A 45,753-nucleotide genomic window follows, 5' to 3' on the forward strand; every position below is an offset into this window, starting at 1 on the left:
GATGCCTGGTGATATGGCTTTCCTTTAAGCCCTGGAATGCAGCATGAAGATATAAAAAGGGATACACATCCGCCCACTCCAACGTCTTCTTAGCAGCCATGACAAAAAGCTCCGGAATTCCCATCCGTTTATAGAAATCCTTGTAGACAGCCAGCGTGTCCTTCATGACAAGCATGGAGTTCAGCTGTTTCAGAATCATCCCCGGGCGGGGCACCTCCTGTTCCATGATATTATCTGTCTCAAAGCGGTCATGGATATCATCTGCAACCATAATCAGCCGTTTCTTGACCGGATAAGTTCCGTAGGCCCGAAACCGCGCCCTAATCCACTCTCCCTTTGCCGTAAAACTGCCGTATGTATAATCCGCAGGCACAAAAACAAACTCCGGCATCTGTTCTATGTACCGGTCCATTAAGGCAACAAAATCCAGGGTTGACTTAAACCGCACCCTCTCATTCCAGGCCTTATCCCGGGGCTGAAGCGGGTCCCTGTCCGGCTCAAAACCAATGACTCCCTGCAGCTGGATTTCAGCAAGGTCCCCAAAGCTCATCTCATAGATAGGTTCCTCTCCCAGTTCAGGAATTACGCCTGAGATATAGTCCCCGAATACCTTATTGGGCGAGAGAATCGTAACATTCCTGGCTTTCAGCCTGTCTTTAAACCGGTACAGCAAAAATGCAATCCGGTGAAGGGCAATGGAAGTCTTACCGGACCCGGCCACTCCCTGGATAATCAATGTCCCTTCCTTCTCATTTCTGATAATCCGGTTCTGCTCCTTCTGGATTGTGGAAATAATGGATTTCATCCTTTCATCGGAAGTATGGCTCAGTTCCCTTTGCAGGACATCGTCCTGCACATTGGATGAGCTTTCAAGTGCATATTCCATGACCCCGTTCCTGATTTTAAACTGGCGTTTTCTGGTAAGCTCTCCCGCTGTCCAGCCTGACGGCGCCAAAAATCCGGCCTCTCCAACCTCGCAGTCATAAAACATACTGGATATGGGGGCGCGCCAGTCAAAAATCATCGGTTCATTTTCGTATTGGAATGCAAACCTGCCGATATAATAGGACTCCCCTTCCTCCTCCTGCTCCTCCCGAAAATCAATTCTGGCAAAATACGGGGATTCCTTTAATTTTGCAATCCTGTCCCGCATCTCCACGGCAAATGCGCCTGTCCTGTCTGTCTGTTTTAACAGAAGTTCATTCTGGAACATCTCATGGGGGTCGATTTCTCCCCTGTGGTCCGCCATGTATTTCTTGGTATCCGTGTATTCCCTGTCCGCCTTTCTGACAGATTCCTCTGCCTGCTGCAGGGCTTTCAAAAGCTTTGCATTCACCTGTTCCAGATGTACTATTTCATCAGGGAATGGGATGGCCGGATAATCACTCATGTTCCCTCTCCTCCTGCTGTAAAATAAAACGCTGGGTGGGATAGCCGTATTCCACCAGCAGTTCTGCCTCTGCAAATCCCAGCCCTTTTATTTCATTCCGGTGCCCGGTGTCCGCCTTATCGCCCTCCCTGTAGGTTGTAATGCTGATTTCCTTCCCCTTAAGCAGTTCCTTCATTACCTTATCCAGCATGGCCTTGGGAACTCCCTTTTTCCTGTAAAGCGGATGGCTTCCCATAAAATCAATGCTGCCGTTTTCATAAGAAAACAGCATGATGCCGATGGCTGTTCCCCTGTCCTTCAGGATAAGGGCCTGTGCTGTGCTGATTTTCTGTCTTAATACCTGGACATATTCCTCCTCATGCAGATGAGGAAAGCCGTCAATCACAAGCCTCACCAGTTCCATCCATCCAGGAATATCCTCTTCCGATGCAAAAGAAATCTCCCATGACGCCTTTTCATTTCTGTCAAGCATTTCATAACTCCCTTCAAAATTAAATCTGAGCTGTAAGGGATAAAACCTTTCATTCTCCCTGTACATGTTGGGAGGTATTTTATACATGGCTGTAAAAGCATTGGTAAATGCCTGCTGGCTCTGATAACCGGATAAAAATGCAATCTGGACAATGGGTTTACCGGAAAAAACCAGCAGCTTTGCGGCCTCGGTCAGCTGCCTGCGCTGGATGTAATCATGAATGGTAAGGCCCACTGTATCGGAAAACACACGGTGAAGATGATATTTGGAATAATGGACTGCTCCGGAAATCATGGCCAAATCCAATTTTTTCGTCAGATTGGCTTCAATAAAATCAATTGCCAGGATTACCTCTTCCATACTGCTCATCATAAAAATTGCCTCCTTGCTGCCGGCCGCTATGGGAACCTTGTTCCGTTTTCCCAGGCAACCTGTATTCCAGAATAGTATAATCAAAACCAAACCGGTTGTCTTAAGAAATCTTGCGCATTTTCCGGTGAATCATATAGCGTTTAAAGGACAGTCAAGTCCGTTTCGGTCTATCTATCATATTCAATAAGGTGAAAGTATGAAATACGAACGTATCAGAGATTTAAAGGAAGATAATGATGCAAAAAACAAACCAGTGTCTGGTATATAAAAAAACTAAGGGCCGGGAATCAAAAATACAAACATCCCCAGCCCTACCGGTATTGAACCAAAATGTGAAATCCGCATACCAAAGGAATTACAACTGAATTTCGGCCGCAAAAGCAATCACAGCCTGTCCCATAATCTGCACACGCACCGGCATTCCCTTCTCAATCTTAACCTTCACCTGCATGCCGCCGTCACGCTTAATGGCCTCACCCTGCAAGATAGAAAAAGAGAGTTCATCGTCAGTTTCCAATGACCTGCAAATGCCGTAATGGACCAGATAAATGCCCAACGGCCCATTGGCATTTCCTGTTACCGGGTCTTCCGGAATGCCGATTGCCGGTGCAAACATGCGGCCATGTACCAGTACATCATCTTTTGGATTTAATGTAAATACATAATATCCGTTACAGCCCACTTTTGCACTGATTGCAGCAAGGGCATCCATATTGGGAGCAAGTCCGTGAAGCAGTGTATTTGATTTGATTCCCACCATTATTTTGGAATGACCGGCAGAGGCAGTGCAAACAGGACAATCCCTGCGAATGTCTGTTTCACATATACCTAAGGCTCCTGCAATCTCCGCTACAATGTCAGGCGAAAATGGTTCTCCAATTTCCGGGTTTCCCTGTGTCATAATAATGGAAAAATCGTCATCCTCTTTTACAATATCCACAGGCAGAATCCCGGCCTTTGTCTTTTGTAAAACCCGTCCTGAAACAGCTGTGCCTTCTATGGCTCTTACATAATGGGCTGCAATCGTCGCATGCCCGCACAGAGGCACCTCGGTTGTCGGTGTGAAAAATCTGACCACCGCATCATGCTCTGCGGATTGGGGTGAAAAGATAAACGCTGTCTCGGAATTGTTTAATTCTCTGGCTATTCTCTGCATCTGCTCATCGGTCAGCCCGTCTGCATCCGGCACAACACCGGCAGGATTGCCATGAAACCGGCTGCGTGTGAATGCATCCACCTGATATATCCTGTATTTTTTCAAAGTAATTTCCTCCCTGTGAGCAATGAAATACTCAGCTGCCGGCTGTACCTACTCCTCCACATCCAGCAGATAAGGCGTAACCTGATACACGTAGTAATTCAGCCAGTTGGTATACAGCGTATTGGAAGTATTCCGCCAGGTCAGAGGCGGCGCTGAAAACGGGTCATTATCCTCGTAATAGTTATAGGGAACCTCGGGATTCAAGCCTTTATTCAAATCCCTGTGGTACTCATTATTCAGCGTCATCCTGTCATACTCAGGATGTCCCTGGACAAATACCTGCCGCCCGTCCCTGCTCATGACCAGGAACACGCCAGCCTCATCGGATTCAGCCAGAATGGCCAGCTCCGGATGCTTCCGGATATCTGCCTTCCTCACCTCGGTATAGCGTGAGTGGGGGGCCAGGAAATAGTCATTGAGGCTTCTCACCAGGGGAACCTTCCGGTCCAGAACCCTGTGATTATAGATACCTGACAGTTTCCTCTTCATAGGGTATTTGGGGACGCCGTAGTGATAATAAAGCCCTGCCTGGGCTCCCCAGCATATATGTATGGTGGATGTCACATGGGTTTTGCTCCACTCCATCATCATGGACAGCTCCGGCCAGTAATTCACCTCTTCAAACTCCAGATTTTCCACCGGCGCTCCGGTTATAATCATGCCGTCAAACTTTTTCTTCTTAATCTCTTCAAAGGTGACATAGAATTTGTTGAGATGGCTGGCCGACGTGTTCTTTGACACATGGGTGGACAGCATCAGGAAGGTACAGTCCACCTGAAGGGGCGTATTGGACAGGGCCCGCAAAAGCTGGGTCTCTGTTTCTTCCTTCAGGGGCATCAGATTCAGAATCAGGATTTCCAGCGGACGGATATCCTGGCTCATAGCCCTGTCCTCATCCATTATAAATATATTTTCTTCCTCCAGAATCACTTTTGCCGGAAGGTCTCTCTGTACTTTTATAGGCATGTTTGCTCTCTCCTTTCAAATGTCGGCCGCATCCCGCACATGAATCCTGTTCACACACATTGGCAGCATTTCACACGGAAACCGCACAGCGTCTGCCGGGACTGCAGTATGCATCCCCCGGCAGATACTGTGCTACAACATTCGCAGGAACTCCTCTTCTGAGATAATGGGAACTCCCAGTTCCTTCGCCTTTTTATTCTTTGACGAGTTAGAGGCCGTGTCATTGTTAATCAGATACGCTGTTTTGGCAGTAACGGAACCAGTTACTTTGCCGCCCTTGCTCTCAATCAGCTCCTGGAGTTCCTTCCTGTTTGCAAAATGCTCCACAGACCCGGTCACCACGAAATTCATACCTGCAAAGACTGCCTCCCCTGTCTCCTCCGGCTGTTCCTTTTCAATATCCAGCTCTGCCAGCAGATGGTCCACCACCAGATTATTCCTCTCAGAAGCAAAGTAGTCCATCCAGGCCTGGGCCAGGACGCCGCCGATACCATCCACTGCCACCAGCTCCTCTTCACCGGCATGGCGCATATTCTCAAAATCAAACTTAAACTCACGGCACAGCATCTTTGCGTTCGCCAGTCCGATACCGGCGATTCCCAGTCCATACACCATTCTCGGAAGGGTTGTTTTGGATGCTGTCTTTATGGATGCAATGAGGTTGTCATAAGACTTCTGTCCCAGACCCTCCATTTCCACGATAGCTTCCCTGTGTTCTTCCAGATGGAATATATCCGCGTATTCATGAATAAACCCTGCCTGGATAAACTTCTCCAGGGTAGCCTCAGATAACCCGTCAATGTTAAGCGCATCGCGGCTGACAAACAGGGTAAAGCTCTTTATCTTTTTTGCCTGGCAGTCAGGATTGGTGCAGTACAGGCTCTTTACGTCATTTACCTTTCGGATTTCCGTCTTTCCCCCGCATACAGGACACTCTTCCGGTATGTCCTTCACCCCGCTCCTGGTCAGGTTTTCCTCTATCTGCGGGATTATCATATTGGCCTTATACACGGTTATGGTGTCGCCCTCTCCCAGCTCCAGTGCCTCCATGATGCTCAGATTGTGGACGCTGGCCCTGCTGACCGTGGTTCCCTCCAGCTCCACCGGCTCGAACACAGCCACCGGGTTGATTAACCCTGTCCTGGAGGCGCTCCATTCAATGTAGGAAAGGGTTGTTTCCCTGATTTCATCCTTCCATTTAAAAGCAATGGAATTGCGCGGGAACTTAGCCGTACGTCCAAGGGATTCTCCATATGCAATGTCATCATAGGTAAGAACCAGACCGTCAGAGGGAATGTCATTTCCTTCCACTGCCTTTGCAAACATTTCCACTGCCCCGGGCAGGCTGGCTGCATCCACCTCCTCATAGCGGACCACCTCAAACCCCTGGCCCTTTAGCCACTCAAACTGGGCTTTTCTGGAATTATGAAAATCCACCCCATCTGCCTTCACCAGGGCAAATGCCTCAAAATGCACATTCCGTTCCGCTGTAATCTGACTGTTCAGCTGGCGTACGGAACCGCTGCAAAGGTTCCTGGGATTCTTATATTTGGCGTCCACATCCTCGATTCCGCTGTTAATCCGCTCAAAATCCGAATAGGTAATAACTGCTTCTCCCCTGAGAATCAGCTGTCCCTGGTAGGAAATATTAAGAGGGATATTGGCAAATACCCTGGCATTGGGCGTAATAACCTCGCCAATTTCCCCGTTTCCCCTGGTAACTGCCTTGGCAAGGGTTCCGCCCTCATAGGTCAGCACAATGGTAAGTCCGTCCATCTTCCAGGACAGCAGCCCCTTCTGGTCCCCCAGCCATTCCTGCAAATCCTCCACGCTCTTTGTCTTATCCAAAGAGAGCATGGGTGAACCATGATTTTCCTTTGGCAGCTCGCTTAATATCTCATACCCTACCTGCTGTGTCGGACTGCCCGACAAGGTGACTCCAGTCTCCTTTTCCAGGGAAACCAGCTCGTCATACAGCTTATCATATTCAAAATTGCTCATGATTTCCCGGCTTTCCTGATAATAAGCCTTTCCTGCTTCCCGCAGGACGGAAACCAGTTCCTTCATTCTCTGAATCCTGTCTTCCATTCCGCTCTCCTGATTATCGATTCTTTCTCTCCTTTACGGACAGACTGGAGGAGTCCTTAAGAAGCCCTGTCAGCTCCCCGTACTCCTCCTTCGTTATCTGGCGGTATGCGCCAGTCTTTAAATTGCCCAGGCGTATGTTCATGATGCGCACCCGCACCAGACGCTTTACCTGGCAGCCGCAGGCTTCACACATCCGCCGTATCTGCCGGTTCAGGCCCTGGGTAAGGATGATGGAAAATGTATTCCGCTCCACCTTCTTCACCTGACAGGGCCTGGTCATCTGGTCCAGTTCAGGCAGTCTGACGCCTTCTGCCATCTGTTCCAGAAAGCGTTCCGTCACCGGCTTATCTATGGTAACAATATACTCTTTCTCATGAGCATTTCCGCTTCTCATGATTTTATTCACCAGGTCGCCCTGATTCGTCATGAGCAGGAGTCCCTCTGAATCCTTATCCAGCCTCCCCACAGGGTAAATACGCTCCGGATACTTCAAAAAGTCCACGATGTTCTCCGCCCTGTCCTTGTCGGTCGTGGTGCACACAATGCCCTTTGGCTTATTCACTGCCAGAAGTACTGGTTTGGGCCTGTGGTTCCGGTCGCCCCGGACCACCTTTCCATTGCAGACCACCTTCTGGCCCGGTGTCACTTTCTGCCCCATGGAGGCGGGACGGTTGTCCACCAGCACCTTGCCGGCCTCAATCAGACGGTCCGCCTCCCGTCTGGAACAGACTCCCATCTGACTCAGCCATTTATTTAAACGTTCTTCCATATTTTCCCGCTTTCTTCTGATAATCCTGCAATCCCTGTGCTGTCCTTACTGCTTCTTAGCAGCCGGATGGGCTGCAATGAACATGGCATCGCCAAAGGAGAAGAAACGGTAACGCTCCTTCACAGCCTCCCTGTAGGCATCCAGTATATGCTCCCGGCCAGCCAGCGCACTGACCAGCATCACCAGGGTGGACTGAGGCAGGTGAAAATTAGTAATCAGGCCATCCAGTACCTTAAAGCGGTATCCCGGGTAAATGAATATCTCCGTCCAGCCTGTTCCTGCCTTAAGCACCCCATCCTCTGTGGAGGCAGATTCAACGGTTCTGCAGCTGGTAGTCCCCACACAGATAATCCTGCCTCCGGCAGCCTTTGTGTCGTTCACCTTTTTTGCCTCAGACTCCTCCACAACATAAAATTCAGAATGCATATGGTGGTCCTGGACATTCTCCACCTTGACAGGGCGGAATGTCCCCAATCCCACATGGAGCGTCACATGGGCAATCTTAACTCCCATACCTTCAATCTCAGCCAGAAGCTCCTGGGTAAAATGCAGACCTGCCGTGGGCGCTGCCGCAGACCCTTCGTGCCTGGCATACACGGTCTGGTAACGGTTCTTATCCTTCAGCTGGTGCGTAATATACGGCGGCAAAGGCATCTGGCCCAGCTGGTCCAGTATTTCCTCAAAAATGCCCTTGTAATGGAACTGAATCAGACGATTCCCGTCATCCACGGTATCCACCACGGTTCCCGTCAGCAGACCCTCTCCAAATTCAATGACAGTCCCGGGTTTGGCCTTCTTGCCCGGACGCACCAGTGTCTCCCATATATCATTCTCCCTGCGTTTCAGCAGAAGTATCTCTATCTTGGCCCCTGTGTCCTTCTTCACTCCGAACAGCCGTGCCGGTATAACCTTTGTATCGTTAATCACCAGGCAGTCTCCCGGCCGTAAGTATTCCGTGATATCCTTAAATATCCTGTGCTGTATCTCCCCGGTTTCCCGGTCCAGCACCATCAGCCTTGAAGCGGAACGGTCCTCCAGCGGGTCCTGGGCTATCAGCTCCTCCGGCAGTTCATAATCAAAATCCTTTACATCCATGGTCAATCTTATCCTCCAAGACTATTCTATCTTTACACTGGAACCGCCTGACGTACCGGGCTCAGTTCCCTGGCTTCCCTGGGTCTCTGTTCCTTCCTGTCCGGCCGGGACATTCTGTATTCCTTCTCCCTGGGAATTCTGGTCCGGGTCAGCGGCCGGCTCCTGGGAATTCTGGCCCGGGTCAGCGGCCGGCTCCTGGGATGGCTGTCCCCCCTCAGGGCTCTGTCCCCCTGCGCCTTCTTCCTCCAGAATGACCGTACTGTCCCCTGTCTCTTCCTCGGATGAATGGACCACTGCTCCGTTTCTCAAATCCTTATAAATTCCGGCAAGGACCGTGTCGCCCTCTATGGCCTGTCTCAGCCTCTCATTCACCTGGTTGGACAGCAGCTTCACATCCTCAGACTGGTTCTGCTTTGCCACATAATCCGCCTCATCACCCACTACATTTTCACGGATAATGTAGTTTCCATTATCTTCCTTGACCACATAGCACCACATGAGCCCGGGCGCCAATGTCTCCACACGTCTGAACTTCACTTCGTAGGTGACATAGGCCACATAGGAATCCTCTGTAAGCCCTGGCTTGGTATAGCAGACAATATCCACATAATCCTCAATGTATACCGCCTCATTCTTCAGTTCTTCCTTCCGTTCATCCAGCCCGGTATCACTGCTCTTGCCGAATATCCGGTACAGCGTCTCAGCATCCTGGTCCACCTTTGCCTGAAAATACTCACTAATCAGCTGGTTTACCTGGGGAATCTCGTCCTTTTTCAGCTCATACTGGGAAAAATCCGTAGTATACTGGTTATTGTCCGGCTCCACTCCCCCATCGTCCGGTGCAGCGGTGCTGTCGCTGTTTATATTGATATCCTCATCCGAGGAAAGCGACACGCCGGTTGACGCGGATGCCTCCTTATCCGACGGTTTCCTGTCCATCACCAGTATGATTGCCACCAGCACCAGCACAATAACCAGCGGAATGGCCGCCATGCGCATATATTTTATCTTATCGTCCGCAGAACGTCTGCTGCCTGTCCTTCTTCTGTTTTGTCTCATGATTCAGTCCTCCTGTCCCGACTGCGAAGCCCGGAGTATGTTAGTATACAAGTATCTCCGCTCTATTCTAGCAAAAAGCGGTTCAAATTGCAATCTGTACCAAAAAAATACCGCAGATAATCCAAAGCTGAAACAGATTATCTGCGATATCCTTACAAGGGCATCCCGCCCCATCTTTTGACCCATCCAGGAGAAACCGAGGAAAATAACCGCTGTATGCGCATCGTCAAACGTATAAGCCTCTCTTCAGTCTTTACGCAGTCATCGGCGAACGTCCTTTCATTCTCAAGCATATGTACCATATTTTATTTGTCGCGGTTCTTAAGAATCCCTGTAACCACCCCCGTCAATGCGAACAGTGCAATGGCATTGGGAATAACCATCAGCTGGTTGAACATATCAGATAATGACCATACCAAATCACTTTCCCCAATTGTTCCAAGGAAGATAAATACCAAAGCAACAAGCATGAATGGTTTCTGCGCTTTTTTTCCAAATAAGTAGGTTACATTAATCTTTGCAAATAAATTCCAGCCGAGAATGGTGGAAAATGCGAAGAAGAACAAACAAATCGCCACAAAAACAGCGCCGGCCTTATTACCGTATACAACGCCGAAAGCCACCTGGGCAAGGTTTGTATTTTTTAATGTCTCCGCGGCTTCTCCTGCATAACCATTTGCCAGAGGACCATTTCCTGCGTAAAGTGTAGAAATAATAACCAATGCATTCAGTGTGAGAACGATAAAGGTATCAATGAAAACACCGACCATTGCGACGCAGCCTTGTTCATGCGGATTTTTCACCAGCGCAAGGGCATGGGCGTGGGGGGTGGAGCCCATACCGGCTTCATTTGAAAACAGGCCTCTCTTTGCGCCCTGGCTGACAGCCGTCTTAATTGCTATACCGAATCCGCCGCCGATAATTGCCTGGGGCTGGAATGCATATTTGAAAATCAGGCCAAATGTTTCCGGAATATACTGTAACCGCATAGCGAGTACTCCCAAGCCGCCTAGCAGGAAAAATGCTGCCATAACCGGAACTAATTTTTCAGTAACGGAAGCAAGACGGTCCACGCCTCCCATGAAGATAAATCCGCAAATAACAACGAGGAAGATACCTACAACCCAGGACGGAATCCCGAATGCCAGCTGGATTGTCGAGCCGATTGAGTTGGACTGCACCATGCATCCAAAGAATCCAAGAGCAAGAATAATTGCGATTGAAAAAAAGCCTGCCAGGAATTTTCCAAAGCTGCCATGAAAGGCTGTCTGGATATAGTACACCGGTCCGCCCTGGATATTGCCTTCCGCATCTGTAATACGTGTCTTCTGCGCTAATGTTGCTTCTGCATAAATGGTTGCCATGCCCAGAAATGCAATAATCCACATCCAGAAAATGGCTCCGGGTCCGCCCACAAGAATCGCACCGGCTGAACCAACAATATTTCCGGTGCCAACCTGTGCAGCGATTGCTGTTGCAACCGCCTGAAATGAGCTCATTCCGCCTCCCTGAGAACCGCCGTGCAGTGAAAAACCGCCAAACAGCTGTTTCAGTCCTTTCCAGAGATACCTCTGGACACATTTGGTTTTGATGGTATACCAAAGGCCCACAGCAACTAAAAGAAATACAAGAATGTAATCAGAAAGGTATGAATTAATTGTATCAACTATCCGTAGCATATAATGTTTCCTCCTTAATATATAAGTGTAGGGTTTTGGTCCCCCACAGCCCGTCAGCCTATTATTTACAGCCCTTCGCTTTATATAGGTTGAACGTTCTTGCCGTACGTTTGCTTGATACCTCGTTGGATTAAGCGGCCGCGGGGAATGCTGGAATTGAAAGCTTATGCCACCTTTTCTGGTTTCCCATCCTCCTTCTGCTGAGACGTCATATAATTGATGGCTCTGTATAACCACTTTCTGTTATACCAGGATACTATATATTCAAAGACTTCTCTTCGGGCTTTCTTGAAGTTCTAGTACGCATACAGTTAGATACACTCTTTTTTCAGGAAACAATCCGAAGCCCCATCTTATTACTTTTTATTAACTGACTTTCGTATATATGCTATCCGAGTTAAATATACAATTTTAAAAAACTTACCTTGTATTTCGCTTTAGTAACAGTATACTCCTTAAAATTTCCAAAATCAATTCCAAATCTCCGATTTAGCGTTAAGATTGTGTGAAAATTTAAAAAAATAAACGTTTTTTTAACACTCTTTTCAGGACATCCATCTGCATTTTCATTGCTTGCCGCATCAAGGTTTACGACCGGCTCAGGAAAAACGGACATAACGGACCGGTTTGTTCCGGCGGATAAACAGGAAATGCCGCAGAATCAAGCTTGGACCTGACTCTGCGGCATCCGCAAAAATAAAAAATATGCAATTTAAAATGCGTCTGATAGGAATCGAACCTACGCACGCGGCTCCGGAGGCCACTGCTCTATCCACTGAGCTACAGACGCATCCCCATTATGATACACTATTTTCATTAAAACTTCAAGTCCTAATTTTACACTTTTATCCTTTTCTTCTTTCCCACCAGTTTAAACACGGAATCCATCAGGAACACCGCCAGGGCAATGGAGCCAGCAATCTGAAGGGTTTCCACAAGATAATACATGGATTCCTCCCTGCTGTTGCGGATAACATAGTACACGCTGTTATAGATGGATGTACCGGGGACCAGGGGAAGGATTCCCGGCACCAGAAACACACTGACCGGAGCCCTGAAAATCCTGGCAAACAGATGTCCCATAAGGGCCACGGACAGACTGGAGAGAAATGCTCCGAGAATCATGGAGCCGGTTCCTGCCTTTACCAGCAGATACACCAGCCAGCACACTCCGCCGGTCAGCCCTGACCAGCCCAGGTATTTCCTGGGCATCTCCAGCACCAGCCCGAAGCTGAGCACCGCCATAAACGAACCTGCCACCTGAATCGCAGCTACCATATTCCGCCTCCCCCTGTGAGCTGATGGAACAGTGCCATGCCTGCACCCACTCCGGCCGCCACTGCAAGAGCAGTCACCACTGCCTCCAGCATCCTGGCTGCCCCTGAGGAATAATCCCCGTTCAGCGTATCCCTTACCGCTGTGGTAAAGATAACACCTGGCAGCAAGGGCATGATGGCGCTGATGATAACCACGTCATTACTGGCCCCGGTCAGAATCCACCGGTTCATGGCCAGGGCAGCAATCCCGATGGTAAATGCCCCCAGACCGTTAACGCAGAAATCATTGAATCCCAAGCCTGATATGGCATATACCACCAGTCCCAAAATCCCGCCGATTGCAGCAGCCCCCAGACAGTCCGCAGGACTCCCGCCAAGGACCACGCCGAAGAATACGGCGATAAACGCATAACTAAGGGCCTTTAACTCCCTTTTATACTGGCAGCTATCCTTTATTTCCTCCAGCTCCCGGTATGCCTCCTTAGGACTCATGAGGCCGCCGCACAGCTTCCTGGACACCTCATTCACACGGTATATCCGGTTCAGGTTGGTAGAACGCGCCTCCACCCTTCGCACCAGGGTCAGCGCCTCCCTGTCAGGGCTGTCCAGGCTCACAAATATGCCTGTGCTGAATACCATGGTCTGTGCATTCCTGCCATGGCAGCACCCCAGTATATAATGTATGGTTCCCTCTATCCTGGCAATCTCGGCTCCGCTTATCAGCATGATTTCCCCGGCCAGGACAGCGGTACTGGCTATCAGATGGTCCTCACTCCAATGATGTTCGTCCACTCGTCCCCATTCCTTTCTGAAACTATAATCGAGTATATCAGTCCCATGACCATCCGTCAATTTCATTTCTTGCCATTTTCCCGTCATTTCCCCACCATTCCCTCCCCCTGTAGTCAATAAAACGACAATACCTACTTAAAAACCCCGATAACATATAGTATTTTCCGCCTTGAACCGCTTTCCGGCAGCTTGGCAGCCCAAAAATCCCATTTTCATCTATTGACAAACATGTCCTTATGGATTAAGCTGGTATCAATTCATTTTATTTCTGATATTCACTTATATTTTTATATTCAGTTTATCCATCTTGTCATTATCCAAGGCGATTTCACCGGAAGTTTACCTTATTATCCAGTTCAGTAAGATATGGAACTGTTATTCAGTTTACATAAATAACATCAAAGGAGGTATACATTTGGTATACGAACAATTTTTAACTGCTGTAAAAGAACGCATGGAAGCAGCCCTGGGAGACAGCTATAAGCTGGAGCTGCGCAAGGTCCCCAAAAACAATGGGCTCATTCTGGATGGACTGTGCATCACCAGGGGAAATACCCATATCGCTCCTGCCATATACCTGAATCCCTGCTATGAACAGTACCGTGAGGGAAGGCCTTTAGACCATATTGCAGCAGAGCTTCTGGCTCTGTACCGTCAGAACGATACACCGCCTCCCCTGGATTATCAGATGCTGTCCGATTATGAGGGCATACGCTCTGATATTGCCTGCAAACTAATACATGCTGCCTCCAACGAATCCATTCTGGCGGACGTCCCCCATATACTCTGGATGGACCTGGCGATTGTATTCTACCTCTGCATCCATGAGGATGACACCGGCCTCATGACCGCCATGATTCACAACAGTCATCTGCGTATCTGGAACATTTCCCTGGAAGATTTAAAAAACTCAGCCCTTGCCAATTCTCCCAGGCTGTTTCCTCCTGTCATCTCCAGCATGGCATGTATCATCGAGGAGCTGAACCGCGAACTGAATCCCCATGTTCAGGAAACCGGGCCAAGGCCGGAAACTCCTGCCCCGTTTTACATACTCAGCAACCGTTCCGGCATCAACGGCGCTGCCTGCATCCTGTATAAGGATGTATTAAAAAACTTCGCAGACGGGGTGGAAAAGGATTTAATTATCCTTCCATCCAGCATCCACGAAGGTGCGACCCGTTTCGCCGCATAAATGAACAAAAGGCGAGGGTTGCAACTAGTTTAACTAGTTGTAGCAACAACTTATTTTCTGAGAAGTAGAATGATTGGGTAACGCCATGAAATGCTTCCTTTGATACTCCGAATAGCGTCTTATAGTTGCACATTGTGAGGGGTTATAAGCTCGGTAAAGTCGGCTGAGAGCCACCCTAACGCGTGATGGCGAGGAACTACGAACCAGAGGTGGTCGAGTGGATGATAGGCCGGAAGTCTATAAAATACCTATGACGAGAATGTTGTCTATACAAGGGCAACTGGCGAACTCTTGAAGAAAAGGGTCTAAAGAATGGAAATGCAGAAATGCATCGATGACGTGACGTCAGGTAAGTGTGGGTGAGTAAGACATTCGTTATGAAAGTCCATGTAGTGTTACAGGCACTAGCAAGCTTACAGGCTCAAAGAGAGCGTCTAAGGGTATATGAACAGATAGGAAAATAGGAACGGGGGAAGCTGACAACGAGTAGGAAGTGCAATTCCAATGAGGCGGTCTGTGGCAACACAGTTTATGTCAGTGAAAGTAGGGGCAATGTACCTGTGAAGCGGTGATAATAAGCCGTGGAGGGATAGCCCCAAGTCAAGTTAATTCATTAAAACTTAATATGGTAAAAAGTGTTTTGGGTTCGAGTATGACTAAGAGAAGAAATCTTCCTTTAAGGAGATGACTGACCAAACGACAAAGAAAAGAGAAAACAAGGTACTAAGGCGCAATGAGTATTATGCAATTCAAGATGTGTTTGACGGCTTATATGCTAAAAGCAAAGAAGGTGCAATATTTAATGACCTAATGTCGCTGATTGTTAGTCCGCAGAATATCGCACTTGCATACAGACGGATTAAGCGTAACAAGGGAAGCCGAACACCTGGAACTAACATGGGTACAATCGAACAGATAGCGGAGCAAGGAAATGACGTATTAGTGGCGTATGTCCAACATAGATTGGCAAACTTCAAACCTCATCCAGTAAGGAGAGTCATGATTCCTAAAGACAATGGAAAGGAAAGACCATTAGGAATTCCAACCATTCAAGACCGCTTGATACAGCAATGTATTCTTCAAGTGATGGAGCCAATATGCGAAGCGAAGTTCCACAAGCATAGCTATGGATTCAGACCAAACCGTAACACACACCATGCAATTAGCCGATTTCGATTTCTAGCTTTCACAGTAAAGCTGGAATATGTGGTGGATATCGATATCAAAGGGTTCTTTGATAATGTAGACCATGCGAAGCTTTTGAAGCAGATATGGTCACTGGGTATTCATGATAAAAGGTTGATTTGTGTCATAAGCAAGCTTCTGAAAGCACCGATACAGGGGGAAGGGGTTCCTATAAAAGGAACACCGCAAGGTGGTATTTTATCACCGTTGCTTTCTAATGTCGTGCTAAATGAACTTGATTGGTGGATAAGTAATCAATGGGAAACATTCCAAACGAGATATCCATACAAATATAGTGGTGATAAATGTGAGGCACTTAGAAGAAATGCTAAACTAAAAGAAATGTACCTAGTGCGTTATGCAGATGATTTTAAAATCTTTTGTAGAAACAGGAAGGATGCAGAACGAGTAAGGCTTGCCGTTGAAATGTGGCTGAAGGAAAGGTTGCATCTCGAAACAAGTCCAGAGAAAAGTAAGATAACAAATCTGTGTAGGCATTATTCAGAATTCTTAGGTTTTAAATTTAAGCTGGAAGAAAGACCGAAACAAAATGTTATTGTTTCTCATATGTCGGACAAAGCAAAGAAAAAGGTTACAACTAAGCTTCGTAAAGCGATTTGGGAAGCACAAGGCAATGAGAATAAAGCGCGTAACTTGAATTCAACAATTCGTGGTATGCACAATTACTACTGTGTAGCCACAAGGGTAAGTAAAGATTTTTGGAAGATTTATTATCTTTTGTTACCAGCCTTAAAACACATGACACGGTCAAATGGCAAAACAGGACCACCACTGTCAGAATTTCAGAAGATAAAATACGCTAATTATCACGGCAGACGTTATCTAGTAGGGGAAGTTGTTATTGACCCTATTTATGCGGTCACCTTTACGATTCCCTACGGATTCAAACAGAAAACCTGCAATTATACGGAAGAAGGAAGACAGTTAATTCACAAACGGCTTACACACCTCGATGTTATCTTTAGATACTTAGCAGAACATCCGCTAAGGCATGAGTCAATCGAGCTGAATGACAATCGTATTTCACGAATGTCAGCGCAGAGAGGCAAGTGTTTAATAACAAAGAAACAGCTTACAGTATATGATATGCGAGTTCACAAAATATATCCTAATGGTGGAGATGGCTATAGAAACATAGATATAGTTTCTACTGACGCCTATGAACTTATTCACACAAAGGAAACAGAACGAGCTAACGAGCTGATAGAAAAGCTTACTAGTGAAGGATTGTGGAACGAAAATGCGCTTAAAAAGACCAATAATTATCGAATTCTAGTCGGTAATACCATAATTGAGTAAATAGGTTTAATTTGATGGAGCGCCGTATGAGGTGAAAGTCTCACGTACGGTGCGGAGCGGGGGAAAAGGTGGAAAGCTGAGATTGCTCTCAGCTCAGACCTTACCTATCGCTATTTCTGCTGCTGCCTGACGACGGCGATATTTCTTATGGGGAGATGAGCCGGCTGGTGACCCACATCAACCGGTCCGAGGTCCCCAGGGAAGACCGCCTGTCCAATCAGGTATATCTCTATTCAAGGGAAACCGGAGCCATTACCCTTGCATCCTCCGGCCCTGTTTCCATCTGCTGAGTTCCAATCCTGTCCCCTCCGCTACATCTGCCATTCTTCTGCATGTTCCAGTATTGATTATCCGAATATCAGACTTCCCAACTGGAATACCAGCATAGCTCCCGCCCAGGCCACAGCCAGCTGGAACAGCACCATTCCTATGGTCCATCTCCAGGAGCCGGTCTCACGCTTAATCGTTGCCACTGCCGCGATACAGGGTGAATACAGCAGGCAGAATATCATCAGGGCATAGGCGTTTACGCCGCCAAATCCGGCCATGGCCAGCTGAGTGGATAACTCTGTCATACCGGCAGCGGAGTTCACATTATTGATTCCGTAGAGGACACTGAAACTGGATACAACCACTTCCTTTGCCGAGAGGCCGGAAATAAGGGCCACAGCCACCTGCCACTGTCCCAGGCCCGCGGGTCTTAATACCGGTACCAGGACATGACCGATGATTGCGGCAAAGCTGTCGGACACCTCCGACACAAATCCGTCCGGTCCCAGGTTTAATACAAACCAGAGCACAATGGACGCAATGAAAATCGTGGTTCCCGCCTTGCTGAGATAGTCCTTTACTTTATCCCACACATAGATGGCTACCGTGCGGCCGTTGGGCGTCTTGTACTCAGGCAGTTCTATCAGCAGCGCGTTCTGGGAGCTGTCATTTTTTCCATGGATATGTACAATAAAGGCCACCAGGATTGCCATGCAAAGACCGATGATATAGAGGGAGTATGCCACAATCAGAGCCCTGTCCGGAAAAAACATCTCAGCGAAAAGCACATAAATCGGCAGCCTGGCGGAGCAGGACATAAATGGCGTGATTAAAATAGTCCTCCGCCTGTCCTTCACGCTTTCCAGGGCTCTGGTTGCCATAACCGCGGGTACCGTACAGCCAAAACCCAAAAGCATGGGCAGGAACGCCTTTCCTGACAAACCCACCATGCCCATGGTCTCATTCATCACATAAGCCACCCTTGCCATGTATCCGCTGTCTTCCAGAAAAGCCAGGGCAAGGAACAGGATAAAAATGTTGGGCAGGAATGTAAGAATACCGCCCACCCCCGCAATGATACCATCCACAATCAGCGAGGTGAGCCACTGGGCTGCGTGGACACTGGTGAGAAACGACAGGATGGCACCGGAAAACATATCCAGACCCATCTGGAAATACTCCTTTAAAAAATCACCCACTGTAAATGTAAGGAAAAACACCAAGGCCATAATGCCCAGGAACACGGGAATTCCCCACACCGGATGGGTCATGAGCCGGTCCACCTTGTCCGTGGTGGCGGCCTTCTCATCCTTATTAAACAGGCATTCCTTTATGACCTCTTCAATATAGTCATATTTCTCATTGATGATTTGTTTTTCATAATTACGCGGAAGAATCTGCCCCGCATTATCCAGGGGATGGTCATCAATCACCACCTGGTCAAACTCCAGGAACTTAATGGCATGCCAGCGCATGTTGTCCATCTCGCCGTATTTTTTATACAGTGCCTCCTCAATCAGCCGGATTTTCTCCTCCACCTCCTGGCTGTAGCGGATAACCACGCCCTGGGGGCCCTCCTCATAATGGTGGACCACTGCATGCATCAGCACATCCAGCCCGGTCCGTTTTCTGGCCGATACCGGGACAACGGGAATCTCCCCCAGCATCTCCGGAAGGCGGTGCATATCGATTTCCATGCCACGTTCTTCCACAATATCCATCATATTCAGGGCCAGGATAACCGGTTTTTTCAGCTCAATGAGCTGCATGGTCAGGTACAGGTTCCTTTCCAGGGAAGAAGCGTCCACCACATTGATGATGACATCCACGCCGCCGTCCTCAATGCATTTACGGGTGACCTTTTCCTCTATGGTATAGGAAGTAAGGCTGTAGATGCCCGGAAGGTCTATAACCTTGATAGGGCGCCCTTTATAGCTGGTCTCTCCCTCCACGCGCTCCACCGTAACTCCGGGCCAGTTGGCAACCTTAAGTTTAGCACCGGTGAAGGCGTTGAATAATGTGGTCTTGCCGCAGTTGGGATTGCCCACAAATCCGACTGTGATGGGCGCCGTATCATCCCCATGCTGTTTTGGAGAATCCATCTTCTTTTCCCTGCTGTCTCCCAGTATCACACTGCCGTACGTATCTGTCCCATTTGCCCTTGCATGTCCGCTCATGATGCATGTTCCTCCCTGACCGTGATACCTTCGGACAGACGCTTTCCCAGCGCCAGACGCGTACCGCGCACTTTGATGATAACGCTGCCGCTGCCCTTCTTATTTAGTATATTCACAGGCGTCCCCTCGTTGACCCCCAGGGCCTCCAGACGTCTGGTAATGCTCTCATCCACCTGCACGCCCGATACAACGTATTGGCCGCCGATTTCACACTCATTCAGCTTTTTCTGCATTGCTGCCTGTCTCCTTTTGTAGTTGCATTTAAATCATATTCATTGTATGCTTATTGCGAAAAAATGTCAACAAAAAGAGTTTGTTATGACAAACTCAGATTCAAAAAAGATGCAGCGAATCTCTCCGCTGCATCTCTCCTGCATATTTAACTTATATTTTACTGCACCCAGGCTCCGGAACCATCCACATATTTTCCATCCGGTGTCCACGTATTGTAATACATGGCGCCGTTGGTACCCAGATAATAGTACTTGCCGTTGATGGCCTGCCAGCCGGTAAGCATGGCGCCGCTTGCATCTAAGTAATACCACTGGCCTCCCAGCCTCTGCCAGCCAATCTGCATGGCGCCGCTGCTGTCCAGATAATACCACCTGCCGTTAATGGCCTGCCAGCCGGTCTGCATCTCACCGCTGCCGTTCATGTAATACCACTTGCCGTTAATGGCCTGCCAGCCGGTCATCATGGTGCCGTTCGACGGATTCAGGTAATACCAGGTTCCGTCCAGCTTCTGCCATCCTGTGACAATATAGCCCTTGTTGTTGAAATAGTACCATGCCCCGTTAATCTGCTTCCAGCAGGATGCCGGATAACCGCCGGTATCATAGGCATACCACACGCCTGTGCCGTCCTGTTCCCAGTGCCCGCTGCCGCCATAGCGGCCAATCTCATCCTCGTCAATAGACAGGGAACCGGAATCCTCGGACCATTCGCCAGTCTTATTATTGTAGCGGGAAATTGCCCTTACACGGAAGGTATAGTCTCCTTCCCGGTTAAAATAGCCTGCAAAGTTATAGGAGGTTCCTGTGGTGCTCACTGTGGTGACTGTCTTGTCGTCGCGGAGCAGTTTTACATCGTAGCTCTTGGCGCCCTCAATCTCCTCCCATTCAGCCGTGGTATCGTTCCACTCCAGGTCCGAAGCGCCCTGAAGCTTACCGCCGATGCGTTTCAGCTCAGCGTACACCTCAATGTACTGGCCGTCATCGTAAATCTTTGCCTTCTTAAAATCCGCATTACATCCGGAAAGAGAGAAATGGCTCTTGGATGTGTAAGAGAACTTGTATCCGTCCTTGGCAGACAGCTCCACCTTTACCTCAGGTATGTCGCCTACGGTCCAGGTATCCTGGTCCTCAATATTGGTATACTCGGCAGAATCCACTTCAAATCCGCTGCTGCCCGCCTTAACTGTAATGTCTCCTATCTCATCTCCGCTCTCAGGCGCCTTTGAATAGGAAAAACTCAGCTTGACCGTGTCAATTTTCTTATCTGCCGCCAATGCCGGGAAACTGCCGCCCAATGCCATGGATGCTGCAAGCAGCAGACAGAGATAACTTTTTCTCCTCATAAAACATAACCTCCTCATCTATATTCGCAATCATTTGCTATTATTGCCTATCTTTATTATAAAGTAGAGGTTTCTTTTGTACAATTTAATAATCCTTAAAAGAATATTACATTTTTAGGTATATTGTTCCATGAGTTACAGAAAATTACAAGTCCTGCAGCATTTTCTTGATTTCTATCATTCTGTCACGCAGCCTTGCCGCTTCCTCGAAATTCAGTTCTGCTGCAGCCTGATGCATTTTCTTCTCCAGCTCCTTTGACAGCTTCTTTAACTCCTTCTCGTCCATGGACTCCGGGTCCTTCTTAAAGTGCTTATCATCTGCATCCACTGCCTTGGATATAGCGATTAAATCCCTGACAGCCTTCTTTATGGTGGTAGGAGTGATTCCGTGTTCCTCGTTGTATTTCTGCTGTATCTGGCGCCTTCGGTTCGTTTCCTCGATTGCCACGCGCATGGAGTCCGTCACCTTGTCCGCATACATGATTACGTGGCCTTCGCTGTTGCGCGCCGCGCGGCCAACGGTCTGAATCAGTGATGTCTCCGAACGCAGGAATCCCTCCTTATCAGCATCCAGAATAGCCACCAGGGTTATTTCCGGTATATCCAGTCCTTCCCGCAGCAGGTTGATTCCCACCAGGACATCGAACACATCCATTCGCATGTCCCGGATAATTTCAGCCCGCTCCAGGGTATCAATATCCGAGTGGAGATATTTCACCCGGATGCCCACCTCCCTCATATAATCGGTCAGGTCCTCTGCCATCCGCTTGGTCAGAGTGGTGATAAGCACCTTGTGGCGTGCTTCCACTTCCCTGTTTACCTCAGAAACCAGGTCATCAATCTGGCCCTCCACAGGCCGCACCGAAATTTCCGGGTCTAAAAGCCCTGTGGGACGTATGATTTGTTCCACCCTCATTAACTCATGCTCCGCCTCATAGACAGACGGCGTGGCGGAAACAAACATCATCTGGTTAATTTTAGACTCAAACTCAGAAAACGCCAACGGTCTGTTATCCAGAGCCGACGGTAGCCGGAAGCCGTAATCCACCAGCGTGGTTTTCCTGGACCGGTCCCCTGCATACATTCCCCGTACCTGGGGCAGTGTTATATGTGACTCGTCCACAATAATCAGGAAATCTTCCGGGAAATAATCTATCAGAGTACAGGGCGGTTCCCCTGGCAGGCCGCCGGTCAGATGTCTGGAATAATTCTCAATGCCTGAGCAGAATCCTGTCTCCCGCATCATCTCCACATCAAAGTTGGTCCGTTCCGATATACGCTGGGCCTCCAAAAGCTTATCCTCGCTCTTAAAGAATGCGACCCGTTCCTCCAGCTCCGCCAGAATGTTCTCTGTGGCTTCCATCATCTTCTCCTTTGGCACCACATAATGGGATGCCGGAAAAATAGCCACATGGCCCAGCTGCGCCCTAGTCTCATCGGTCAGCGTATCAATCTCCGATATACGGTCCACCTCGTCCCCAAAGAATTCCACCCGGTAGGCCACACCATCTGAGTACGCAGGATAAATGTCCAGCACATCGCCCCTTACCCGGAACGTTCCCCGCTTAAAGTCCATGTCATTGCGGTCATACTGGATGTCAATGAGCTTGTGGATGACCTCGTCCCTGTCCTTAATCATGCCTGGCCTCAGGGAAATAACCATCTCCTTGTAATCAATGGGGCTGCCCAGACCGTAGATACAGGATACGGAAGCCACGATAATCACATCCTCCCGCTCGGACAGGGCAGCGGTGGCGGAATGGCGCAGCTTGTCTATCTCATCATTAATAGAAGAATCCTTTTCAATGTAGGTGTCCGAGGATGGGACGTAGGCTTCGGGTTGGTAGTAGTCGTAGTAGGAAACGAAGTACTCCACCGCGTTCTCCGGGAAGAACTCCTTAAACTCACTGTAGAGCTGTCCTGCCAGCGTCTTATTGTGGGCAATAATGAGGGTCGGTTTCTGTAATTGCTGGATGACATTGGCCATGGTGAAAGTCTTGCCAGAGCCCGTAACCCCTAGTAAAGTCTGGAATTGGTTGCCTTCTTTGAAGCCTTTTACAAGGGCTTCAATCGCCTGCGGCTGGTCGCCGGTGGGCTGGTATTCACTGTGTAATTTGAACTCCATATTGTGTTTTTACCTCCTTGGTGACCCTGAAAAAAGTACGTCTATTAGGCAGAAATTCGTAATCCGAACCATTTTCGCCCTGCCTAATAGACGAACTTTTGCTATTTTACGAATGAAAGTCACTAAAACCTGTTTTTTGAAACGCCGCAACACTATATAAAACCTAGTGGAATTAGTATTTCTAAAGGTCACTAAACGATACAAAGACTGCTTCGCAGTCCTTGCATCACTCGGAACATGCTGTTCCTCGTTGACTTGTCAGGTGAAAGCAAATGCTCCCTGCGGTCGCGCTTGCTTTCCTGCTGACAAGTCAAATTATAACATGGACAGTTCAAAAAGTATAGCCACAAGACGGAACATTCGTTCTTTTTCTTGTGGCTATATTTTTCCATTTTCTATTCACTTTATATAAGGTAATCTTCCGCCGAAATCATCACATCAATGTTTTCAGTGGCAAGTTCAATCTCCTCATCTGGATCTGGTAAAACCTCATCTATAAACGGCTGGAGTTCATCTACACAATCAGCAATGATACCCCGGTTATCCCCATATACATCCATCGTTATCAACTCTTTAGCATGCCCATCAGTTTCGATACCGTCTTGGGATTAAAGTCATTCTTCAGTAGTATGGTACAAAACGTGCTTCGCAAATCATACCAACGAATATCTGGAAGATGATTCTCCTGCAAAAGCTGTTTGTAATACTTCCAATGAAAATCTTTACTCCGGGGTTTTCCATAATTGGAACAATGTAAACGTCATTAAACGCTTACGCTTGTATAAACAAACGGTTTCTCAACATTTTATGAATTTTATTACTTCTTGTTACATATAATAATACCCTACTGGAGGTATATTATGAAAAATAATATTTCATATTCCCATCTTTATGATATGCTCGGCGAAATATATACTATTTTAAAAGCACAAAATTACCCCGATGAATATTTAGAAGCCCTACAAAACTCTCAAAAGGCATTACTAACTTTAGAATTACTAAATATATCTCGCTATACCCCCTCTGATTGACTAAATATTTCATTATACATTGGTTGCATATCTAATGGTATCTCACTTATTGCCTTATGAATACGTAACTTAATAATAGTAGCACTTGCCTGTACACCGACATAATTTCCATCTACACTCACACATCCTGGAACTAAATTAACCAGCAAATTTAGCCACTCTGTAACATTTTTAGTGGAATACTTGGTTCCTAATTTTCTATTCAATTCCCTTCTTACAACTTCTGTTACTGGAGCTTCAGTATCTGTTTTCTGTAATTGATAGATTACATCGACTAAATCATAATATGGCGGAGTTTCAACATCCATTTTTTCTACGTTATCTATCCATTGATGAACTTCATTAGGTGAAAAGCAATTTTCAAAAAGATCTCTGATTTTATCCAGCCCTAACTGTTTTGGGGTTACCATTAGTAACAATTTTATTAAATCTTTTGCAGTTATCATTGTCACTTGTTCTCTTTTAGACTCATTAGATATTGCACTTTCATCATCTTTAGAACCTTGATAATCAATCGCTACTTCCATGCAATAATCAGCGTGATATTTTTCTTGATGTCTTTTCAAACCAGACAGATGGGCAGTACCTGCTGCAATACTTTTTTTTGACGTGCTTTTCGCATCATATGTCAGTGAATAGCCTCTTGGGTTTCCATTATCATCATACCCAAGAAATGCCTCTGCTTTCCCATCTGGCTCGTTATTTCCACCAATTGGGGTTACTTCAAATCCTATTGCAGTCAAAACTCTTTCAATAGCATCTTCTAATCCGCTTGGATTATCTAACGAGTCTTTTAAAAACATTGCCACTGCTGGAATTCCTTGGCGATCTGATAAAGCAAGCTGGCGTAATGTCCTATCTCTTCTTCTAATTATTCCATTGACAATATCCTCATCTAAACCTATCTCATACAGATGTGCTTCAGTTAACACTTCAGTAATTATCATACTTTCCAGGGGAATCATATTGCTGTTTGCATCAATATAATTTGCAACATATGGATGCGCTTTGTTAATAACTAAAGTTCTATTTTTAAGATTTAACTTAGCTAATGGGGCATCTATTGTTTTAAAATCCCAAGCAATATTCTCTATTACCTGCTCTCCCGTTTCCAAATCTTTTTCATATAGATTTAATAATTCATCTTTATCTTCCTCATCTGGCTTTTCTATTAAAATAGGATTGACTATCTGAGATGAATAATAATTTTGAACAAAATCATATATGGGTTTTTTGGACGTCAAGTAAGACGTTTGTGCCATTCTTGATGAAATTGACCTTTTTTGTTCAATTTGAATTTGTTGATCAAAATAATATTTTTTTACTTCATTATTAAATTTCTTCTTTATGTATTCCTTTAGCTGAGTAAATGGTTGTGAATCCTTTACTGCCTCTCTTGTAGACGTTAAATTATTATCTAATTCATCTGCATTTATAATTATTCTTGTTCGATTGAACGCACCATGCGAAAATGCTTCCATTCCAAGCAATGGATCATCCAAATTTATCAATCTTTCTCTAATACTCAAAAAAATGCCATGACTCCGACCTAATTCCGATGACTTTCCCTCAACCAACGAATCTTCATACAGAACGAACTCTCCATTAATACCTGATAGGTTAGGCATATCCACAAAATATATCTGATTACCATTTTTATCTATTTCTTCCCTACATTCGACTCCTGTAATTTTCTCAGCAGTCAAATCATCCTTTCCAATTATCCACTTTTTCATAATAGGAACTTTTATTTTTGAAGACTCAATTAAAGCACCGTTAAATTCTAACTGAAATCCTGGATTTAGTGGCAATGCAGTACTTAAAATCCATTTTAATCGTCCTATTTTAATTTCCCCTGCTTTAGGTTTTAATTCGGTCATCAAAGAGACTGTCCATGATTCTTCTGCGCCTTTATCAAATAATGAAAAATTCAACATATCATTCTGAATGTAATATGATAATAAAGTTTTTGCCTCCTCCTCACTAACCTGACGTTCTGCTATAAATAGGCTTTTATTATCTTCTTTTATCAAATTGTAATCCATTGTAGCTAATATATATTTATTTTCTTTCTTAGAAATATAAGTTAATTTTCTAGCCAATATATAAGTCGCTAATTTACCTATACCAAATTGTCCTATTTGTAATCTTCGGTTATCCCTTTCATTATTATTTCTCTTAGACGATTCACCAATTTTCCATAAAGCTTTTAGTTCAGATGGCGTTAATCCTTCTCCATTATCGCAAACCCATATATACGCTCCCTCAACAGTCAAATCAGATGGAACATAAACCGCAACTTTACTTGCAAACGCATCATAAGAATTACATATTAATTCTTCAAACGCTTTATTGGGACTTGAATATAAACCAGCCGAAAACAACTCAATTATCCTGTGGCTTATCGTCACTTCAATATCATCTATTTTCGTTCCTGCAGTATCTAAATTCATTCCTAAAGCCTCCCACTAATAATAAATTCTTCATGATATACTTTGCGTTTTGACTTGTCTTTTGAGAACTTACCAGCTTCATCCCTATAAGGTATACAAATCCGTTTTGATATTGTTCTCTTCCCAATTTTAATATCATGGAACTTATTTTTTTCTAATACCTCTACAAGATGTCTAGAATTTTGTATCTTTACGTTTTTATATTCTGTATCACCTACAACCAAAAAAACCATGCCTCCATCTCGTAACATGCCATAACATTTTTCTACAGCATTTTGCATATCTACATAATATCTAGCTACCGATTTTACTTTGGACATGGGCATCCCAATATTTATTAACTGCTCGCAAATATTTTTCCCTGTATTATTCAAATTTTTCATATCCATAAAAAAAGCATCACTATTATATACACTACCAATGGAACCCCTACGTAATGTTCTATAGTCATCTGCATAGCCAAGCCACAATGATGAAAGTTGATGCAAATCGGCATACTCATAAGATGTAACATAAGGTGGACTTGTTATTATTAAATCTACTTTAGGTAAATTTTCTTCATTTAAAAAATTTGTACATTTAATAATCGTATTCGCATTAGCAACCTTTATTTCTTCCACTGCTTTAATAAATTTATGTAAGTGCATATCAAACTGCCCTAAAACATCTATCTCTTTTTTATTAGGATCTACTTGTGGTTTTATAGATTTAGTCAGCCACTTTGAACAGGCTTTCAAAATAGAAGAAAAAATACATTCGAATGCCTCTCTATATTTTCCATCTGGAATTTCGCAAACAATTGCATAATGTAATTTATACAAAACACAATACGATTTTTCATAATACCAATATTGAAGCCTCGCATTTGCTCTCAAATACAAGTCTTCTGGAAAATCCAAATTTTCTATTTTTATCTTTATTCTTTCATAATAATACAAAATTTCATCTACATTATATGTATTACTTTTGGTTCTTGCTATTAATGTAGCTACTGGATTGATATCACATCCCCAAAAATCAAATCCATGTATCTTAGCCTCTAATGCAACTGTTCCACATCCACAAAATATGTCGGATACATTTTTAATTTTTACACCTTCATTTTGAGCGTATTCAAATGCTTTCCAAGCTATAAATGCTGGAAATTTCGCTGGATATGAATGAATTGTATGCATTATCAGCTCACTATCGTTGCTATCGTTCCAATCACTATCAATATTTACTGCTTCGTAATCGAATTCTTCTCCCACTTTGACAGGAACCATATTTTTCAACCTCATTTTCTATAGCATTCAGATTTACTTCATTCTTCTTTAATGATTAAACCTCCAATAATCTTTTAATGTATTATCCCTACTTTCCAATAATTAACTTACACATTTTTCTTTTCATAATAATTTAAACAATATATTTCTTTTATTATTTTCGATTATCGCTGGTAAATCATTTATAGTACCTCGCGATTTCAATTATAACAAATACAAAAACTTTACACAATATATGGCCTTACTTTTAAAATAGATTATTAGTATGAAATTTTATTGAGAAGATGTCTATCTGATAATTAGTCTAATACTTTTTCTTTACGAATGAAGGTCACCTCTCCACCTAGTCCACCCGGTATTATTCCATCCATACACTCCATATAGTCCACAAAATATGGTATAAATAACACTAAGCAACGCCAACCAATAGTGGTTTGAAACTCATTTCATACTAGCTCACAAAATACTCCACCGCATTGTTGGGGAAATATTCCTTGAACTCGCTGTAGAGCTGGGCTGCCAATGTTTTGTTGTGGGCAATAATCAGGGTAGGCTTGTTTAGGGCCTGGATGACATTGGCCATCGTGAAAGTCTTGCCGGAACCAGTGACACCAAGCAGGGTCTGGAATTGGTTGCCTTCTTTAAAGCCTTCTACAAGGGCTTCAATTGCTTGCGGCTGGTCGCCGGTGGGCTGGTATTCGGATACTAGTTCAAAATGGTCCATATGGGATTCCTTTCTCACTTTTGTTTTGAAAAACATTTCATCTTTTATCGTTACCGAAATGCTTTGTATATGTTTCACATGTTAGATACCTCTGTCTATGACACTGTCTTTTGCCATTATACCAAAGTATAAAATAAAAGTACAGAGCAAAACCGAATGTTTGTTCTGTACCCTTATATTACCATCTGAAACCCTGCCTTTTCCCCTGCCTGCCCCCATAGGTTACATCATACTCAGGTCATATCATCCCTAAGCGCATCCATAATATTCTCCTTCCTAATCTTTCCCGCAGCATACACAATCGTAATGAAAACAACAAGAAATACCCCCAGCACGCTGACTGCCATGGTACCCCATGGAAATACAAAGGCAAAATCATCCAGCCGTTCCACGGTTGTCATTCCCTTGTAAATCAGCCATGAAATCAGTCCCGATATGGGAATCCCCCACATAAGCGTCCTCATACCGTAAAAAGCACATTCAAAATACATCATTTTGTTGAAATCACGGTCAGACATTCCCACGGAGCGAAGCATGGCGAGCTCACGCCGCCGGAGCCGGATATTGGTTGATATAGTATTGAACACATTGGCAACTGCAATCAGGGATATCATAGTAACAAAAACATAGGTAAATACATCCACCACAAAGGTGGCGCTGCGAAACAGGTCAACAGCGGAGGACAGATTGAGAAGCACATAGCCGGAGGAAATTCCCTGCTCATCAATCATTGACTGCATCTGCGCCATGGACTGTGACGGTCTTTCCGACCAAAAGGTCATACCATACGTCTGCGGCTGACCCGGCAGTTCAAACTGCGGTTTCATCTGCCACGGTATCACCGCCATAAAATGATAAGCAGGCATTGGCGCAGATGAATCCCTGGGCAGCGGGTCCAGCGGGTAGGAATCCACAAAGGTGGCCTCCATCATTTTCTCCTGTTCCCCTGAATCAGAGATAAGAGTGAAGTTCATGGTACTGTTTGTAAAACAGGTGGTATGGTCGGTTGTGTCTGCCCCCACTATCAGAACCTTGGCCTCCAATCCGCTGTACTGTGACTCATCCAGTCCAAGGCTTTTAATAAAATCATAATATACAGAATCCTCAATAAACTGTATATCCAGAGGGAATTCCAGCCGTTCCCCCAAGCTCTGCTCTCCTGAAGTCCCTTCCCCCATAGCTCTCCGGTAATCCTCCGGAAAATCCCCGGTCGCGCAGCGGCAGGCCTGATTGGACTGATAGGTACTCCTGTAAACACGGCCGGCGTTTTTCAGTCTTCCGTACAGTGAGAACATTTCCTCTTCCCCCATTTCATGTGTATAAAAGGAAATATCGCCGTCCATTTCAACTGTGTATTCTTTTGCAAGACGTTTCAAAGTGGTTCCAAAAGCACTGCCCGATACAAGCAGCACAACACTCAGTGTAAGGGACAGGACAACACTGCGGTAGCGCCTTTTATTTCTCTTAAAATTCCTCAGGGCCAGGGTCCCCTCCACTCCCCAGATTCGCTGTACCAGCCCTGAGGTCTTCACTGCCCCGGATTGTATTTTTATCTCGCCTGTCTGTCGGATGCAGTCCATCACCGGAGTTGCGGCAGCCTTCCTGGCCGGAATATAAGCTGAAATCAGCACTGTAACCAGACTGACAGCCGCTGCTGCAATAAGTGCAGGAACAGACACCGCCAGGGACAGCGGTACCGTACTGTTGATAATCGTACTGAAATTGTCTGCAACAACAGGGAGTATCAGCCCGATACTGCCTATGCCTGCCAAAATACCAGCAGGTACGCCTGCCATACCCACACATAATCCCTCAAACAGCACCGAATTCCTCAGCTGCCTGGCCGTGGCACCCACCGATATGAGAATGCCAAACTGGTGTGTACGTTCATTGAGGGAAATGTTAAAAGAATTATAAATCAGGAAAATAGAACCCAGCATAACAATGGCAGTCAGAATACTGCTGACAGTGTACAAAAGCGTATTAAACAGCTTATTATCCGAAGCCCCCATAAAGCGCAGCACATCATCATTGAGGACATATTCCTTTGTTTTGTCCATACCTGACGTGTAATTCCTGACATTTCGGGGATTCTTAAGGGTAACAAAAAGGCTGAAGCTGTCCTCCCGTCCCTCTGTATCTGACTTTGTAATCAGGGTATATCCCGGCGCAGCGTGTTCCTCAAATCCCGGCCGTTCACAGATACCCACAACCGTGTATGTTTCCTCAGCCGTGTTTACCAGATGTTCTCTCCCGGCTTGATAGACATCATGCTGACTGAGTATTTCCCCCTGCGACATCCGCTCTCCCACTTCCAGGGTAAGGACATCGCCAGTTGATATGCCGACTCCGGCCTTGACAGCAATGTGGGATGGAACAAGAACTTCACCGCTGTTTTCCGGCAGTCTGCCGGATATCAGGGTGACTGGCAGGGTTTCAAAGGTTTTATCATTGAATCCGGAAATGAACAGATACGGTTTTTCAGGGCTTTTCCCACCCTCCAGCATGGCATAGCCAAGGTTTGCAGACACAGCTGTGTCTTTTACTTCTCTGTCGCTTGTCCGCGCCTTCACAAAGGAGGAATCTGCATTTGCAAATTCCACATGCCAGCTGCCGTATTTCGCAATGGAAGCATTTGTCATATAGCTTAACAGGGAAGTGCCAAAGGTGGCGACGGCCGTAATCATGGCGGATGACAGAATCACTCCCGCAATTGTAACAAGGGTCCGTGTGCGGTTCTTTTTCATTCCCTCCAGGGCAGCTTTATTGAAGATGTTCATGCCTTGCCACCTGCCTCTCATCCCGTACCACCCGTCCATCGGCAATGGTAATGATACGGTCAGCCTGTAAAGCAATGTTTTCATCGTGTGTGACAAGAATCAGAGTCTGACCGTACTTTTTATTGCTCTCTCTCAGCAGTCTGATGATTTCCTGTCCATTGCGGCTGTCCAGGCTGCCTGTGGGCTCATCTGCCAGCATGACCTGCGGGGCGTTCATAAGGGCGCGGCCAATGGCCACACGCTGCTGCTGTCCGCCTGAGAGCTGGTTCGGCAGATGGTCCCTCCGCTCCTTAAGCCCCAGCAATTCCAGCAAATCATTTAACCGTTCTTCATTGACCTTCCGTCTGTCCATTAAAATGGGAAGTGTAATGTTTTCCACCACATTCAAGGTGGGGATGAGATTGTGAAACTGGTAAATCAGCCCCACCTGCCGTCTGCGGAATATGGCTAATGTCTCACTGTTTCCCGCATATACATCCTGACCGTCCAGATACACCTTTCCCTCTGTGGGCACGTCCACTCCCCCAATGGCGTGGAGCAGGGTGGATTTCCCTGAACCGGAGGAGCCGATGATTGCAGTAAAATCACCCTTCTCAATGGTAAGGGAAACATGGTCCAGCGCAGTTACCTGGTTTTCTCCCCTGCCATAGACCTTGCATAAATTTTCAACCTTCAAGAACTCCATTATGTAAGCCTCCTTTTCCTGTGGTCTACCCATATAATAGAACATTCCCCTTACATTCCAGTGACTTTTCAGTGACGGATTCGTCACTTTCCAATGAAAGACTTGTCATTTCTAATTTAAAATCACTTAGGAAAACGAATGGAAAACACAGCACCTCCCAGCGGATGGTTTCCCGCGGCAACGGTTCCCCCCTGCCCGGTTATAATCATCTTACAAAGAGCCAGTCCAATCCCATACCCGGACCCGCTGTCCTTTTTCCCGCGGTAAAACCGTTCAAACAACCGGGATAAATCTTCCTTCTGAAAGCCCGGGCCGCTGTCATGAATGGTGATTTCCGTATACAAAAGCGTGTCCTTGCATTCAATTTCAATTATCCCGTTGTCCCCCACGCTCTCCATGCAGTTTTTAAGTATATTCCGGATTGCCTCTGAGAGCCAGCCCTGGTCCCCTCTCATCACGGCGCCTTCCGGCACATTGATTTGTACCCGGACATTGTGCAGCTCCATTGGTATCAGAAACGGGTGAAGGGCAGATGCAATGAGGCGGTCCACCTTTACCTGTTCTCTATGGAAAACCACAATTCCTGCGTCCAAACGTGATATTTTTAATAACGAAGCAACCAGCCATTCCATCTGTATAAACAGTTCCTCTGTTTCCCGCAGCAGCGTTTTCCGCTCTTTTTCATCGGTACAGTCCTTTAGCAGCGTGAGAATCAGGTTTGCTGAAGTGAGAGGCGTCCGAAGCTGGTGGGCAATGTCGGCCATGGAATCTGCAAGGCGGCTTTTCTCCTTTTTCAGCGACTCATTTTGCTCCCGGATGCGGAGCGTCATCTTGGTAATCTCGCTATGCAGGATGGAAAGCTCACCTTCCTCTGCTTCCCCTGTAAACAGACGCTCTTCATTGTGAAGCACAAGGTCGATTTGGTCAGCCAGTTGTGCTAGTCTCCTGTAACGGTTCCGGGTAAATACAAAAAACACCGTTCCCAGGGCAGCTGCAAAAATAAGAATCACGGTTCCCGCCGCAGGATGAATGGCAAATCCCGCCGCTGCTCCTGCAGCGGTTGCCAGTGCAAACAGAACAGCAAACAGCCGAACCTCTCTATTCCGGAACATAGCCGCCTCCCAACCGGTACCCGGTTCCGTGTACCGTCAGTATGATTTGCGGATTTCCGGGATTGCTCTCGATTTTTTCCCGCAGCCGTTTGATATAGACGGTCAGGGTATTGTCATTGACATATTCGCCGGCAGCGCTCCACAGCTCGTCCAACAGCCGGTTCCTGGTGAGAATGGCTCTGGGATTGTTGATAAACACCAACAGCAGGCGGTATTCCAATGCCGACAGAAACACCTCCCCGCCGTCTTTTTTCACAATGCCGCTGGCCGTATCCACCTTAAGCCCGCACACTTCAAAAACAGATGGGGAATGGCCGGATTTGCGCAGGGCTGTTCCAATCCGCGCAATCAGCTCCCTCGGGCGGAAGGGCTTGGTGATATAGTCGGAGGCTCCCATGTTAAGCCCAGTAACGACGCTGGCCTCATCGCCGGAGGCCGTGAGAAAAATAACGGGAATATCCTGGGTATCCCTGATTTCCGTGCAGACTGCAAATCCGTTTCCGTCAGGAAGGGATATATCCACCAGCGCCAGGTCATACCTGTTTCCCCCAAGCATGGCAGCAGCCTCCCCGCGGGTAGACGCATGTGCAACCAAAAAACCCTCTGCGCCCAGAAGGCGCATAAGATTCTTTGCAATTTCCTTATCATCTTCCACCAGAAATATGTGTTTCATTTATCTTCACCATCCTTTGGTCTTTTGTGTACATACCTGAAAAAACAGCGCCCCTGGCCATGACCTGTCATGCCCGGAGCGCCCTTTTATTCTGCCTATCTGCCTTCCTTCAATATCTCGGCTGCCTTCTGAAGCTGGTTATCTTCCTCCGGCTTCACCACGGCCTGGGTCTTCAGTTTCTCATCCAGCTCCACTTCCACATCCGGCTCAATTCCCTTTCCGTGAAGGTCAAAACCGCTGGGCGTATAATAGTGGGCCGTGGTAATCTTAATGGCGGAACCGTCTCCCAGAGGAATCAGGTTCTGCACGATTCCCTTTCCGTAGCTGGTGGTTCCCACCACAGTGGCCCAGCCATAATCCTTTAATGCCCCTGTAAATACCTCGGAAGCACTGGCTGAATCCCCATTGACCAGGATGACAATGGGCATCTTCAGCTCATGGCCGTCTGAAGCTGTGTATACATCGCCCTTTTCGTTCTTATCCGCCGTGTACACAATCAGGGTCTTGCCCTTTCCCTTTTCATACTGGTCCAGGTCGTCCGGGAGAATATAATCCACCATCTTCACAGCGCTGTCCAGGACACCGCCCGGATTGCTCCTCAGGTCGATAATCAGGCCCTTCATCCCCTGCTTCTCCAGCTCATCCACTGCCTGCTCAAACTGCTCCACCGTAATCACGTCAAACTCAGACACTGCAATCCGGCCGATTCCGTCATCCAGCATACTGTATTCCACTGTGGGCACTTCGATTTTGCGCCTTGTGACGGACATATCCACATATTCGTCCTTATCCGCCCTGTATACCGTGATGGCCACATCCGTGCCTTCCTTGCCCTTGATATAGTTGTTTACCAGCACATCCAGGCTCTCGGAAGCCACCAGGGTTTCACCCACCTTATAGATGATATCCCCGGGCTGCATCCCTGCCTCCAAAGCAGGGGACCCCTCAAACACCTTCACTATGGTACATAAGCCTGTGGTCCTGTTCTGGCTTATCATGGCTCCGATACCGGAATAGGTTCCCTTGGTGCTGTCATTGATGGAACGGAAATCCTCTTCCGTATAATAGGTGGAATAAGGGTCGTCCAGTCCGGCCAGCATTCCCCTGTAAATAAAATCCTCCACCTTATCGGCATCCTCATCGTACAGGAAATGCAGGTCTATGATTTGCTGAATCATGGACATCTTGGAAGTCACCCGGTTAAAGTCCACGCCGCTTTTATGTTCGCTTCCGTCTGTGATTCCAGGTCCCCTGCCCTCCATGGTCACGCTGGGCTGCCGGCTCATGACGCGCTTGCCGAAAATATAGATGCCGGCTGACATGCCCACCACCATCAATCCTATGAATGCAGTTACAAGGGCGCCCACCAGTGCCCCGGCCCAGAACCGGTTCTTTCCCGAACCATTCCGGTTTCCATCCTGGGGCCCCGGCCCATAGTCCCTGTACGGACCTTCCGGCTGCCCGTCCATATTATGTTCCTGTCTGTCAAAATCACGATTTTCCAATTTACGTCTCCTATCTGTCCGTTCCTTCTATCCTATGATGGGTTACGGGCTTACATAACTTCGGGGATTCACATAGGTCCCCCCTGAGCGGATTCCAAAGTGCAGGTGGGAACCCGTAGAATAACCGGTAGAACCCACTTTTGCAATCACCTGGCCTTTTTTCACCTTTTCCCCCACACCCACCAGCAGTTTGGAGCAGTGCATGTAAACCGTGCTCACCCCGCCGCCGTGGTCAATCATAATATAATTGCCCGCTGAATAGCTGTATGTAGATATCACAACCTCACCATCAGCCGCAGCTATGATATCCGCCCCTGTGCTGGCGCCGATATCAATTCCTTTATGGTTGCTGGATGCCCCCTCTGTGGGAGACTCCCTGTCTCCGAAGTTAGAGGTTATCCTGCTGCTGGACGGACAGGGCCACTTAAAACTAATATTCCCCAAATTCGATACGGTATACGTCTTACCGGCTTCTTCCGCCTTTTTCCTGGCCTCCTCTTCCCTCCGCTTCATCTCGGCCTCAATACGTTTCATCTGTTCTTCCTGGGCCTTTATATCCGCATTGTACTGGTCCAGCTCATCCTGGGCCATGGCAATCTTGGAATTATAGGAATCCAGCTCCTTCTGTTTGGAATCCATCAGCTTCTGCATGGATGCCTGCTTGGCCTGGGTGGATTCCTGAAGAACCAGAAGCTCTCCGTGCTCCTCTTCAAGATTCTGCTCCCTGGCAGCTACCTCCTCCTTTGCAGAAGCATAGGCTGTCAGCATCTTCCTGTCATATTCTGCAATCTGGCTCACGTACTCCGCGCGGTTCAGAAGTTCCGATATGCTGCCGGACTCCATCACCATATCAATCAGATTGTTCTGACCGTTCTCATACATGTACTTAATACGGAGCTTCATACTGTCATACTGGTGTTCTTCCTCCCGTTTGGCCTCCTCCAGCTGTATCTGTGCCTGTTCTATCTCATCTTCCTTAAGAGTAATCCTGCTTCCCAGGTCTTCCAGCTCATCCGCCAGAGAGGACAGACTGGTGTCCAGCTTCTTCACATAAGCTGCCGTGTCCGCCTTCAGTCCCTCCAGCTGGTTCAGGGTGCTCTCCACCTTTTTCTTTTCCTCTTCCAGGGCAGATACCTGCTTCTTGGCGTCCTCTATCTCCACACTGGTGGCATAGGCTGAAAATGCCGTCATACCGCCTAGCAAAAGGCCGCCTGACAGCGCTGCCGCCTGAATCCAATGTCTCCAATGTCTCATCCTCATTCACATCCTCCTTCCCTATACCTTTAAGTGACGGTGGATGGTAAAGTAGCTGACAAAAAAACCAATGCCTATGCCCAGACACCCGGCTGTTGCCGCCATGCAGGGGAAGATATCCCCCAGCGGTATGGGCTCAAACATGCCTGTCAGCATCTGGTAGTGCTCACCTATATATATGACCGCCCTCTGGTACAGGACATACATGCCGGCCAGAGGCACCGCTGCCCCCAGTGCGCCAAGAAGCACGCCTTCCACCACAAAGGGCGCCCGAATCATATAATTGGTGGCGCCGATAAACCGCATGATTTCATTCTCCCGCCTGCGGAATGCCGCTGCCACGGAGATGGTATTGCTAATCAGGAAAACAGCCACTGCCAGCAGCACGCAGATGATGACGGCCGACATGGCCCCTACCATCTTTCCCGCGCTGGAAAGTCCTGCAACAGCCGTACTGGAATAGCGCACCTTTCTCACGCCTTCCATGCCTTCCAGGCGTTCCACGATTTTATCCTGTTCCTCGATATCATTCAGAAATATCTCATAGGAAGCAGAGCCTGACAAGGGATTGTCGTCTGCAAATCCTTCCGCCAGCTCCTCCATGCCCTCAAAATACTCTGTCTTGAAATTCTCCCATGCCTGGGCAGCGGATATATATCCCGCCTCCCTCACCTCTGCCCAGCCGCGGATAACATCACCGGCCGCCAGAATCTGGTCCTCAGGCATGTCCTCATCAAAAAATACAGTGATTCCCACTGTTGTCTCTGCTGTCTTTGCCACATTCTGCACATTGGCTATCAGGGCAAAAAAAAGACAGAATAAAAAAATACATGCAGAAATAGTCGCTATGGATGCCAGCGAAAACAAAATATTCCTGCATATATTAATGACGCCCTGTTTCAGGCAATACCAAAATGTACTGATTCTCATTGTTGTTCATTTGCCTTTCCGGCGGCAGCAGCGTGTCCGGAAGTTCTCATGCCTGTTTGAACATTCCTTCCGGGAAACACCCTAATAATATCCGCCCACATCACTGATAACCGACCCCCGTTCCATGGTAATGACCCGTTTGTTCATCTCATCTACCATCTCCTGACTGTGCGTAACCACAATCACAGTAGTCCCCCTCTGGTTGATTTCCTCCAGAAGCCTCATGATTTCATGGGTATTAAAGCTGTCCAGGTTTCCGGTGGGCTCGTCTGCAAGGAGTACTTCAGGGTCGTTAATCAGGGCCCTGGCTATGGCCACCCTCTGCTGCTCACCTCCGGACAGCTGTCTGGGATAGGCTTTGTACTTGGACGACAGTCCTACCAGCCTGAGCATCTCCGGCACCGTCTCTCTGATTACCCTGGGCGGCACCCCGATTACCCTCTGGGCAAATGCAACATTCTCAAACACAGTGCGGTCTTTCAGGAGTCTGAAATCCTGAAAGACCACGCCTAATCTTCTGCGGTATTTGGGAATATACCTTCTCGGCATCTTTCCCAGGTCCATATCGTTTACAACAATACGTCCCCTTGTGGGCTCCAGCTCTTTCAGGAGCAGCTTCATCAGCGTGCTCTTGCCAGAACCGCTTCTCCCTACGACAAACACGAACTCGCCGTCATCAATGGTAAGGGATACATCCTTGATGGCCTTATTTCCTGTCTCGTAGGTCTTGCTTACATTGCTTATCTCTATCATCCACTGACTCCGGTCTAATAATCCAGGCTTTCCATATACTTCATATACTTGGCAACCATCAGGGCAATCTTAAAGGTGATGGCGTCCTCAAAGATGCGCAGGTCCAGTCCGGTGCTCTTCTGAAGCTTATCCAGACGGTATACAAGGGTGTTCCTGTGGATATAAAGCTGTCTGGAAGTCTCGGATACATTCAGGCTGTTCTCAAAGAACTTGTTGATGGTAGCCAGTGTTTCCTCGTCAAACTCATCCGGGGACTTGCCGTCAAACACCTCGCGGATGAACATCTTGCACAGCGGAATGGGCAGCTGGTAAATCAGACGTCCGATACCCAGGTTGTTGTAGGCAATGACGTTCTTATTGGCATAGAAAATCTTGCCTACGTCCAGCGCCATCTTGGCTTCCTTGTAGGAACGTGAAACTTCCTTGATGTCATTGATAATGGTGCCGTATGCCACGCGCACCTTTGTCATGGCCTCGGTGTTAAGCATATCCAATACGGTGTTGGCTGTCTTGTCCAGTTCCCCGTAGGTCTCTCCCTGACGGACTTCCTTTACCAGGATGATGTTCTTTTCATCCACGGCCGTGATAAAGTCCTTTGTCTTGGATGCGAAAAGGCTTCTCACTGTCTCCAGTGCATTGACATCCTTCTCGTTGTGGGTCTCGATGATGTAGACCACGCGCTTTACATCCGTGTCAATGTGAAGCTTCTTAGCCCTGTTGTAAATGTCCACCAGCAAAAGGTTGTCCAGAAGCAGGTTCTTGATGAAGTTGTCCTTGTCAAAACGCTCCTTGTAAGCTACCAGCAGGTTCTGAATCTGGAATGCAGCCAGCTTGCCAACCATGTAAACATCATCGCTGGCTCCCTTTGCTAAGAGGATGTATTCCAGCTGGTGCTCATCAAACACCTTGAAGAACTGGTATCCCTGGATAACCTGGCTGTCAGCCGGTGAATCCACAAAAACCAGAACCGAACTCTCGGAGTCTTCCGCATCGGTAAATGTAGAAGCCAGCACTTTTCCCTCTGTATCACATATACCCAAATCAATTCTTGTAATTGCCTTTAATCCATCCAGTGTGGTTTGAAGTATCTGATTTGAAATCATTCTATACTCTCCTTTTCAAACGTATTCGGAGTAACTAATATCCCTATTTTCATATTTTAATGCAAAATTACAAAAAAAGCAAGAGAGTTGTATACTCTCCTGCTTCTTTTTACCTTAATTTTCGCTTACGGTTCTTTTGTATTAGTTAAGAACGACCAGTTCCGTATCCTTGTCAAAAATGTGGATTTTCTCTAAATCCATGGCCAGCTTGATGGTATCGCCAGGCCTTGCGGTGGTGCGCGGATTTACTTTTGCCACAAAATTTGCATCCTCGATATCAAAGTATAACAGAACCTCGGAGCCTAACATCTCGTATACACGGACAGTAGCCTCAAACACGCTCTTTGGTGACATAGCCAGGTAAGACTCCTCGTCGTGAAGGTCCTCCGGACGGATACCCAGGGTAACTACCTTGCCTATGTATCCTGCTTCCTCTAACTTCTTGGACTTGGCTTCTGACAGGGCTACGGTATGTCCGCCGAAGCTTAAGGTGGTCAGCGCGCCGTCCTTGCCCACGGTTGCGTCAATCATATTCATCTGGGGTGCCCCGATGAATCCGGCCACGAACTTGTTGCATGGCTTATCGTACAGATTCTGTGGGTTATCCACCTGCTGGATGATGCCGTCCTTCATAACAACGATTCTGGTACCCAGTGTCATGGCCTCTGTCTGATCATGGGTAACGTAAATGATGGTGGTCTCCAGTCTCTGGTGAAGCTTGGAAATCTCAACACGCATCTGGCCTCTCAGCTTTGCATCCAGGTTGGACAGCGGCTCGTCCATCAGGAATACCTTGGGGCTGCGGACAATGGCACGGCCCATGGCAACACGCTGTCTCTGGCCGCCGGAAAGGGCCTTCGGCTTACGGTCCAGCAGATGCTCCAGGTCAAGAATCTTAGCTGCGTCATGGACTTTCTTGTCAATCTCATCCTTTGGGGTCTTTCTCAATTTCAGTCCGAATGCCATATTGTCATATACAGACATATGTGGATACAGAGCATAGTTCTGGAATACCATGGCGATGTCTCTGTCTTTTGGTTCAACGTCATTTACCAGCTTGCCGTCGATGTACAGCTCACCGGAAGAGATGTCTTCCAGACCAGCAATCATACGAAGGGTTGTGGACTTACCGCATCCTGAGGGGCCTACGAATATGATGAATTCCTTATCGGCGATTTCAAGATTAAATTCTTTAACTGCTACAAATCCGTTTGGATATTTCTTTGTTACGTTCTTCAGTGATAAACTAGCCATTCTGTTTTTTCCTCCTAATAATACACTTGACACATATGTGTTTTACCCTCTTTTGTAACTGCTCTTATAATACATGAATCCCCCCGGGGAATCCATATCGCAAATCCACAAAATCAAAATTAGGGATTTAGCTAATTTGTATACGAGGAAAAAAAAATGTCCTAAATCACAAAGTATTCCAATATTTGCCGCCAACTTTTTGTTAATTATGTTAATCAACTATGTTTTTCCCAAAAATATCGGCAAAAGCCACAAAATTCAGGGGCTAATATTCGATAAATCCTTCACCAAATACCTCTCTGGCGTCACTTACAATGACAAATGCACTGCTGTCAAACTCCGACACAATCTCCTTCAGCCGCACGATTTCCTTCTTGGAAACAACACAGAACAGCATCTTTTTCTCCTGGTCCGAGTACATGCCCCTGGCCGCCAGGCTGGTCACGCCCCTTCCCATCTGCTCCATAATGGCCTCTGCAATCTCCTGGTAATGCTCGGAAATAATATAAGCCTGCTTGGAAAATTTAAGTCCCTCTATCAGGCCGTCCGTGACCTTTGCCACACAGAATATGGCGATGAGGGCATACAGGGCGGTTCTGATGCCGAACACGGAAGCGCCGGCCACCACTATCACTCCGTCCAGAACCTGCATGATTTGGGCCAGCGTATAGTGCTTAAGGCGTTTCTGAATCAGGGCGGCCAGCAAATCCGTACCTCCGGTGGTGCAGCTGGTCAGGAACACCAGGCCGGTTCCAACGCCGCTTATGATTCCCCCGAACAGGGCCGACAGAAACAGGTCGTTTCCCAGATAGGAAGCCTCCGGCAGCACATACAGGGAAACCGAGAGCATAACCGTTGCAAAAAGGGTGCGCTTGATGAACCTCCAGCCGCAGAAAAAGAATCCGGCTGCAAACAGCGGAATATTGAGCACGGTATTGGTCAGCCACAGCGGAACCGACCAAAGTTCCTTGGCAATGATAGCCACGCCCGACACACCGCCTGTAACCATGCTCACAGGGTCGTAAATATTCTTGATGGCAAAGCCAATCAGGAAGGTCCCTGCCACAATCATGGCATAATCCACCGCCGGATTCCTCTTCTTCATGTTTCTTCTTCCTTTCCCCAGCCCATGCCCCGGCACTTTTTATAATGTACTAAAAGTATGTGCCTTACAGCTCCATTCCATACGCCTATACGCGTTCAATGGTCTTGTCCGTAATACGAATCTTTCCTTCCTTTAAAAGCCTGCCCACAGCACGCTTAAAAGCATTTTTGCTCATGCTGAACTCACGCATGATGACCTCCGGCTTTGCCTTATCATTAAAGGGAAGCACCCCATCGAAATCATCTATGATTTTTAGCACCTGCTCCGCATCTGTCCCCATCTGTACATAGGACTTCTCCCTGACGCACAAGTCCAGCTTTCCGTCCTCCCGCACCCTGGTAACCCTGGCCTGGACCGTATCGCCTTCCCTGAACCGGCCGTAGAGCTCCTTCTTGGGAATAAGCCCGTAATATTTGTGGTCCACCGCCACAAAAGCCCCGATATTTTCATTGATTTCATAAATAGTTCCCGTAACCCAGTCCTCTGCCTTATAGGGAGACTGGTTGCTCATATGGGAATAGACCCGCATGGTTGCCGCCAGACGCCTGCTCTTGTCCACATACAGGGTTACAAGGCACTGCTCCCCCTTTCTCACCGGATGGGTCTGCTCCTTAAAGGGAAGCAGCAGGTCCTTTTCCAGTCCCATGTCCAGGAATGCCCCGATTTTGGCTACGTCCTTAACCTCCAGCTTGGCAGTCTCTCCCACCTGCAGTTTGGGCTTGCCTGTGGTGGCTATCAGACGGTCTGATGAATCCTTATAGATGAACACCTCCACCTTGTCCCCTATCCCGGCTCCTTCAGGCACCTGTTTTTTAGGGAGGAGAACTGCCGCCTCGTCCCCCGCCTTCTCAGCCAGATATACTCCGAATTCCTTTGTTCTTATTATTTCAAGCTCCTGCACTTTTCCTAATTCAATCATCTCAATTTTCCTCCTGTCCTTTTGTCCTCAGCCATACCACAGCGCAGATTTCTCCTGTGCCGCCCTCAAGGACCACGGTCCACTCCCGACAGTCCCGGCCCTGGGCCATGCTTACACGGGGAATCAGGACGTCTCCCAATACAGCTGCCTTTTTATAATCAGCGCGTATCTCCTCTATCACAAGCCCTTCCGGTATGGCCTCCCTGGCCATCTCCACATACTGGGCATTATTCACATGATGGTTGGTGTCAATGTGGTGCCTGGCAACCACAATCGGCTCACCTGCAGCGCAGTCCTCCGGCACAGGTATCTTTCTGGGGCAGGGACTTAATACCAGCCTTGGCTCCGGCTCGCCGTAGGGAGCCGTGTCCTCCGGCCGCACCCGGATGGGTATGTTCTTATCTATATCGTAGAGGAACCACAAGGACTCCGCCCTGACCACATCTATCCCCTCCGCATCCCGCAGAACAAAGTTGCGGTAGCCGTATATGCCCTTTGACGCGCAATGCCATGTTCCCACCACCAGCTTCTCCCCCAGCCCCGGATACCGGTCTATCATAATCTGCCAGGATGACAAAAGCCATGCTTTACGGCTGGCCTCCAGATAACCCACTCCCACCCCGCAGTCCTCTGACTGGAATGTGCTGCAGTCCTGCATGTAGTTAATAATGCCTGAAACCGATAGGCATCCTTCTTCGTCCGTCTCACTGTAACGGACCCTGCTGTTAAATGTATACATATCTACCTCATTCTCCCGGGGCCCGGGCAGCTGCCTCTGTGTCCGGTACTGCCATGCCCCGCCCCGGTATTACGCCCTTCATTGTATCATAAACTCCCTAGGGTATACAAGCAAAATCCCACAGACTTTCATCTGTGGGATTTGTAACTGGGCTACAAGGATTCGAACCTTGAAATGACGGAGTCAGAGTCCGTTGCCTTACCATTTGGCGATAGCCCATTATTCAATTAATCCGCAGCGCCCTGCCCTGACTGTTTGTCCTGATTGGCGGCTGCGGAGTTTATTATACCCATATTGTGGCATTTAGTCAAGAACTTTTTTAATTTTTTAAATATATTTTTCAAATATCCCCTATGCCGGCTCTAGGGACAGGCATCCCCTGCATCGGAGTAATCCGGAATCCAGCCTTCCAGCAGGTTGGAAACCTTCTCTATAAAGAAATGGGAAATGCTCCCCACAATAAGGGCGGCCAGCACGGTCCCCTCTCTGATTCCCAGCACATGGCCTGTAAAAAACAGGGAAACCGCAACAGCGCTTGCCACAATGGTCATGTCAAAACCAGTCTTCACCAGGCCGAACCTCCAGCCTGTCAGTCCGGCAATGACGCGCACCAGCCCTTCCCCGGGAAGGATAAGCACATTGGGAATCACCTCAAAGGCAATACCCAGGCCCAGAAACACACAGCCCAGCAGAAGCATAAGCACCTGCCCCACATAACCGCCGGTCTTCCAGAATCCCAGGATATACATCCATCCGTCTATACATGCGGAAAACAGCAGAGCGGCCGGAAGCTGGAGCAGCTGCACTTTTCCAAAGGCTTTTCCTAAAAGGGCCGCCTGTATCAGGAACATAACCGTATTCACCAGCATGGTAAACTCCCCCAGGCTGTGGGGAAAAATAAACGTCAGTACAAAGGCCAGGCTGGTAATGGGCGATGTGCCCAGACCTGCTTTTGTAATCAGGCTGATTCCCAAAGCGCTGAATATAACGCCTGCAATGAACATGCTGTAACGCTTCAACTTATCTGAATTTTTCACGTGCTTACACCTCTAAAAATTTTTGTATGACCTAAATATTTTTATATATCTAATGATAGCACGTAAAACCACAGCCCACAATGGGCATTCTAACTTAAGTTGGCTTCATATTTTCGTCACAATGCATAATGTTTTTTAGATTACCTAAATTTTTTTTAGATTTTTCTGTGTTTTCTCACCAAGGTAACATGTGCGTACATGGTCACTGCAGCACTGAACCCCAGCTGCACATAATAGGCTATGCCCCTGGACAATACCATGGCCGGCAAAAGCAGGTCCCCGTAAAAAATCGGGTCGAATATGGTCAGGAACAGATGTTCGCTGATTCCCATGCCTCCCGGAAGAGGAAGCATGTCAGCGGATACGGAAATGGTTGACTGGAGCAGAACCAGGGTAATCATGGTGGTTCCCTTAAGCCCAAAGGCCCTGTACACGAAATATGTAACCGAAAACAAGGCCAGCCGCTGGAGAATGGTAAGTAACAGCACCTTAAGAAGTACATGCTTGTGCTGGCGCAGGAAGGCAGCCGTATCATTATAATGCTCCATGGTAAGGAGCAGACGCTCTGTCCTGGATGTCTTTTTCTTGAGAAAACGGAAGCGCTCCATAAGCCCCAGAAGGCGCATTACCATGTCTTTTGCAAGGGATGTATGGAAAGCCAGAATCAGCATGGCTGCGCAGAACACCACATTCAGCCCCAGCCCCAGATAGTACACAGGCATAACCTCGTACAGGTAGCGGTTTAAAAAGCCCTGGCCAAATATGGCCAGCAGGCAGCCAATGACCACCAGCACCGACTTATAGGTAATGGTTACCACCATGAGCACCACTGTGGCCACAGGAACCGGTATCATGTTCTTCCTCATATAGTATACCTGGGCCGGCTGGCCTCCCCCTGCCGAGGGAGTGATGCAGCTGAAGAAAAAACCAACGGAGGAATACAGGAAGCAGGTTCTTCGCTTTGTCTTAATACTCAGGGTACCGAACAGGTAGTGCAGGATGGCCGACTCCGACCATATGAAAAAAATAACGCAGGCAACCCCCAGAAGCAGGAAACCGGGAGACGCCTCGGATATGGTGTCCGCTATGTCGCTCAGGTCCTCACCTGCAAATACACTGTAAATGGTCAGAATAAACACAACCAGCAGGAATATTCCATTGAGCAGATTTTTCTTTTTATCAGACATATCTTACCCCCTCTCCCTGTCATGCCCCCGGGTTTCCCTTCCCGCAGATTCCTGTCCCGCTAAAGGGAAATATAACAAAAAATCCCGTCAGGCAGGATGCCTACGGGACCAAGATTTATCAAACTGGGCTACAAGGATTCGAACCTTGAAATGACGGAGTCAGAGTCCGTTGCCTTACC

37 protein-coding genes, 2 tRNA genes and 1 pseudogene (1 of these 40 running past the window's edge) are annotated in these 45,753 nt (G+C 47.3%); 4 read left to right on the forward strand and 36 right to left on the reverse strand.

Annotated features, from left to right (window positions below; all coding sequences use genetic code 11):
- From FGS84_RS13100 to FGS84_RS13155, 12 genes are all read right to left on the reverse strand, one after another.
- Positions 1 to 1,390, reverse strand: partial view of a 3'-5' exonuclease gene (locus tag FGS84_RS13100; protein WP_138308924.1) — the 5' portion only. Its footprint begins 776 nt before the window's first position; only the first 1,390 of its 2,166 coding nucleotides appear in the window; its start codon is at positions 1,388 to 1,390; its stop codon lies off the left edge, out of view.
- Positions 1,383 to 2,234 carry a helix-turn-helix domain-containing protein gene (locus tag FGS84_RS13105; RefSeq protein WP_330640851.1) on the reverse strand — a complete coding sequence of 284 codons (852 nt, stop codon included), beginning with the start codon at positions 2,232 to 2,234 and terminating at the stop codon, positions 1,383 to 1,385. The genes FGS84_RS13100 and FGS84_RS13105 overlap by 8 nt, the downstream gene beginning before the upstream one ends.
- A gap of 355 nt (positions 2,235 to 2,589) precedes the next feature.
- On the reverse strand, positions 2,590 to 3,495 hold the full coding sequence (locus FGS84_RS13110; RefSeq protein WP_138308926.1) for a PhzF family isomerase: 906 nt from the start codon (positions 3,493 to 3,495) through the stop codon (positions 2,590 to 2,592).
- A 48-nt stretch (positions 3,496 to 3,543) separates the two neighbouring features.
- Positions 3,544 to 4,461, reverse strand: a complete 918-nt coding sequence (gene metA / locus FGS84_RS13115; protein ID WP_138308929.1) for a homoserine O-succinyltransferase — start codon at positions 4,459 to 4,461, stop codon at positions 3,544 to 3,546.
- A 132-nt stretch (positions 4,462 to 4,593) separates the two neighbouring features.
- Positions 4,594 to 6,549: an NAD-dependent DNA ligase LigA gene (ligA, locus tag FGS84_RS13120; protein ID WP_138308931.1), complete on the reverse strand. Its 1,956-nt coding sequence runs from the start codon at positions 6,547 to 6,549 to the stop codon at positions 4,594 to 4,596.
- Positions 6,550 to 6,562: 13 nt separating this feature from the next.
- Entirely contained in the window at positions 6,563 to 7,318 is a 756-nt protein-coding gene (locus FGS84_RS13125) for a pseudouridine synthase (RefSeq protein ID WP_138308933.1), read from the reverse strand.
- A 45-nt stretch (positions 7,319 to 7,363) separates the two neighbouring features.
- Positions 7,364 to 8,413 carry a tRNA preQ1(34) S-adenosylmethionine ribosyltransferase-isomerase QueA gene (gene queA, locus FGS84_RS13130; RefSeq protein ID WP_138309039.1) on the reverse strand — a complete coding sequence of 350 codons (1,050 nt, stop codon included), beginning with the start codon at positions 8,411 to 8,413 and terminating at the stop codon, positions 7,364 to 7,366.
- A 21-nt stretch (positions 8,414 to 8,434) separates the two neighbouring features.
- A complete protein-coding gene (locus FGS84_RS13135; RefSeq protein ID WP_138308935.1) occupies positions 8,435 to 9,472 on the reverse strand; it encodes a hypothetical protein in 1,038 nt (345 codons plus the stop codon).
- Between the two features lie 305 nt (positions 9,473 to 9,777).
- A complete protein-coding gene (locus tag FGS84_RS13140) occupies positions 9,778 to 11,151 on the reverse strand; it encodes an amino acid carrier protein (RefSeq protein WP_138309042.1) in 1,374 nt (457 codons plus the stop codon).
- A gap of 718 nt (positions 11,152 to 11,869) precedes the next feature.
- A tRNA-Arg gene (locus FGS84_RS13145) sits at positions 11,870 to 11,941 on the reverse strand.
- Positions 11,942 to 11,988: 47 nt separating this feature from the next.
- Positions 11,989 to 12,429, reverse strand: coding sequence for a threonine/serine exporter family protein (locus FGS84_RS13150; RefSeq protein WP_138308937.1), 441 nt, complete (start codon positions 12,427 to 12,429; stop codon positions 11,989 to 11,991).
- Positions 12,423 to 13,286 (reverse strand): threonine/serine exporter family protein, encoded by an 864-nt coding sequence (locus FGS84_RS13155; protein WP_227147486.1) that lies wholly within the window; start codon positions 13,284 to 13,286, stop codon positions 12,423 to 12,425. Before FGS84_RS13155 ends, FGS84_RS13150 begins: the two co-directional genes overlap by 7 nt.
- 349 nt (positions 13,287 to 13,635) lie before the next feature.
- On the opposite strand from FGS84_RS13155, the gene FGS84_RS13160 reads away from it, so the two are divergent.
- The 3 genes from FGS84_RS13160 (at position 13,636) to FGS84_RS31500 (ending at position 17,207) form a co-directional block, all read left to right on the forward strand.
- Positions 13,636 to 14,412 carry a DUF5688 family protein gene (locus tag FGS84_RS13160; protein ID WP_243129964.1) on the forward strand — a complete coding sequence of 259 codons (777 nt, stop codon included), beginning with the start codon at positions 13,636 to 13,638 and terminating at the stop codon, positions 14,410 to 14,412.
- A 684-nt stretch (positions 14,413 to 15,096) separates the two neighbouring features.
- A complete protein-coding gene (ltrA, locus tag FGS84_RS13165; protein WP_138308939.1) occupies positions 15,097 to 16,917 on the forward strand; it encodes a group II intron reverse transcriptase/maturase in 1,821 nt (606 codons plus the stop codon).
- A gap of 122 nt (positions 16,918 to 17,039) precedes the next feature.
- Entirely contained in the window at positions 17,040 to 17,207 is a 168-nt protein-coding gene (locus FGS84_RS31500) for a DUF5688 family protein (protein WP_279232809.1), read from the forward strand.
- Positions 17,208 to 17,264: 57 nt separating this feature from the next.
- On the opposite strand, the gene feoB is transcribed toward FGS84_RS31500, so the two are convergent.
- From feoB to FGS84_RS31505, 5 genes are all read right to left on the reverse strand, one after another.
- Complete coding sequence (feoB, locus tag FGS84_RS13170) at positions 17,265 to 19,289, reverse strand: ferrous iron transport protein B (RefSeq protein ID WP_347563834.1); 2,025 nt, start codon at positions 19,287 to 19,289, stop codon at positions 17,265 to 17,267.
- Positions 19,290 to 19,360: 71 nt separating this feature from the next.
- Positions 19,361 to 19,597 carry a FeoA family protein gene (locus FGS84_RS13175; RefSeq protein ID WP_138308943.1) on the reverse strand — a complete coding sequence of 79 codons (237 nt, stop codon included), beginning with the start codon at positions 19,595 to 19,597 and terminating at the stop codon, positions 19,361 to 19,363.
- A gap of 158 nt (positions 19,598 to 19,755) precedes the next feature.
- Positions 19,756 to 20,940, reverse strand: coding sequence for an N-acetylmuramoyl-L-alanine amidase family protein (locus FGS84_RS13180; RefSeq protein ID WP_138308945.1), 1,185 nt, complete (start codon positions 20,938 to 20,940; stop codon positions 19,756 to 19,758).
- 145 nt (positions 20,941 to 21,085) lie between these two features.
- Positions 21,086 to 23,065: an excinuclease ABC subunit UvrB gene (gene uvrB / locus FGS84_RS13185; protein ID WP_138308947.1), complete on the reverse strand. Its 1,980-nt coding sequence runs from the start codon at positions 23,063 to 23,065 to the stop codon at positions 21,086 to 21,088.
- 404 nt (positions 23,066 to 23,469) lie between these two features.
- Positions 23,470 to 23,625, reverse strand: coding sequence for a hypothetical protein (locus tag FGS84_RS31505; RefSeq protein WP_243129966.1), 156 nt, complete (start codon positions 23,623 to 23,625; stop codon positions 23,470 to 23,472).
- Positions 23,626 to 23,925: 300 nt separating this feature from the next.
- On the opposite strand from FGS84_RS31505, the gene FGS84_RS30885 reads away from it, so the two are divergent.
- On the forward strand, positions 23,926 to 24,096 hold the full coding sequence (locus tag FGS84_RS30885) for a hypothetical protein (RefSeq protein ID WP_171042621.1): 171 nt from the start codon (positions 23,926 to 23,928) through the stop codon (positions 24,094 to 24,096).
- Here FGS84_RS30885 and FGS84_RS13195 read toward each other — a convergent pair.
- The 19 genes and pseudogenes from FGS84_RS13195 to FGS84_RS13285 all read right to left on the reverse strand — a co-directional run bounded on the left by FGS84_RS13195 (position 24,078) and on the right by FGS84_RS13285 (position 45,574).
- Positions 24,078 to 26,549 (reverse strand): ATP-binding protein, encoded by a 2,472-nt coding sequence (locus tag FGS84_RS13195; RefSeq protein ID WP_138308949.1) that lies wholly within the window; start codon positions 26,547 to 26,549, stop codon positions 24,078 to 24,080. The genes FGS84_RS30885 and FGS84_RS13195 overlap by 19 nt on opposite strands.
- 2 nt (positions 26,550 to 26,551) lie before the next feature.
- Positions 26,552 to 27,814: a class I SAM-dependent methyltransferase gene (locus FGS84_RS13200; RefSeq protein ID WP_138308952.1), complete on the reverse strand. Its 1,263-nt coding sequence runs from the start codon at positions 27,812 to 27,814 to the stop codon at positions 26,552 to 26,554.
- A 454-nt stretch (positions 27,815 to 28,268) separates the two neighbouring features.
- Positions 28,269 to 28,538, reverse strand: a pseudogene (locus FGS84_RS13205) (DEAD/DEAH box helicase family protein); the annotation flags it as partial.
- Between the two features lie 233 nt (positions 28,539 to 28,771).
- A complete protein-coding gene (locus tag FGS84_RS13210) occupies positions 28,772 to 31,318 on the reverse strand; it encodes an ABC transporter permease (protein ID WP_138308954.1) in 2,547 nt (848 codons plus the stop codon).
- Positions 31,302 to 32,003, reverse strand: a complete 702-nt coding sequence (locus FGS84_RS13215; protein ID WP_138308957.1) for an ABC transporter ATP-binding protein — start codon at positions 32,001 to 32,003, stop codon at positions 31,302 to 31,304. Before FGS84_RS13215 ends, FGS84_RS13210 begins: the two co-directional genes overlap by 17 nt.
- A 122-nt stretch (positions 32,004 to 32,125) precedes the next feature.
- Positions 32,126 to 33,115, reverse strand: a complete 990-nt coding sequence (locus tag FGS84_RS13220; RefSeq protein WP_138308959.1) for a HAMP domain-containing sensor histidine kinase — start codon at positions 33,113 to 33,115, stop codon at positions 32,126 to 32,128.
- Complete coding sequence (locus tag FGS84_RS13225) at positions 33,102 to 33,788, reverse strand: response regulator transcription factor (RefSeq protein ID WP_138308962.1); 687 nt, start codon at positions 33,786 to 33,788, stop codon at positions 33,102 to 33,104. The genes FGS84_RS13220 and FGS84_RS13225 overlap by 14 nt, the downstream gene beginning before the upstream one ends.
- Positions 33,789 to 33,883: 95 nt before the next feature.
- Positions 33,884 to 35,293: a S41 family peptidase gene (locus FGS84_RS13230; RefSeq protein WP_138308964.1), complete on the reverse strand. Its 1,410-nt coding sequence runs from the start codon at positions 35,291 to 35,293 to the stop codon at positions 33,884 to 33,886.
- 42 nt (positions 35,294 to 35,335) lie between these two features.
- Positions 35,336 to 36,553, reverse strand: coding sequence for a M23 family metallopeptidase (locus FGS84_RS13235; RefSeq protein WP_138308967.1), 1,218 nt, complete (start codon positions 36,551 to 36,553; stop codon positions 35,336 to 35,338).
- Positions 36,554 to 36,568: 15 nt separating this feature from the next.
- Positions 36,569 to 37,477, reverse strand: a complete 909-nt coding sequence (locus FGS84_RS13240) for a permease-like cell division protein FtsX (protein WP_138308970.1) — start codon at positions 37,475 to 37,477, stop codon at positions 36,569 to 36,571.
- 81 nt (positions 37,478 to 37,558) lie between these two features.
- Positions 37,559 to 38,230, reverse strand: a complete 672-nt coding sequence (ftsE, locus tag FGS84_RS13245; RefSeq protein WP_138308972.1) for a cell division ATP-binding protein FtsE — start codon at positions 38,228 to 38,230, stop codon at positions 37,559 to 37,561.
- Positions 38,231 to 38,244: 14 nt separating this feature from the next.
- Entirely contained in the window at positions 38,245 to 39,333 is a 1,089-nt protein-coding gene (locus FGS84_RS13250) for a helix-turn-helix domain-containing protein (protein WP_002566963.1), read from the reverse strand.
- Positions 39,334 to 39,474: 141 nt separating this feature from the next.
- The gene (gene ugpC, locus FGS84_RS13255; protein WP_138308975.1) at positions 39,475 to 40,587 is read right to left on the reverse strand and encodes a sn-glycerol-3-phosphate ABC transporter ATP-binding protein UgpC; all 1,113 of its coding nucleotides are present in this window, start codon (positions 40,585 to 40,587) and stop codon (positions 39,475 to 39,477) included.
- 265 nt (positions 40,588 to 40,852) lie between these two features.
- On the reverse strand, positions 40,853 to 41,692 hold the full coding sequence (locus FGS84_RS13260; protein ID WP_171042622.1) for a YitT family protein: 840 nt from the start codon (positions 41,690 to 41,692) through the stop codon (positions 40,853 to 40,855).
- A gap of 85 nt (positions 41,693 to 41,777) precedes the next feature.
- On the reverse strand, positions 41,778 to 42,611 hold the full coding sequence (locus tag FGS84_RS13265; protein ID WP_138308979.1) for a S1-like domain-containing RNA-binding protein: 834 nt from the start codon (positions 42,609 to 42,611) through the stop codon (positions 41,778 to 41,780).
- 1 nt (position 42,612) lies between these two features.
- Complete coding sequence (locus FGS84_RS13270) at positions 42,613 to 43,350, reverse strand: acyl-ACP thioesterase domain-containing protein (protein ID WP_138308981.1); 738 nt, start codon at positions 43,348 to 43,350, stop codon at positions 42,613 to 42,615.
- Positions 43,351 to 43,497: 147 nt separating this feature from the next.
- Positions 43,498 to 43,569: transfer RNA gene (locus FGS84_RS13275), tRNA-Gln, on the reverse strand.
- Positions 43,570 to 43,712: 143 nt separating this feature from the next.
- Positions 43,713 to 44,387 carry a DUF6198 family protein gene (locus FGS84_RS13280; protein WP_138308983.1) on the reverse strand — a complete coding sequence of 225 codons (675 nt, stop codon included), beginning with the start codon at positions 44,385 to 44,387 and terminating at the stop codon, positions 43,713 to 43,715.
- A 155-nt stretch (positions 44,388 to 44,542) separates the two neighbouring features.
- The gene (locus tag FGS84_RS13285) at positions 44,543 to 45,574 is read right to left on the reverse strand and encodes a lysylphosphatidylglycerol synthase transmembrane domain-containing protein (protein ID WP_138308986.1); all 1,032 of its coding nucleotides are present in this window, start codon (positions 45,572 to 45,574) and stop codon (positions 44,543 to 44,545) included.
- Between the last annotated feature and the right edge of the window lie 179 nt (positions 45,575 to 45,753).

The sequence above is a fragment of the Clostridium sp. 1001271st1 H5 genome (assembly GCF_005845215.1).
Lineage (GTDB): Bacteria > Bacillota > Clostridia > Lachnospirales > Lachnospiraceae > Enterocloster.

What these genes read in the sequence shown, in the direction of transcription:
- FGS84_RS13220 (WP_138308959.1), bottom strand. Translation starts at nt 33,115, where the DNA reads ATGTTCCGGAATAGAGAGGTTCGGCTGTTTGCTGTTCTGTTTGCACTG.
- FGS84_RS13195 (WP_138308949.1), bottom strand. Translation starts at nt 26,549, where the DNA reads ATGAATTTAGATACTGCAGGAACGAAAATAGATGATATTGAAGTGACG.
- FGS84_RS13140 (WP_138309042.1), bottom strand. Translation starts at nt 11,151, where the DNA reads ATGCTACGGATAGTTGATACAATTAATTCATACCTTTCTGATTACATT.
- FGS84_RS13150 (WP_138308937.1), bottom strand. Translation starts at nt 12,429, where the DNA reads ATGGTAGCTGCGATTCAGGTGGCAGGTTCGTTTATGGCGGTGCTCAGC.
- FGS84_RS13215 (WP_138308957.1), bottom strand. Translation starts at nt 32,003, where the DNA reads ATGGAGTTCTTGAAGGTTGAAAATTTATGCAAGGTCTATGGCAGGGGA.
- FGS84_RS13180 (WP_138308945.1), bottom strand. Translation starts at nt 20,940, where the DNA reads ATGAGGAGAAAAAGTTATCTCTGTCTGCTGCTTGCAGCATCCATGGCA.
- FGS84_RS13155 (WP_227147486.1), bottom strand. Translation starts at nt 13,286, where the DNA reads ATGAAATTGACGGATGGTCATGGGACTGATATACTCGATTATAGTTTC.
- ligA (WP_138308931.1), bottom strand. Translation starts at nt 6,549, where the DNA reads ATGGAAGACAGGATTCAGAGAATGAAGGAACTGGTTTCCGTCCTGCGG.
- queA (WP_138309039.1), bottom strand. Translation starts at nt 8,413, where the DNA reads ATGGATGTAAAGGATTTTGATTATGAACTGCCGGAGGAGCTGATAGCC.
- FGS84_RS13200 (WP_138308952.1), bottom strand. Translation starts at nt 27,814, where the DNA reads ATGGTTCCTGTCAAAGTGGGAGAAGAATTCGATTACGAAGCAGTAAAT.
- uvrB (WP_138308947.1), bottom strand. Translation starts at nt 23,065, where the DNA reads ATGGAGTTCAAATTACACAGTGAATACCAGCCCACCGGCGACCAGCCG.
- metA (WP_138308929.1), bottom strand. Translation starts at nt 4,461, where the DNA reads ATGCCTATAAAAGTACAGAGAGACCTTCCGGCAAAAGTGATTCTGGAG.
- FGS84_RS13265 (WP_138308979.1), bottom strand. Translation starts at nt 42,611, where the DNA reads ATGATTGAATTAGGAAAAGTGCAGGAGCTTGAAATAATAAGAACAAAG.
- FGS84_RS13260 (WP_171042622.1), bottom strand. Translation starts at nt 41,692, where the DNA reads ATGAAGAAGAGGAATCCGGCGGTGGATTATGCCATGATTGTGGCAGGG.
- ugpC (WP_138308975.1), bottom strand. Translation starts at nt 40,587, where the DNA reads ATGGCTAGTTTATCACTGAAGAACGTAACAAAGAAATATCCAAACGGA.
- FGS84_RS31505 (WP_243129966.1), bottom strand. Translation starts at nt 23,625, where the DNA reads ATGGATGTATATGGGGATAACCGGGGTATCATTGCTGATTGTGTAGAT.
- FGS84_RS13210 (WP_138308954.1), bottom strand. Translation starts at nt 31,318, where the DNA reads ATGAACATCTTCAATAAAGCTGCCCTGGAGGGAATGAAAAAGAACCGC.
- FGS84_RS13235 (WP_138308967.1), bottom strand. Translation starts at nt 36,553, where the DNA reads ATGAGGATGAGACATTGGAGACATTGGATTCAGGCGGCAGCGCTGTCA.
- FGS84_RS13135 (WP_138308935.1), bottom strand. Translation starts at nt 9,472, where the DNA reads ATGAGACAAAACAGAAGAAGGACAGGCAGCAGACGTTCTGCGGACGAT.
- FGS84_RS13125 (WP_138308933.1), bottom strand. Translation starts at nt 7,318, where the DNA reads ATGGAAGAACGTTTAAATAAATGGCTGAGTCAGATGGGAGTCTGTTCC.
- feoB (WP_347563834.1), bottom strand. Translation starts at nt 19,289, where the DNA reads ATGGATTCTCCAAAACAGCATGGGGATGATACGGCGCCCATCACAGTC.
- FGS84_RS13285 (WP_138308986.1), bottom strand. Translation starts at nt 45,574, where the DNA reads ATGTCTGATAAAAAGAAAAATCTGCTCAATGGAATATTCCTGCTGGTT.
- ftsE (WP_138308972.1), bottom strand. Translation starts at nt 38,230, where the DNA reads ATGATAGAGATAAGCAATGTAAGCAAGACCTACGAGACAGGAAATAAG.
- ltrA (WP_138308939.1), top strand. Translation starts at nt 15,097, where the DNA reads ATGACTGACCAAACGACAAAGAAAAGAGAAAACAAGGTACTAAGGCGC.
- FGS84_RS13175 (WP_138308943.1), bottom strand. Translation starts at nt 19,597, where the DNA reads ATGCAGAAAAAGCTGAATGAGTGTGAAATCGGCGGCCAATACGTTGTA.
- FGS84_RS13250 (WP_002566963.1), bottom strand. Translation starts at nt 39,333, where the DNA reads ATGATTTCAAATCAGATACTTCAAACCACACTGGATGGATTAAAGGCA.
- FGS84_RS13240 (WP_138308970.1), bottom strand. Translation starts at nt 37,477, where the DNA reads ATGAGAATCAGTACATTTTGGTATTGCCTGAAACAGGGCGTCATTAAT.
- FGS84_RS13105 (WP_330640851.1), bottom strand. Translation starts at nt 2,234, where the DNA reads ATGATGAGCAGTATGGAAGAGGTAATCCTGGCAATTGATTTTATTGAA.
- FGS84_RS30885 (WP_171042621.1), top strand. Translation starts at nt 23,926, where the DNA reads ATGAAAAATAATATTTCATATTCCCATCTTTATGATATGCTCGGCGAA.
- FGS84_RS13270 (WP_138308981.1), bottom strand. Translation starts at nt 43,350, where the DNA reads ATGTATACATTTAACAGCAGGGTCCGTTACAGTGAGACGGACGAAGAA.
- FGS84_RS13225 (WP_138308962.1), bottom strand. Translation starts at nt 33,788, where the DNA reads ATGAAACACATATTTCTGGTGGAAGATGATAAGGAAATTGCAAAGAAT.